The organism is Eisenbergiella sp. OF01-20 (assembly GCF_003478085.1).
Classification (GTDB): Bacteria; Bacillota; Clostridia; order Lachnospirales; family Lachnospiraceae; genus Eisenbergiella.
The window spans coordinates 57,672-98,404 of sequence record NZ_QUES01000024.1; the positions used below are offsets into that span (position 1 = coordinate 57,672).

Annotated in this window: 42 protein-coding genes and 1 pseudogene (1 of these 43 only partly in view); 12 read left to right on the forward strand and 31 right to left on the reverse strand. The window is 49.0% G+C overall.

Annotated features, from left to right (window positions below):
* The 15 genes from DXA36_RS22370 to DXA36_RS22440 all read right to left on the reverse strand — a co-directional run.
* Window positions 1-823: the 5' end (the start) of an alpha-galactosidase gene (locus DXA36_RS22370; RefSeq protein ID WP_118681668.1), read on the reverse strand. It extends 1,385 nt beyond the left edge of the window; the window shows 823 of its 2,208 coding nt (coding positions 1-823); the start codon lies at window positions 821-823; its stop codon lies beyond the left edge, outside the window.
* 71 nt (window positions 824-894) lie between these two features.
* Window positions 895-1,302: a hypothetical protein gene (locus DXA36_RS22375; protein WP_118681669.1), complete on the reverse strand. Its 408-nt coding sequence runs from the start codon at window positions 1,300-1,302 to the stop codon at window positions 895-897.
* Between the two features lie 443 nt (window positions 1,303-1,745).
* Window positions 1,746-2,876, reverse strand: coding sequence for a DUF3048 domain-containing protein (locus DXA36_RS22380; RefSeq protein WP_243114716.1), 1,131 nt, complete (start codon window positions 2,874-2,876; stop codon window positions 1,746-1,748).
* Between the two features lie 228 nt (window positions 2,877-3,104).
* Entirely contained in the window at window positions 3,105-4,145 is a 1,041-nt protein-coding gene (rseP, locus tag DXA36_RS22385; protein WP_330425091.1) for an RIP metalloprotease RseP, read from the reverse strand.
* 5 nt (window positions 4,146-4,150) lie between these two features.
* Window positions 4,151-5,308 carry a 1-deoxy-D-xylulose-5-phosphate reductoisomerase gene (dxr, locus tag DXA36_RS22390; protein ID WP_118681671.1) on the reverse strand — a complete coding sequence of 386 codons (1,158 nt, stop codon included), beginning with the start codon at window positions 5,306-5,308 and terminating at the stop codon, window positions 4,151-4,153.
* Window positions 5,309-5,354: 46 nt separating this feature from the next.
* Window positions 5,355-6,182, reverse strand: a complete 828-nt coding sequence (locus tag DXA36_RS22395; protein ID WP_118681672.1) for a phosphatidate cytidylyltransferase — start codon at window positions 6,180-6,182, stop codon at window positions 5,355-5,357.
* A 3-nt stretch (window positions 6,183-6,185) separates the two neighbouring features.
* Window positions 6,186-6,893 carry an isoprenyl transferase gene (locus DXA36_RS22400; RefSeq protein WP_118681673.1) on the reverse strand — a complete coding sequence of 236 codons (708 nt, stop codon included), beginning with the start codon at window positions 6,891-6,893 and terminating at the stop codon, window positions 6,186-6,188.
* Window positions 6,894-7,022: 129 nt separating this feature from the next.
* Window positions 7,023-7,574: a ribosome recycling factor gene (frr, locus tag DXA36_RS22405; protein WP_118681674.1), complete on the reverse strand. Its 552-nt coding sequence runs from the start codon at window positions 7,572-7,574 to the stop codon at window positions 7,023-7,025.
* A gap of 62 nt (window positions 7,575-7,636) precedes the next feature.
* On the reverse strand, window positions 7,637-8,332 hold the full coding sequence (gene pyrH / locus DXA36_RS22410; RefSeq protein WP_118681675.1) for a UMP kinase: 696 nt from the start codon (window positions 8,330-8,332) through the stop codon (window positions 7,637-7,639).
* Window positions 8,333-8,359: 27 nt separating this feature from the next.
* Window positions 8,360-9,427, reverse strand: a complete 1,068-nt coding sequence (locus DXA36_RS22415; protein ID WP_118681676.1) for an HD-GYP domain-containing protein — start codon at window positions 9,425-9,427, stop codon at window positions 8,360-8,362.
* Window positions 9,428-9,461: 34 nt separating this feature from the next.
* On the reverse strand, window positions 9,462-9,815 hold the full coding sequence (locus DXA36_RS22420) for an Hpt domain-containing protein (RefSeq protein WP_118681677.1): 354 nt from the start codon (window positions 9,813-9,815) through the stop codon (window positions 9,462-9,464).
* 91 nt (window positions 9,816-9,906) lie between these two features.
* Window positions 9,907-11,343 carry a TrkH family potassium uptake protein gene (locus DXA36_RS22425; RefSeq protein ID WP_118681678.1) on the reverse strand — a complete coding sequence of 479 codons (1,437 nt, stop codon included), beginning with the start codon at window positions 11,341-11,343 and terminating at the stop codon, window positions 9,907-9,909.
* Window positions 11,344-11,359: 16 nt separating this feature from the next.
* Window positions 11,360-12,721, reverse strand: a complete 1,362-nt coding sequence (gene trkA / locus DXA36_RS22430) for a Trk system potassium transporter TrkA (RefSeq protein WP_118681679.1) — start codon at window positions 12,719-12,721, stop codon at window positions 11,360-11,362.
* A gap of 105 nt (window positions 12,722-12,826) precedes the next feature.
* Window positions 12,827-13,816, reverse strand: a complete 990-nt coding sequence (locus DXA36_RS22435; protein ID WP_118681680.1) for a hypothetical protein — start codon at window positions 13,814-13,816, stop codon at window positions 12,827-12,829.
* A gap of 235 nt (window positions 13,817-14,051) precedes the next feature.
* Window positions 14,052-16,115 carry a glycoside hydrolase family 127 protein gene (locus DXA36_RS22440; protein WP_118681681.1) on the reverse strand — a complete coding sequence of 688 codons (2,064 nt, stop codon included), beginning with the start codon at window positions 16,113-16,115 and terminating at the stop codon, window positions 14,052-14,054.
* A gap of 186 nt (window positions 16,116-16,301) precedes the next feature.
* Between DXA36_RS22440 and DXA36_RS22445 the strand changes: the two genes are divergently transcribed.
* Window positions 16,302-17,165, forward strand: a complete 864-nt coding sequence (locus DXA36_RS22445; protein WP_182479217.1) for a helix-turn-helix transcriptional regulator — start codon at window positions 16,302-16,304, stop codon at window positions 17,163-17,165.
* Window positions 17,166-17,206: 41 nt separating this feature from the next.
* Here DXA36_RS22445 and DXA36_RS22450 read toward each other — a convergent pair whose 3' ends face one another.
* From DXA36_RS22450 to DXA36_RS22495, 11 genes and pseudogenes are all read right to left on the reverse strand, one after another.
* Window positions 17,207-19,204, reverse strand: coding sequence for a glycoside hydrolase family 31 protein (locus DXA36_RS22450; RefSeq protein ID WP_118681683.1), 1,998 nt, complete (start codon window positions 19,202-19,204; stop codon window positions 17,207-17,209).
* A gap of 134 nt (window positions 19,205-19,338) precedes the next feature.
* Complete coding sequence (locus DXA36_RS22455) at window positions 19,339-20,220, reverse strand: AraC family transcriptional regulator (protein ID WP_118681684.1); 882 nt, start codon at window positions 20,218-20,220, stop codon at window positions 19,339-19,341.
* Between the two features lie 8 nt (window positions 20,221-20,228).
* Entirely contained in the window at window positions 20,229-20,840 is a 612-nt protein-coding gene (locus tag DXA36_RS22460; RefSeq protein ID WP_118681685.1) for a sugar O-acetyltransferase, read from the reverse strand.
* A complete protein-coding gene (locus DXA36_RS22465) occupies window positions 20,800-21,870 on the reverse strand; it encodes an ROK family transcriptional regulator (protein WP_118681686.1) in 1,071 nt (356 codons plus the stop codon). Before DXA36_RS22465 ends, DXA36_RS22460 begins: the two co-directional genes overlap by 41 nt.
* A gap of 120 nt (window positions 21,871-21,990) precedes the next feature.
* On the reverse strand, window positions 21,991-22,521 hold the full coding sequence (locus DXA36_RS22470; RefSeq protein ID WP_182479218.1) for a GNAT family N-acetyltransferase: 531 nt from the start codon (window positions 22,519-22,521) through the stop codon (window positions 21,991-21,993).
* A 96-nt stretch (window positions 22,522-22,617) separates the two neighbouring features.
* Entirely contained in the window at window positions 22,618-23,607 is a 990-nt protein-coding gene (locus DXA36_RS22475) for a PHP domain-containing protein (RefSeq protein WP_118681688.1), read from the reverse strand.
* Window positions 23,604-23,816: a hypothetical protein gene (locus DXA36_RS34285; protein WP_243114719.1), complete on the reverse strand. Its 213-nt coding sequence runs from the start codon at window positions 23,814-23,816 to the stop codon at window positions 23,604-23,606. Before DXA36_RS34285 ends, DXA36_RS22475 begins: the two co-directional genes overlap by 4 nt.
* Before the next feature lie 288 nt (window positions 23,817-24,104).
* Window positions 24,105-24,692, reverse strand: a pseudogene (locus DXA36_RS34290) (class I SAM-dependent methyltransferase); the annotation flags it as partial.
* 8 nt (window positions 24,693-24,700) lie between these two features.
* Window positions 24,701-25,831, reverse strand: a complete 1,131-nt coding sequence (locus DXA36_RS22485) for a serine hydrolase domain-containing protein (protein ID WP_118681690.1) — start codon at window positions 25,829-25,831, stop codon at window positions 24,701-24,703.
* A gap of 48 nt (window positions 25,832-25,879) precedes the next feature.
* The gene (locus tag DXA36_RS22490; protein WP_118681691.1) at window positions 25,880-26,575 is read right to left on the reverse strand and encodes a DinB family protein; all 696 of its coding nucleotides are present in this window, start codon (window positions 26,573-26,575) and stop codon (window positions 25,880-25,882) included.
* Between the two features lie 10 nt (window positions 26,576-26,585).
* Entirely contained in the window at window positions 26,586-27,929 is a 1,344-nt protein-coding gene (locus DXA36_RS22495) for an MATE family efflux transporter (protein ID WP_118681703.1), read from the reverse strand.
* 193 nt (window positions 27,930-28,122) lie between these two features.
* Between DXA36_RS22495 and DXA36_RS22500 the strand changes: the two genes are divergently transcribed.
* Window positions 28,123-29,235, forward strand: a complete 1,113-nt coding sequence (locus tag DXA36_RS22500; RefSeq protein ID WP_118681692.1) for an SLC13 family permease — start codon at window positions 28,123-28,125, stop codon at window positions 29,233-29,235.
* A 20-nt stretch (window positions 29,236-29,255) separates the two neighbouring features.
* Here the strand turns inward: DXA36_RS22500 and DXA36_RS22505 are convergent, their stop codons facing one another.
* Window positions 29,256-30,536, reverse strand: a complete 1,281-nt coding sequence (locus DXA36_RS22505) for a condensation domain-containing protein (protein WP_118681693.1) — start codon at window positions 30,534-30,536, stop codon at window positions 29,256-29,258.
* Entirely contained in the window at window positions 30,526-31,035 is a 510-nt protein-coding gene (locus tag DXA36_RS22510; protein ID WP_118681694.1) for a TetR/AcrR family transcriptional regulator, read from the reverse strand. Before DXA36_RS22510 ends, DXA36_RS22505 begins: the two co-directional genes overlap by 11 nt.
* Window positions 31,036-31,207: 172 nt before the next feature.
* Between DXA36_RS22510 and DXA36_RS22515 the strand changes: the two genes are divergently transcribed.
* The gene (locus DXA36_RS22515; RefSeq protein ID WP_118681704.1) at window positions 31,208-32,509 is read left to right on the forward strand and encodes an alanine/glycine:cation symporter family protein; all 1,302 of its coding nucleotides are present in this window, start codon (window positions 31,208-31,210) and stop codon (window positions 32,507-32,509) included.
* Between the two features lie 31 nt (window positions 32,510-32,540).
* On the opposite strand, the gene DXA36_RS22520 is transcribed toward DXA36_RS22515, so the two are convergent.
* A complete protein-coding gene (locus DXA36_RS22520; RefSeq protein ID WP_118681695.1) occupies window positions 32,541-33,392 on the reverse strand; it encodes a DegV family protein in 852 nt (283 codons plus the stop codon).
* Between the two features lie 31 nt (window positions 33,393-33,423).
* Complete coding sequence (locus DXA36_RS22525) at window positions 33,424-33,927, reverse strand: DegV family protein (RefSeq protein ID WP_243114717.1); 504 nt, start codon at window positions 33,925-33,927, stop codon at window positions 33,424-33,426.
* A 266-nt stretch (window positions 33,928-34,193) separates the two neighbouring features.
* On the opposite strand from DXA36_RS22525, the gene DXA36_RS22530 reads away from it, so the two are divergent.
* From DXA36_RS22530 to DXA36_RS22565, 9 genes are all read left to right on the forward strand, one after another.
* A complete protein-coding gene (locus DXA36_RS22530; protein WP_004613670.1) occupies window positions 34,194-35,177 on the forward strand; it encodes a DUF6017 domain-containing protein in 984 nt (327 codons plus the stop codon).
* A gap of 31 nt (window positions 35,178-35,208) precedes the next feature.
* Window positions 35,209-35,430 carry a DUF5348 domain-containing protein gene (locus DXA36_RS22535; RefSeq protein WP_002569164.1) on the forward strand — a complete coding sequence of 74 codons (222 nt, stop codon included), beginning with the start codon at window positions 35,209-35,211 and terminating at the stop codon, window positions 35,428-35,430.
* 41 nt (window positions 35,431-35,471) lie between these two features.
* Window positions 35,472-35,948: a PcfB family protein gene (locus DXA36_RS22540; protein WP_004613668.1), complete on the forward strand. Its 477-nt coding sequence runs from the start codon at window positions 35,472-35,474 to the stop codon at window positions 35,946-35,948.
* Complete coding sequence (locus DXA36_RS22545; RefSeq protein ID WP_004613667.1) at window positions 35,945-37,753, forward strand: VirD4-like conjugal transfer protein, CD1115 family; 1,809 nt, start codon at window positions 35,945-35,947, stop codon at window positions 37,751-37,753. Before DXA36_RS22540 ends, DXA36_RS22545 begins: the two co-directional genes overlap by 4 nt.
* Entirely contained in the window at window positions 37,740-37,910 is a 171-nt protein-coding gene (locus DXA36_RS33100; protein ID WP_002569167.1) for a hypothetical protein, read from the forward strand. The genes DXA36_RS22545 and DXA36_RS33100 overlap by 14 nt, the downstream gene beginning before the upstream one ends.
* A 417-nt stretch (window positions 37,911-38,327) precedes the next feature.
* Window positions 38,328-38,486 (forward strand): Maff2 family mobile element protein, encoded by a 159-nt coding sequence (locus DXA36_RS22550; protein ID WP_008395948.1) that lies wholly within the window; start codon window positions 38,328-38,330, stop codon window positions 38,484-38,486.
* 155 nt (window positions 38,487-38,641) lie between these two features.
* On the forward strand, window positions 38,642-38,914 hold the full coding sequence (locus DXA36_RS22555; protein WP_073382926.1) for a helix-turn-helix domain-containing protein: 273 nt from the start codon (window positions 38,642-38,644) through the stop codon (window positions 38,912-38,914).
* Window positions 38,874-39,251 carry a TnpV protein gene (locus DXA36_RS22560; RefSeq protein ID WP_073382928.1) on the forward strand — a complete coding sequence of 126 codons (378 nt, stop codon included), beginning with the start codon at window positions 38,874-38,876 and terminating at the stop codon, window positions 39,249-39,251. Before DXA36_RS22555 ends, DXA36_RS22560 begins: the two co-directional genes overlap by 41 nt.
* 85 nt (window positions 39,252-39,336) lie before the next feature.
* Complete coding sequence (locus DXA36_RS22565) at window positions 39,337-39,798, forward strand: hypothetical protein (RefSeq protein WP_073382930.1); 462 nt, start codon at window positions 39,337-39,339, stop codon at window positions 39,796-39,798.
* A 344-nt stretch (window positions 39,799-40,142) separates the two neighbouring features.
* Here DXA36_RS22565 and DXA36_RS22575 read toward each other — a convergent pair.
* Window positions 40,143-40,733: transcriptional regulator (locus DXA36_RS22575; RefSeq protein WP_243114718.1), on the reverse strand; the 591-nt coding region annotated here is incomplete at its 5' end.

Here is a 40,733-nt window from a genome sequence, read left to right on the forward strand (position 1 = left end):
GGGTCTGTCCCATTTGTTCCACTTCGGCCCCGGCAATGAAATTGCCGCTGTATACAAAAGTCATTCCATAGCAGTCCCCCGCATCTTCCGTCGTCTGGGGCGTGCACAGAAGCAGGGACGGATTGTGGTGATGGCTGGAGGTACCCCGTTTACTCCCAAAGGAAACCGTTCCGTGGCAAAGTGGTGTGCGTTCCGTCTGCCTCTCCATTGCATGTCTTCCATGGAAATGGATCATATCCCACTCTCCGAAAGGCATGTCCAGACATACAGACAGCATTTTCTCCAGGGAAACGGTTCCTTCCGTGGAATTCCGCAGTTCCGCCGCCCGGGTGATCACATCCTCCTTTTCGAATACCCCGTATTTCAGTACCAGCTCCAAACCGGTGGACGCATCCTTTAAAAGGATGGAAAGGGTGGTGCTCCCGAGGGAGTTGTTCCCTTCCTCATCATACACAGCGGGCATCCCGGTGATTGTATAAGCCCCTTTAGTTATCTCATGGGATACATAACGGAAATCGGCCGCCATACTGCCGTCCGGGTTTACCACCTCCAGACAGGACGTACGGTAATCCCCCACTCCCTGCGATGGGTATTCCTGAGGCTGCGTATCCAGGGAAAACGTCCTGTCCCCCTCCGCTTCGTAGGGATTCCCGGAAAATCCGACATCCGTTCCCCAGAGCAGATATTCCATGGTGCTTCCGTCCACCCGCTTTCCGTAATACAGATGTTGTAAAATGTCATATCTTCCCACCATCATCTGATAGGTGGTCTCTGCTGTCTGCAGGGTGAAAATTTTTGTGGACTCATTATAGGTAACTGCCATAAAAAGATCTCCTTTCTGTTGTTTTCACTACTTCCATATTATGTAACCTGCAGCCGGCTGTCAATCTTTTCTTACCGTCCGCCGGTACAGGAAAACTGCAGGTTTTCTTCCGTACCGGTTTTCCTGTTTTCCACAGATACCCCCACTGCCAGATGCCCTTCTTTCCCGATCAGCTCCCAGGGAATCTCTACAAATACCGAACCCTTTGCCTCATACACGCTGCCTTTCCGGATAAGCAGCTTCCGCATATCCTGATCCCGCAGGATGAGGGATTCCTGTTCTGCCGGCAGAAAAAAGCCCTCATCCGTCAGGGACGGCGACTCCGAAGCTTCAGGGATTCCCTTATCTTTAGCCCAGGCTTCTCCGGACGGAAGCCGCGCTGCCAGGGCTGCCGCTGCTATTCCCAGCAAAAAACCAATTACCAGGCCCTTTCTTTTTTCTTGTGCTCCCTGTTTTTCATTTTTTCTCCGCTTTTTCATAATTGCCGCATTTCTCCGTCCGCCAGTGTCCGTACACTTCCGCCGCCGATTCCAATCTCCGGGCGAAACACAAAAGTCCCTGCCCGGTTTACCGCGGGGATAAAAGACCGGCCTGTTCTATTTTCATAATTATTGAATACGTAGGATTTGTCTGTCCGTATACCGGACCTGAAATTAAGAATAACTTTGAATTAAGAATCGCTTTTCTTTAGAAACTTTACTGCTATAAGTATAGCATAATCCCTCAGCGTTCGGAATACCGGTAAATATAAACTTTTTATGAACTACCCGGAGAGTGTTACGGTTCATGGCCCCTTTGTCTGCCGGCCCTCTATCCGCAGGAATAGAAAACGCAGGACAGCGGCCGTATCTTCCGGCCCGCCTTCCTGCGTTCTCCCTGTTTGCTTTGTCATACCCGACAGGCATCCTGCCGGTATGCGCCCTTATGAAAAGCCCACTGCTCTTCCCTTCTGGGCAACCGCTATGTATGTTTTTCCTTCGTTCATCTGGATTTCATTTCCGGCATCATCAAAATATCTGGTAGGGCCGTAATCCGTCGTTTTCTGCCACGTAATATGGATACATTTACCTTTCGTAAAATAATACCCGTCCTCCGTGGTATCAAAATTATAGAAAGCAAGGTATCCTTTTGCATCCAGAGTCATCCATTTCGTGTTCTGCACAATCACATTGGCAAAAGCAAGCTGCTGTCCATTGGACGCATCGGTATGGGCCTTTCCGTGTATCGTTTTGTAATACAGGCCATCCGCCGCATTGTAGGTAAATCCGGTCTTGGTATAAGGGAATACATTGGACAGGTTTATCTGGTTGGCGGTCTGTGCCCCCGCACCATATTGGGCCAGGGTATTTACGCCGGCAGCGAAATTAAAGTGTTTGGGGCTGTAGAATTCGGGGCGCAGAGCCAGGGAATATCCCAGCTGGGTACAGGCGTTGGTAATGCCGCTGCCGCTGATATAAGCATTATGGGGTGCCTTTCTGTCATTACTTCTGAAAAAAGCGTTGGCTCCCGGCGCACTTCCTCCGGTACCATATTCAAAGGTTCCTGACAGGTTATTGATATCCGGCATACCAATCCGGTCAGCCATATACCACACACCGCCGTAATGGACTAGAATCGGATCCCATTCTGTGGCGATGGGAATATAATAGGCACGGCAGCTTCTGATATTTCCAATGCGGGAAAGCCCCTGCCAGTCATCAATAACGGCAAGCTGACGGGAAATATCCCCTTCCTCCATAATCTCATACAGCACCTTGGCATGGCTGATTCCATAAGACGGCTGTGCCGCCTTGTCCGTGGGCATCATGATGGCAATGGGCCTGGAAGCGGCCTGGGCTGCGGGAACCCATTCATTCGTATACACGCTTCTCACATAACCTGCGGGGCCTTCCTGCGCATGTACTTCTCCTGCGGGTGCCAATGCCGTCATACAGAGCACTGCCGCCATAACCGCCGCCAACGTCCTGCCCTTTTTTCCCGGATTGCTTTTATTCCGCTGAGTTTCTTTTTTCCATAGAATATCTTTCTTCCATGGAATCTGATTCCATCTCATATTTACATACCTCCCCTTAATGGTTTAAAGCCTGTCCGTTCCAACAGGTCTAATCTAATAGTACCCACTTCTTCCGGCTTCGTCAACTTTCCGCAGGGAATTATAGTAAATTTTCGAAAATATTAAGATTTACGATAACAAATCGAAAGCAGCGGCTTTTTTCCTGTTAAGATAAAAGCCGCTGCCTTGATGCAGACCATTTCCGTTCTCCCTCCGCTGCCCGCTTCTTCAGCGCAGCAGCCGGGATATATCATTGAACATAACAAAGACCATCAGGATCATCAGAACCACAAACCCCGCAAAATGCACCATGCCTTCCTTGTCCGGGGGCACCGGTTTTCCCCGGATTGCCTCAATAATAAGGAATACCAGTCGTCCGCCGTCCAATGCCGGCAGGGGAAGCAGGTTCATAACACCCAGGTTTACACTGAGCAGCAAAGCGATATTTATCATGTTCAGGATAACCATCCAGACACCGTAAGGCTCCGCCTGTTCCTTTACCTCTCCTATCACCTGCGCCACTCCGATAGGACCTGAGATATCATCCTTGCTCGCCTTGCCCTGGATCAGCATCCCCAGGCTCTTTATGGTAGCACGCAGACTGTAACGGACTTCATAATAGCTGTATTTAAAAATCCCTGCATTCCTGCAGTCCACGTATTCTCCGTATCCATTGAAGCCAAGCAGATACCGGTCTTCTTCTTCATTGTATTTTGGCACAAGGGCAGCGGTATGCTTTTCACCGTCCCGCAGGAACTCCACCGTCATGGTTTCCCCTGCTCCCACGTAGGTATTCAGCCAGATTTCCCGGGCCACATATATCCGCTCCCCGTTCATCCTTGTGATCACGTCACCCGGCTGCATCCCTGCTTCCTGGGCCGGATAGCCGTCAATCAGCCCATTGATAACCGGCTTGTCACTTCCTGCATAGCCGACCACAATCATGGCAAGGATATAAGCCAGAATAAAATTAAAGAAGGGGCCTGCAAATACAGTGGAAATCCTGGCCCATACACTGGCATTGGGGAAGGCTCCTTCCGACGGCGTACCTTTTTCACTGTCAAGGCCGTCTTCTCCTTCAAACATACATGCGCCGCCTATGGGAAAAAGACGCAGCGAATATTCCGTTCCCCCCTTATGAAAGCGAAGCAGCTTGGGACCCATGCCCACACTGAACTCCACCACCGTGATGCCGTTGGCTTTTGCCAGAAGGAAATGCCCCAGCTCATGCCCGACGACGATCACTCCGAATACCAGGATAAATAACACGATAGTCAATTGCTTCCATTCTCCTTTATATGCTCGATATATTCGTAAGTTTCTGCCTCAGCCTGCAGAATCTCATTGACATTAGGATTCTCAATTACCCGGTGATGATTCATACATTTTTCAATCAGTTCGGGAATTTCCAGGAATCCGATGCTGTGGTCCAGAAACAGGGCCACCGCTTTTTCATTGGCGGCATTGAACACGGTGGGCATGCTTCCCCCCGCTTTCGCTGCCCTCATCCCCAGATCCAAACCGGTAAAGGTGTCTCTGTCCGGCTTTTCAAAGGTTATCCGGCCCAGTTTGAAAAAGTCCACCCGTTCTCCCGGCATCGGCCTTCTTTCCGGGTAGAAAAGCGCATACTGGATAGGCAGCTTCATATCCGGCATACCAAGCTGGGCCATCACCGCCCCGTCCGTATATTCCACCATAGAATGAATAATGCTTTGCGGATGGACCAGCACTTCAATGCTGTCCAGCTCCACATCAAAAAGCCATCTGGCCTCCATAACTTCAAGAGCCTTGTTCACCAGGCTGGCGGAGTCCACGGTAATCTTACGTCCCATAGACCAGTTGGGATGCTTCAAGGCATCCTCCGCACGCATTCCTGCCAGTTCCTCCCTTTTCTTTCCCCGGAAGGGACCGCCTGATGCGGTAAGCCACAGTCTGGAAACACCGGAACGCGCTTCCCCGTTCATGGATTGAAAGATGGCGCTGTGTTCACTGTCCACAGGCAGGATTGATACCCCGTGCTTCCGGGCCAGCGGCATAATCAGATGCCCCGCCGTCACCAGTGTCTCCTTGTTGGCAAGCGCAATGGTTTTGCCGCTTTCAATAGCCGCTATGGTAGGACGGATTCCAATCATTCCCACAATGGCGGTTACCAGGATATCCATACCCTCCATAACCGACAGTTCCAGTAGCCCCTCCATGCCGCTTCCCACCCTTACAGGAAGATCCGCCACACGTCCCTGTAATTCCTTTGCCGCAGCTTCGCTCCACATAACCGCCAGCTGCGGCTCAAACTCCCTTATCTGCTTCTCCATCAGAAGTACGTTGCTGCCGGCCGCCAGTCCCGTCACCTGTAAATCCGGATTATCCCGGACAATTTCCAGTGTCTGGGTTCCGATGGAACCTGTTGAACCGAGAATCGCTATTTTTTTCATTCGTAACTCCTTTGTAACTATGATGGTATTGAGCCGTTACGCCCCTTTATTCAAACCGTATCAAAAGTATGGACAGATAATATATGATCGGCGCCGTAAATAAAACACTGTCAAACCGATCCATAATCCCGCCGTGCCCCGGAATCAGCCTTCCATAGTCCTTGATGTTATGGTTTCTCTTGATACCTGACGCCGCCAAATCCCCTATCTGGGAAATCACAGCACCGGCGGCGCAGATAATGGCCGCTATCCAGGTAATGTTCTGATCCGCAAACACGTTTTCCAATACCAGGAAGCCGAATAAGGCTCCCACCAGCCCGGCACCAACCACACCTCCTATCGCCCCTTCGATGGATTTCTTAGGGCTCAGTATCGGCGCAAGCTTGTGCTTTCCCACAGCCATTCCCACAAGATAGGCACAGGTATCGCAAATCCAGGAGCTGATAAATATCATCCATACCATATACACGCCATTAGGCAGGTTTCTGGTGAGAAAAATAAAAGTAAACAGCACCGGTGCATAAAAGGAACAGAAAAAAGTGGTCATTACCTGCTCCGCTTTGAATTTGGGAAAGGAGAACACATATACAAACATCAGCCCCAGGAAAATCACTGCCAGCATCCCCATCCAGTATACCGGATCCCTGATGCCGTATACCACCAGGTAATACAGGACAATTCCTGCATAGCCCACTCCCTCCAGCGCGTTGTTCTTCTGTCCGGCTTCGATCACTCCGCAGGCCTTTGTCAGCTCCCGGAATGCAATCAGGGACAGGATCAGCATTCCCAAAGCGAGAATCCCTCCTCCGGTCAGAAGCAGAAAAAGAGCCAGGATTACCAGAACCACACTGCTCATCAATCTTTTACCAAACATAAATCATCCTCCCGTCACCAGCCCGAATCTTCTGTCTCTATGATTATATGCTTCAACAGCTTTTACCAATTCTTCTTTTGTAAAATCCGGCCACGGAACAGGTGAAATATAAAATTCCGTATAAGCCAGCTGCCACAGCAGGAAATTGGACAGCCGCTGTTCATTGCAGGTCCGGATCAGCAGATCCGGATCGGGCAGCCCCGCCGTATCCAGGGCATTGCTGATATCCTCCTCCGTCAGAGAAGCCGGATCCAGCTCTCCCGCTGCCGCTCTGGCGGCCAGCCTGCTTAAGGCCCTGCGCAGTTCATCCCTGCCGCCGTAATTCAGAGCGATTTGGAAATGAAGGCCGGTATTGTCTTTGGTGGCTTCCTCCAGCTGATCAATCCGGATGCGGATATCTTCATCCAAACCACTTTTGTCCCCGATAACCCGGACACACATATTATTCTTGGCCGCTGTTTTCAGACAGGTTTTCATATAATTACGCAGAAGCTTCATCAGAGCATCCACCTCATCCGCGGGACGTTTCCAGTTCTCTGTGGAAAAAGCATATACCGTAAGGTACTGGATCCCCATCCGGTACGCCTCCTCACAAATAACCTCCACTGTTTTGGCCCCCTGCACATGCCCGTAATTTCTGGGCATTCCTTTTGCCTTGGCCCACCTGCCGTTTCCATCCAAAATAATTGCCACATGATTCGGTACGTTCATACTTTACCCCTTCTGTCCACAGCTTACCCGCAGACGCAAATCCAAAAGTTGGTAGCTTTATTTTTCCTCTGTAACCGGGAAAAAGGGACAAGCCAAGTAACGCCTGCCCCCTCTTTATTCTGATTGCTTTTATACGGTAAGGATTTCTTTGGATTTCTCTTCCACCAGCTTTTCGATATCTTTAACATACTTATCTGTAAGCTTCTGAAGGGAACTTTCCAATTCCTTGATCTCATCCTCGGAAACATCTTCTTTTGCCAGCTTTTTGAAGTAGTCGTTGCCGTCTCTGCGGATATTGCGGACAGCCACCTTCCCTTCTTCGCCTTTTTTCTTCACTTCCTTAACGAGTTCTTTTCTGCGTTCCTCGGTAAGCTCCGGAATCACCAGACGGATTACATTTCCGTCATTGGAAGGAGTAATTCCCACATCGGAAGCCATAAGAGCCTTCTCGATTTCTTTAATCAGGGATTTTTCCCAGGGTGCGATCTGAATCATCCTCGGTTCAGGAACTGTGATATTTCCCACCTGCTGAATAGGGGTGGGCGTGCCGTAGTAATTCACTTTAATTTTGTCCAGAATGTGGGGATTCGCACGTCCCGCACGGATCGTGGCAAAATCTGCAGCAAGAAAATCATATGCCTTTGTCATTTTGGTGTCGAACTGCTGTAATTTTTCGTTCATCGAAAATTCCTCCCTGATTCTTATTCACATAAGGATGTCCTGCAAAACGCGGCATCCCTTGTTTATACGGTAACCTTGGTTCCGTTAAACTTTCCTTTTACCGTGTTAACAATACTGTTTTCTTCATTAAGGCCGAAAACCCACATGGGCATCCTGTTATCCCTGGCAAGGATGGACGCCGTCATATCCACTACCTGAAGGTTCTTCGCAATCACCTCATGGATGGTAACCTCCGAATATTTCACCGCCGCCGGATTGGTCTTAGGATCGTCGCTGTATACGCCGTCAATAGCTTTAGCCAGCAGGATTACCTCCGCTTCCACCTCGATTGCCCGGAGCACAACGCCGGTATCTGTTGAGAAATAAGGATGGCCTGTGCCTCCCGCAAAGAAAACCACCATTCCTTTTTCAAAATACTTGTTCGCCCTGTCTTTGGAAAAAAGCTTCGTGAAGGAACCGCATTCAAAGGGGGTGAGAACCGCTGTCTGCATACCTTCCGAACGGCAGATCTCCGAGACATATATGCAGTTCATTATAGTGGCGAGCATTCCTATCTGGTCCGCCTTTGTCCTGTCGATATTCTCGCTGGTGCGCCCTCTCCAGAAATTGCCTCCCCCGATAACCACGCCCACCTGGACACCGTCCTCCGTCAGCTGTTTTATCTGAAGGGCCACCTTTCTTACGGTGGCCTCATGAAAGCCGTGCTTTCCGTTTCCCGCAAGGGCTTCCCCGCTTAATTTCAGTAATATTCTTTTCATTACCAACCTCTCATTCCGTCTCGTATCTTATTGAAGTTCTTTTGCTTTTTGCTCAAATTCCTTCCGCGCCATCCGGAAGCAGTCCATCAGCTTGGGATTAAACTGGCCGCATTCCCCGTCCAGTATCATCTGATAGGCCACATCGTAAGAAAAAGCCGGCTTATATACGCGGTCGCTCACAAGAGCATCATATACGTCCGCAATAGAAACCACCTGGGCCGCCAGAGGGATTTCATCTTCCTTCAATCCCTGGGGATATCCTCTTCCGTCCCATTTCTCATGGTGGCTCAGCGCTATGTTATAACAATAATCCTTGAATATCCGGTTATCCGTAACAAAGATTTCCTTAATGATCTCCGCACCCTTTGTGGTGTGGGTTTTCATCAGTTCAAATTCTTCCTGCGTCAGCTTACCCGGTTTTAAAAGAATGGAATCCGGCACCGTTATTTTCCCCACGTCATGCATAGTGGACGCGTGGGAAATGATATCGGCCATATCCTCCGTCATGCCATATTCCGGATAATATTTGATAACATATTTTAAAAGGATGGCGGTGAAGGAACGCACCCGGTAAATATGGTTTCCGGATTCCATGCTCCGGAACTCCACGATAGTACCCAACGTATCGATGATATGGTAATTCATCTCCGTCAGCTCCCGGTTCTTTTCCTTGATCTCCTCCGTCTGCTTTTCCACCATCGCTTCCAGGTTGTTCTTATGATGGTACAGATCCACCAGATTGCTGACACGCCTTCTAACAATGGGAACCTCAAAAGGCTTGGATACAATATCGGACACGCCCAGATCATACCCTCTTTTTCTGGATTCACTGGATGTATCACTGGTAATCAGTATGACCGGAACAGACATCATCAAATGCTGCTCATGCATATAATCCAGCACTCCGAAGCCATCCATTTCCGGCATAACAATATCCAAAAGGATAGCGGCGAGCTTTCCCCGGTTATTGTTGATATATTCCACTGCCTCTCTGCCGTTTTCCGCCAGGATTACCTCATAATCCTCCTCAAAGATACCCTTCAGTATCTCCCGGTTCATTTCCATGTCATCGACAACAAGTATCCTATCTTTCACGCCTCTATACCTTTCCCGCAGACTCCTCTCTACCCTAGAGCCGACTAATCTTCTGTATCAGCATTCCGTAAACTTCCTCAGCCTCTTTCATCGATTCTTCCAAATGATCAAGGTTCTGGTTTCTCAGCTGTTCCGTCAGTGCAGAAATCGTTTGGTAAAAAGGCTCCAGTCCCAGATTCCCGGAAAGGCCTTTCAGCGTATGAGCGTTCTTGAACGCTTCCTCATACTGCCTGTTTTCTATGTTCTCCTTCATCTGTGCGTAATTGGGGTCTTCCGGAAAACGCTTCAGGAACTTCAGATATAAGCCTTCGTTGTTCATGAAACGCTCCATGGTTCTATCCAAATCCACACCGGCCTCCAGGAGCAGTTTTTTATTTTCTTCGTTCATGTTTTCCCCTTTAATTCAAGCCTTCCCAAGCAGACTGTCCTATAATTTCACGATAAACAAATTATAGCATTCTTTACCGGTAATATGCAATCTATTTTTTCCAGGTATAAGGTACGAACAAAAGCAGCATCGGGAATATTTCCAGACGTCCCGCAAGCATGTCAAACATCAGCACATATTTGGAAAAGCCTGAAAAAAATGCAAAATTTCCCGCAGGCCCCACCAGGGAAAGCCCGGGTCCGATATTATTGAGTGCAGATATCACCGCAGTCACATTCGTGGTAAAGTCAAAATTGTCGATTGTCAGCAGAAGAATGGATGCCAGAAGGATTCCCGCATAGGAAATCAGGAATATATTCGCAGCCCTGACAATGGGATGATCCAGTTTTTTCCCATCCATCAGCACCACCTTAACGCTTCTGGGATGTATCAGGATAGCCAGTTCCTTTTTAATGGTCTTCATATACATCAGGATCCTGGAAACCTTGATACCGCCGCCGGTGCTGCCCGCACAGGCACCCACGAACATAAGCAGGACAAGCAGTGTCCTGGAAAACTCCGGCCATTTATCAAAATCCGCCGTGGCAAACCCGGTGGTGGTCATAATCGAAGCCACCTGGAAAGCCGCATGACGCAGGCTGTCGCCCACGTTCCCAATCTGGGAAAGAATATTTATGGCAATCAGAAGCGTGGCGGCGGCGAAGATTCCAAAATAAAGCTTCACTTCTTCCATACAAAAAGCATCCTTGAGCTTTCTCACCAGAAGCAGGTAATAAAATGCAAAATTAGTGCCGAACAGCATCATGAAAATGGTGACCACTATCTGCACATACGGGCTGTAGCCGGCAATGCTGTCCGAACGGATGCCGAACCCGCCGGTACCCGCAGTCCCGAAGGCTGTACAGACCGCGTCAAACATGGGCATCCTGCCAAGCAGAAGCAGGATGATTTCCAGCACCGTCAGCATCACATATATCCCATACAGGAAAAAAGCGGTGGTCCTCACCCTGGGCACCAGCTTGCTTACGGAAGGCCCGGGGCTTTCCGCACGCATCAGATGCATGGTCTGGCCGCTGGACATGGGCAGGATCTGAAGCACGAATACCAGAACCCCCATTCCTCCTATCCAATGGGAAAAGCTCCGCCAGAACAGGATCCCGTTGGAAAGGTCCTCAACCCGGAGCAGGATGCTGGCGCCGGTGGTGGTAAAACCGGATATGATTTCAAAGAGCGAATCGGTAAAACTGGGGATTTCCCCCGAAAAATAAAAAGGCAGCGCTCCCACCAGGCTCATGACTATCCAGCCCAGTGCGACCCCCACATATCCCTCTCTTGCATAAAACTGGATATTTTCAGGTCTTTTGAAGGAAAGAGCTGTCCCAAGGACAAGGGACAGCAGCGCACATGCCAGAAAAACCGGCCATGTCTTTTCCCGGTAAAGAAGAGACACCGCCAGCGGAAGGAACAGGAACACACCCTCCACCTTGAGAATCCAGCCAAGTATATAGCTAATACATTTGTAATTCATGGTACGTATGCTCCTTCTAGGCAAGTATATCTTCTATGTCGTCCAGGCCTTTATGGGTGGTTACCACAATAACCGTATCTCCTGCTTTTATGGTATCCTGGCCGCTGGGCAGGATAAGCTTTCCCCGTCTGACGATGTTGCATAAAAGCAGATTGCTTTTCAGCTTCAAATCGGAAAGGGGAACATCCAGAACCCTGGAATCCTTTTTCACGGAGAATTCCAGCGCTTCCACCTTATTGTCAATCAGGCGGTACACGGCTTCCACCGCGCTTCCCATGGAATTCTGCATACCGCGCACATATTTGATGATGTGCTCGGCCGTAAGATATTTGGGACTGATTACACTTCCTATATCGAAATTATCAATGATCCCGCCATAATTAATCTTATTGATCTTCGTGATTACTTTGGCCCTGGAAACCTTTCCCACATAACAGGAAAGCATCACATTTTCTTCATCCAGGCCGGTCAGGGAAATAAATGCATCCGTGCTTTCAATCCCTTCCTCGCGGAGGAGATCCGTGCCGGAGGCGTCTCCGTATATAATCATCGCCTTGGGAAGAAGCTCACTGAGTTCATCGCACCTGGCGCGGTTATTTTCTATGATTTTCACCTGTATTTTGGATTCCAGGAGCATCCTGGCCAGATAGTAGGCAAGAGTTCCGCCGCCCGCTATCATCACATCCCGGATGAGCTTGCTCTCGATTCCTATACTGGCAAACAGCGCTTTCATTTTATCCGGGGGAACAATGACGGAAATATAGTCCCCTTCATGGAGAATGGTATTGCCGTCCGGGATGATAACATCATGGCTTCCATCCCGTTCCACCACACAGATAAGCATGTTGGATCCAAAACGCCTGGTAGTTTCACTGATTCTGCGCTCGGACCAGGAAGAGCCTTCCGGCACACGGAACCTGACCAGGTCCACCTTTCCTTTGGCAAAAGCATCCACATCCATGGCGGAAGGTATCCGGATCAGTCTTGCGATATCGGAGGCCGCCGCAAGCTCCGGATTAATGGCGAGGGAAAGCCCCAGTTCTTCCTTAATAAACCCTATTTCGGCATAATAGCCAGGGTCACGCACCCTGGCAATTGTCTGGCAGTGTCCTGCCTTTCTTGCAATCAGGCAGCACAATAGATTCACTTCGTCCTTACCGGTAACCGCAATCAGGAGATCCGCTTCCTTTACCCCGGCCTCCTGCTGGACACGATAGCTGGTGGCATTGCCCTGGATACACATGACATCCAGCACATTTCCCACCAGCCCCGCTTTCTCCTCATTTGTGTCAATAATGGTCAAATCATGACCTTCTTCATTCAGCTGTTCGGCCAGGGCATATCCCACTTTCCCGCAGCCGGCAATTATGATTTTCATTCGTATTTCCTCAGTGCCTGAAGGCACCTACCTTACCTTTCTTCTTTCGTAACTGTTCAGGACCTTCACAATCACTTCAAAATTCCATCCGAAACTGCCTGACGCCTATACCCGTCCCAGGACGGAAAGATAATACTGGTACAGATTCTTATATGTTCCTTTGCTAAAGTGCAGCCCGTCGGTCAGTGTATAACCCGTTCCCTGGAGATAGGAATAGCTGTCAATCCAATGGACCTGCGGACTGAGCCGTGACTGCAGCTTTTTATTGAAACTGCTCACCATGGATTTGGTAACATATTTACCGTTTTCCACCGGATTGACCGATGAATAATAAACGGTTGCCCCTTTTTCTGTCCATTCTGCCGCTTTCCGGTTAACCAGCTCCGCATAGGCGTTCACATTGGCCACATCGTTCACACCCAGATTGATGATGATCTTCGTGCCCCTGCCTACCGCCGCATCGATTTGAGGCACCGCCTCGGATGCAAACCATTTGTAGCCCTGGGAGGATTTGGCAATCCATACATATTCGCCGCCTCCCACCGCATTATGCATCTGCACAAAACGGGAGTCGCCAACAAATATGATTTCCGGGCCGGTGACAAGCTCTTCCTCCGCAGCCGCCAGTTCCTGAAAGGCCTGCAGCTGGGTATCCGTCTGGGCAAGCTGCTCCTGCTGAACCTGCTCCAGCACCTGCAGCTGTCCTAAAAGCTCTGTCTGGGCGGCGTCTATAACGGACGCCTCCTGCAGCTGGATAAGTGTGCTGATCTGTGACTGCACCTGTTCCAGCTGGATCTGCTGGACATCACGCAGATTCTGCAGCTGCAGAACAAAACCTTCCGGATCCGATACCGGATCCGTCACCAGGGTAACTGCCGCCGCATCCTGTGTCTGTTCCGCGCTCTGCGCCAGCTGCGCATCCTGCATCTGTTCCGCTGCCTGTGTTTCCTCCTGCGCCGCCGTGAGGACGGTCTGCGTCCCTCCGGCCTCAGCCGTCTTATCTGCCCGTATTGTCATAGATGGCACTGTCAGCGCGCATACCGCCGCAAAAGCAAGTGCTGCCTGAAGAAGCCTCCTATTCGCTCTTTTCGTCATTCTTAAATCCTTTCTGCGAAAACAAGTTTTCTGCAACCAAGCAACCCTATTATACGTTGCCTTTCGGGAAAAGGCAATCCTTTCCTGCGATAATTGACAGAATGCGCCGGAAAGCCGGTGCAGATGGCGGCACCGGCAAGTCCCGTATCGGCAGACAGGAAGGGCAGCACCGTATCTTGTGTGCTGCCCTTCCTATCCGTTTTTCTCCTGTCAGGTTCCCCGCATCGGCGGTACCCTATTCAGCAGTTCTGATGAATACCTGCATTTCGCCTTCCCCCCGGTTGGCCCATGCATAATAAGGGATCCACTGCAGGACGGCTTCTTCGTATTCCGCCGTTCCATATTCCCGGTATAAATCCCCGTTATCTTCTTTCTGTACCGCCAGTTTCCTTCCTTTCGTCGTAACCGTCACCATACGCTGTCCGATCTTTTCTTCCAGAAGGGCCTGCGGCGCGGGATCCGACGCCAGAGAAAACAAATGAAGGTTCTTTCCGTTATCCGCCTCTTCCATACAGTAAACGACAGGCCCCCTTGTCACGGCGGCTTTGCCGATATCTTCCCTGACTCTGCTGTCCGCCTGCATCAGACGGACTTCCATAGGGAAGTCAAGCTCCAGCGTTTCCCCGCCCTTCCAGACTTTGTCAATGATGAGATAGCCGTCTTTCACCTGACGCGTTTCCCCGTCGGCAGTCATTATTTCTCCTTCCCCAGGCCCCTTTTGTCCGTTCAGGGTATAGCTCCGGCACCAGCCGGGGATACGGAAGGCCAGCCTGCATGCCACCGGCTCTTCCACATTGATTTCTGCCGTAACCTTACCGTCCCAGGGAAAATCGGAAGAAATACGGACATCCATTTTTTTACCGCCGCAGTCCTTTTCCAGCACGCTTCCCATATACAGGTGTACATAAAGGGAATCCTCCGATTCCGTATATGCATAGGAAGCGATAGAGCTCAGCAGTCTTGCTATGTTGGGCGGGCAGCAGGCGCAGCCGAACCATTTCTGGCGCACCGGCTTTACATGGAATTTGCGCTCATCCTTGTGACAGGCCTCTGGCAGGGTTTCCAGGGGATTTACATAGAAAAAGCTTTTCCCGTCCAGGGCCATGCCGCTTAAGATACCGTTGTACAGAGCCTTTTCCATCACATCTGCATATTTTCTGTCCGCTTTGATTTCCAGCATGCGTCTGGCAAAAAATACAAGGCCGATGGAAGCGCAGGTTTCCGCATATGCCGTATCGTTGGGAAGGTCATAGTTAAAAGAAAATGCCTCGCCCATATGGGTGGATCCAATCCCCCCGGTTATGTACATTTTTTTCTGTGTTATATTATCCCATAGCTTTTCACAGGCTGCATATAACGCTTCATCCCCGGTCAGACGGGCCACATCGGCCATACCGGAATACAGATACACCGCACGCACCGCATGCCCTACTGCCTCCTCCTGTTCCCGCACCGGCAGATGGGCCTGATTATAAGCATAACGCAGTTCCTCCTCCTGCCCTTTTTTCACCGCTTCCGGATGCTCCGTATCGTAATAATACGGCCTGGTGCCTCTCTGATCAACAAAGAAACGGCTGAGGTTGAGATACTTATCCTCTCCGGTAACCTCATAAAGGCGGACAAGGGCCATTTCCGCAATTTCATGACCGGGATAGCCTTTTAATTTTCCCTCTTCTTCGCCGAAACGGGAAGCGACAAAATCTGCATATCTCTCCGCCGCCTTCAGCAGCTTATCTTTTCCCGTTGCCTGATAGTAAGCCACCGCACCTTCGGTCAGATGCCCGAAACAGTACAGTTCATGGTTATCCTTCAGGTTGGTAAAAATCGCTGACTGATCATTGATGATATAATAGGTATCCAGATATCCGTTGTCCTGCTGCGCCGCACATACAATGCCAATGGCTTCATCCGCCGTTTTTTCCAGTTCGGGATCCGCATGCTGGGTGAGGGAGTAGCCCACGGCTTCAATCCATTTGGAAAAATCGCTGTCCTGGAACAGGCAGCCGTAAAACCGCTCTTCCAGATGATCCATATCCTCCGGCAGCGGCTGGAACACAAGAGGCCACTTCACTTCCCGGAAGGCAGCTCCCTGCTCTTTCTTTTTTGCCGTTATCTTTCCCGCGATTTTGAAATTCCGCATACAAAAGCTGGGCTCTGCGTCAGGAAGCCGGTCATTAAGTGCCTCCCACTGATAAGGGATTACCTCCTTACGTACCAGTTCCATTTCCTTCTTCCAGAATGCATCCGTTACCTGCACCTGTCTCAATGAAACAGGGCTGCTTTGCTTTTTTTTATCCATATTTCCTCCATCCTCTCCGCCGGATTATGTTATATTTTACATGTATACTAACAGGCTTCCTTTTCCTTTTCCATTGCTAATCTGGAAAGCAGCATGTATAATATGGAAAACAAGTTACTGTCCATAGCGGGCACAGCCGCAGGGCGGCAGGCAAAAAAACAACTTAACGCACAGGAGGATTCTTCCATGGGTGTTCAACTGAAGCTGATGGAGCCGCGTATCATCAGTTCTGCCAACTATATAACTTTTATAAATCCCACCTCCCACCCCGATCGGGTTATGTCCGAGCATGATTTTCTGTATATGATTGACGGAAGCTGGCGGATTATGGAGGAGGATATCCTGTTTGAAATGCATTCGGACGATCTGCTTATCCTTCCCGCAGGAAGGCACCATTACGGCAACGGTCTCAGCACGCCTCATAACAAACACATGTATATTCATGTAAAACCGCTGGAAACAGAATGTCTTTCGAATGCGGCGGTTACCGGCGGTTGTGCAGTAGGAACCGGCCGCCTGCTGCCGGCAGATGAGGCCGCTGCATTCACGGAGTTTCATTCTCTGATCCATTGCCAGAGCAACCCCCATATCAAGGAACTTTTCCAGGAAATCATTGCGGAGTGCTGGGATCTTTCCCCTTTCCGGGAATCCAAGCTGTCCCTGCTCCTGAACCTATTGCTGATCGAACTGAAGGAACAGCAGGACAAGCCCTACTGCGCCGCCTCCAACAGCATTCTGGAAGAAGCTTCCCGGCTGATACAGACAACGCCGCAGACTTTTTTTACAGGAAAAGAACTGGCGGAAAGATTTTATGTGTGCGAACGCACTCTTTCCAACCAGTTCAAAAAAGTTTACGGGAAAACCCTATATGCTTTTCAAATGGATGTGAAGCTGGAGATGGTCCGGCAGTTTCTGTTAAGCCAGCCGGATGTAAAGCTACATGAAACGGCTCTGAACTTCGGCTTCTGCGATGAATTCCACCTCAGCAGGACCTTCAAGAAAAAATATGGGGTATCTCCCAGCAAATACCGGGAAATCACCGGTGCATAACGTACTAAAGCTCCGGCTCCTGTAGCAACAGCTGTTTTTAATTAAATCAACCCGATAAGCTCCTGCAGCCTGCCGTCTCTTACAAACACAGGGATCACATCCAGCGCCGCCTGTACCCGGACCGTCTGTCCTCCTTCATAGACGCTGCCGTCATGGAGGAAGCTCCATTTGGAACCTTCGGGAAGATAGACCTCCCGTTCGCAGGAATCTTCATATAATACGGGGGCCACCAGCATGTCGCTGCCGTACATATACTGCTCTTTCATATCCCAGCAGCATTTCTGTTCCGGGAACTCATAAAACATAGGCCGCATGACCGGCCGTCCCAGCGTATGGGCCTCTTCCATAAGTTTTCTGGTATAAGGGCGCATCGCTTCCCGGAAGCGGATGTATTTAACCAGCGTGTCGCAGTTCTCGTCCCCGTAGCTCCATACCTCATTATCCGCCCCTGTTGGCTGCATAACTTCCCCGGCTTTATTCACCACCCGCTGCGAAGGGACACGATCCCCGTGCAGGCGCATGACTGGACAGAAGGTACCCCATTCAAACCAGCGCACCAGTAATCTGCGAAACGCCTCATCCTCCGGGTTTCCGCCGGAAAAGCCGCCGATATCCGTAGTCCACCACGGGATTCCCGCAATCCCCATATTCAGCCCCGCACATACCTGCCTGCGGAAAGTCTGCCAGTCGGAATGAATATCTCCCGACCACACAAGCGCGCCGTATCTCTGGCTGCCCGCCCAGGCACAGCGCAGCAGGTTCACCACATTCTCCTGGCCTTCCTGTGTCTGTCCTTCATAAAAAGTTCTGGCATTGGCCTGGGGATAAATATTGCCAATCTGGGCATTGGTTCCCTGGTGATAGCGGTAATTGTCAAAATCGTAGCCGCTGTATTCCGGTTCCGCTTCATCCAGCCAGAATACTTTAATTCCCAAATCATAATAATTTTTTTTGCACTTGTCCCAAACATAGGCACGGGACCGGGGATTTGTGGCATCGTAGAAGGTACTGTTCCCATTATAGAGCATAGCGATATCCACGCCCTTTTCCGCCTTGACGAGCAGGCCCTTCTGCTTCATTTCCTCGTAATTTTCACTTTTCCAGTCAATCTGGGGCCAGATGGAAACCATCAGCTCTATTCCCATTTCCTTCAGTTCTTTTACCATCGCTTCCGGATCCGGGAAAAATTCTTCATCAAACCGGAAATCCCCCATCTTGGGCCAGTGGAAGAAATCACACACGATAACGTCGATAGGAATGTTTCTTTCTTTATATTCCCTCGCCACCTTGAGAAGTTGTTCCTGGTTCCAGTAGCGCAGCTTGCACTGCCAGAAGCCCATACCATACTCAGGCATCATAGGAACCTTTCCCGTCGCATTTCCATAAGCCTGTTCGATTTCATCCGGCGTATCGCCGGCGGTAATCCAGTAATCCATCTGTTTTGTGCTTTCCGCATACCATTCCGTGGTATTGGAAGCAAAGCTCACCCGTCCCACAGCCGGGTTATGCCAGAGAAAGCCATAGCCCTGATCCGACAGGACAAACGGGACACTTGCCTGGGAATTCCTGTGGGCCAGCTCCAAATTACAGTTTTTCACATTCAGGATATCCTGCTGGTACTGCCCCATACCGAACAGCTTTTCAGACGGCTCGGAAGCAAATGTAACCGTCAGATGAAAATCCCCGCCAATAATTGGTTTGAAAAAACGGTTCTTTTTATTCAGGGCGCCGCCTTCTCCCGCTTCTTTTAAGAGCAGCTTTCCGTTCTGGTTGTAAAAAGAAATATCACATTTCTTGGACCAGCTGCTGACTTCAAGCACCGCCGTTATTTTACCGTTCGTTATAACGCCCCGGTACTCCTCCACACAGATTTCAGCCTCCGCCGGTTCCTGCACAAGCAGGGCATAATCCGTATCCTCCAACTCCCCCAGTATGGTGGACCGCACACGAAAGCTGTTGGCCCCCCAGGGCTCAACGGACAACACTTCCCCGTCCCAGCGGTAAACCAATGCATTTCCTTCCTGACTCATCGTATACATAAGCTATCCTCCTGCAGATAAAAATGGCAGACCGGTTCTGCCCGGCCGCGTTTGCGCGGGACCTCCGGTTTACCTGTCTGCCATCATTATATTCATTCTTTTTAAAGGATTCATTATATATTTTGACCAGTTTTTTAAGTATCCTGACCTTTTCGATATTTCTGCGGTGTGGTATGATACAGCTTTCCAAACTCTGTGGTAAAATAATTGCCGCTTCCGAAGCCTACATCCAATGCGATCTTTCCCACCGGCTCATCGGTTTCCTTAAGCAGACGTTCCGCTTTCTGCAGCCGGACCCTCTGCACATACTCCACGAAGGTCATATGGAAATTGTCCTTGAAAAAACGGCACAAATAGCCTTCGCTGACGGACAGGTAGGCAGCCAGGGAAGGCAGTACCATCCGCTGCGTATAGTTCTCTTCCACAAAGCCTACAATCCTTCTTATCATCTCACTTTTTCTCGTATTTGTTTTTACGGGCTGCATTTCCACCTTCTGAAGCATGAGGATATCATAGACGGCCTGCAGGAGATATGCCCTGACAAGGATTTCGTACCCCTTTTCTTTTTCGTCAAAAACGAAATAGGTTTTATTCAGCATTTCAAACAGAGCTTTTTGTATACTGTTTTTTTCTCGCAGCAGAATGAAATGTCCCTGCTCTTCCGAAAACAGAGGCTTCAGATACTTCTGTTCAACCCGGTCATTTGCCATGCCCGATAAAAAACTGTAATCAAATACCACGGCCCTGAATTCCAGCTGTGTGCCGAAGCAGTCATGGGATCCATGCAGGGCATTGGGCTTTATGAGAAGCACATCTCCCTCTTCTATTATAAAAGGTTCCGCCTCCACCTGGAAATTCGCTTTCCCGGAGGTGATAAAAAAGATCTCGATTTCCGGGTGCCAGTGATAGCTCAGGGGCATCTGGTAATCCTCTTCCATTTTTGTTTCATAGGCGCTCACCGGAAAAAGCAAATCCCCATGCTGCCTGTTTTCTCGCAAAGGTCTGGATATTTTCATGGTCTTTCCTACTTATAATCCTCCACGTCGAATTCACGGTCTTTAAAATAATAGTTCCGGTCTTCCTCCGTGATTGTGCGCAAAACCCGGCAGGGATTCCCCACCGCTATTGTATTGTCAGGTATATCCTTGGTTACAACACTGCCCGCTCCGATTACCACATTATTGCCGATGGTGACCCCGGGGTTGATTACCGTATTTCCGCCGAGCCAGACATTATCTCCGATGGTTACGCCGATACCGTACTCATAGCCGGTATTCCTGGAATCCGGATGCACGGGATGGCCCGCCGTATAAATCGATACATTAGGGGCGAACTGGGCGTTTTTACCGATGACCACTTTTCCCACATCCAGGATCGTCAGATTATAATTGGCAAAAAAGTTTTCTCCCACTTCAATATTCCAGCCGTAATCACAGTGAAAAGGCGTTTCAATCCAGATATTCTCCCCGCATTTCCCGACAATCTCCTTAATCAGGGCCGCCTGCTCCTCCCCCTGTTCCGGGGACAGGTTATTGTAGCGGTATATCCGTTTCTTATTTTCCATTCTCTCCTCTGAGAGACCGTCCAGCCATGCCTTATAGGGCAGGCCCGCAAGCATTCTTTCTTTCTGATCCATTCTTTCCTTCCTCATTTCCGGGTGTAATCCATTCCTCCATAAGCTGCCGCATCTTCTTCTGTGCAAGGCACACCATTCCGGTTTCGTAGTCTTCTTCCAGGCGGCATGAAACCTCCACTCGTACCTGAAACTTCCCGTAAAGACGTCTGCACACATATCGTTCCAGCGCTTCCGCCATACCGTCCGTAAAAAAGTCACCATAAAGGACAAAACAGGAAGGCGCCACTATACAGGCAAAGGAAGTGAGCAGAGCCACCAGCTGGCACAAAACCTGGCTTTCTTCGTAATAATCCAGTTCTTCCCAGGGTACAGGAACATAAACGGCTCCCATCTCTCCTGCGAAATGGGAATTTCCATAATAGATATTCCCATCCAGAATCAGGCCTGCCCCCGGCAGAAAGGATCGGGGAAAATAGATTCCCACCAGGGAAGTGACATCCTTACCGCAATTTTTGCGGTAATAGCCATAAGCCATGGCGTTGATATCGTTTTCAAACAGCACGGGAACGCCGTACTTTTCCCGGATGCGGGGAAGAAAATCCGCCCCTTCCAAACCTGCAAAATCATTGATAGTCACCACCTCGCCGATAGCCTCTCCGGGCAGCCCGAAGGCAATCAGGCCGATATTTGCAAATTTGGTAAAAACCGCATCCAGAATTGCATCAAAGCTCCTGGCTCCGATATCTTCCATATATTCCTGGTGTTCCCACAGCTTCTGCCCTTTCAAATCCGTCACAAGCGTATGAATATAATTTCTGCCTTCCAGCTGATGACCGTATATAACTGCCATGGTACGACAGCCATAGTGATAGCCATATAGCATGGAAGGGCGGCCGCCGCCGGAAGGGACCATCCCCATTTCCCGCACTTCTCCCTGTTCCAGCATTTCAGCAATCAGCGCATTGACCGTCACCACACTCAGGCCGGTCAGCCCGGCAAGCTGCGGTTTGGTAGCCTGCCCCTGTTCGGATAAAACACGGCGCAGGGTATTGATATTCAATTGTTTCATCAGCCTGGTATCCGCTCTCATCCTGCCGCTCCTGATAGGTATTTGTTACGCATTTGTCCACTTACAAAAGATGCTTTATAAAGTTCATTTATAATTTAAAGGAAAACCCGCGTTTTGTCAACACGGATCAAAAGAAATTTGCTATTTCATGAAATTGTAGATTTTATAAAAATGATACATTACCTCTGAATCATCATTTACATCCCTGTACATTCTTTTTTCAGTCAATATAAACCCTGCTTTTTCAATTACTTTCCAGGACCATATGTTATCAGCTCTAACGGTGGCTATCATCTTTTGTACATGATAATGCTTGAAAAAATATTCCAAATATGATTTAACCGCTTCAACCGCATAACCTTTGTTCCTGTATTGCGCTCCAATAAAATAGGTAATGCCTATTTCTTTAATGTCTTCATAATAGGAACATCCTATCGAACCAATTACCATATTTTCATTCTTTAATGTTATTGTATAAGCCAAATAGTCCCCTTCGGGATTATCTCTGCTTGCAAGCTCCTTTGCTTCGTCTATCCATTTTTCCATCCATTTATTACAAGCTTTATCAAAGCCACAATCCGTTAAGCTTCCATCTGCTGCCATATCTATAAAAAAGACGCCATCCTCTGTTTTTACATCCCGGATTGCCAATCTCTGCGTTTCCATTAACATATTAATTACCATCCCACTATTTTTATACTAACGTGTACGGCACGGCCTTTCCCCCGGAGATTGCGGCCATATAAAATTCGGGGGCTTCCTGATAATTCAGAAGATACGCTGCATCTTAAGAAGATAATCCAGCCGGGAGAGACACTCTTCTTCTATTGAATGGCTTGCTTTTGCAGAAGTCTCGGCTTCCATGGAATGCTCGGCTTCCATGGAATGCTCGGCTTCCATGGAACGTTTCGCTTCCGTCTCATCAGCCCCGGTTCTTCCCGGGTAAACAGAGGGCTTGGTTTTTCCGTGGAAATCACTTCCCATCGTTTCCAGAAGCTCCAGTTCCTCCACCAGCTCATGGAACCACTCGATATCCTCTTTTTCATGATAACTGCTGTAAACCTCCAGCCCTGCCGCTCCTTTTTCTTTTAAGGCGCCAATTCTTTCTCTGCTTCGTCCCACCGTATTAATAGGATGGGCAATTACCGATATCCCACCGGTTTCCGTAATCAGCTTCTGTGCCTCCTCAAAGGATGGATAGGAAACCGGCAGGTAGGCAGGTTTTCCCTGTGCACAATAATCCCAGAAAAAATTAACGTACGGATTATCCGCACGTTCACCGCCTTTTCTGTAAGGAACAAGCAGCGGATTGTCTGTATTTCTGTCGTCCGCCAGTGCAGCTTCCGCAATAGTCTCTCCCACCACAATCCCATCCCGGGACAGGGCCAGTACCTTTTCCTCATCGAAAAGAATCCCCGCTTCTTTGAGGATTTTCATCATACGGGTGGAATTGCCTTTTTTCTGGGTAAGGATTTCCTCCTCCAGCTCCCGGTATCTGGAATCCTGAAAGTCGATCCCGTATCCCAGCAGATGCAGATCCACTCCGTCAAAGGTACAATCCAATTCTATAGCGGGAATTGCGCGGATTCCGAAGCGGGAACAGGCCGTCATCATCCGCTCCACCCCTCTGACTGAATTATGATCCGATAGTGCCGCTACCTTAATACCGCTGTCACGGCATATCTCTGCCAGCCTTTCCGGGGTGAACTCTCCATCCAGGCTGATTTGAGAATGCATATGCAAATCCAGCCAGCTCATACTCCGCCTTCCTTTTTCTGCTTGTCCAGCAGATCCTGCAGCGCTTCGTCACTGTCCTCAATCCAAACATCTTCCTCTTCCGCATTCAGCCCCAGGAATTCCCGCAGTGTGCAGGGTTCCTCACTGTTATTCCATGTATCCACATAATCGTCGATTTCTTCAAAGGAAATCTCTCCTGCTAAGTAACGCTGCTTAAATGTTTTCTCCATTCTATGCCTCTCTTCCTTAATTCCCCCGATGAAATAACCGGATCCTACGGCGGGGGATTTGCCGTCCGTTTCCTGTGTTTTCACGTTTGCGGCAACAAACGTCACCACCTGTGTTGTTAACTGTAGCGGACCGGATTCCCGGAGTATTTCATATTCCTGTTTCTTCACCGTTTCTTTTAAAATACTGAATTGCGTAAAAATCCGGTGGAGATGCCGCCGGGTTTCCTCTGTTTTTAGATTTAATTCAAACTGCGGCGGACTATAACATCCGGTTTCCGCGTCAAATTCCGTCATTTCTGTGTTCATTATCATGCAAAAAATACCATTGTCTTTAAGGCCGCTTTTTATTTTCTCTAATGTACAGATAAATGCCTCTTTGGACTCCACATGCTCCAGTGCTGAAACAGCAATAATCAGATCGAATGCCTTCTTTCTAACCGGATACGCTTCCAGTGGCATTATTGCACCGGCCACATCTTTTTCTATCCCGTATTTTCTGCAATTAAACAGCAGTTTTTCTACTGCGATATCCAGGATATCCACGGCCTCAGCCTTACACTTATTCCGGAAATGACATACAAAAGGGATGCAGCTTCTTCCGATCCCGCATCCCAGATCCAGAATGTCAATCCAGGAATACTGTTCAAAGAAAGGATATAAGTCCGTAATCGTTTTCACCGGCTTTTGAAGCCAGGAACCATTGCCGAATAATTCTTCCCTTTCGTACTGTCTTGTGTGGGAAAAGCGCTCTGCTTTCCTTATTGTTTCCAGGACGGCTTTTTCCGGGAACGTATCAACTATATTTTTTTTATTCAATAAGAATATCCTTTTCTTTCCTATGTACTCACGGCCAGTTATTAGTATAACGATTGTCACGAAGCATGTCAAACCCGGTTTTCCCCAGGCGTATCATTGAAAAAGCAGGCATCCCTGCTGCCATAAAATCTATTGTAAATTTCCACCTGTATATGCTTAACCATAGACCAGATATCACAATCCTGGTTGGACAGTACCGTGAGGGTCATATCCTCCCGCGGATAATATAAAAATTTGGCGGCCACACCGTCATTGCAGCCATCCTTATAAATGCAGAAAGGGATATTTTCCTTCTCCAGCAAATAGAACTCAAATCCGTACCCGTTTTGCTTATACATTCCAGGGATAGATAACCACTCCACACTATTAGAGAATTCACAATGCGGACGCAGGAAGATATCCGCATACTCGCCGTTCAGAAGGATATGTCCCCGGACTGCATCCAGAAAAAGATTCAAATCCCCGGCCGTAGTATAAGCCCCTCCGTCCGGAGTCCCCACAGGCGGATAGCAATAGATATTTTTCTGATAGCCGATAATCCGCTCCTGCGCATCCCGTATACTTTTATATCCTTCCGCCGTATTTTCCTGGATACCGTCCATAGAAAAAAATCCGGTTCTGTCCATTCCCGCACGTTCGAAAATATGACGGGTAAAATAGTCCCTGTAATTAACCCCGCTCACCTCTTCTATTGCCATACCTAACAGGACATAAGAACAGTTGCAGTATCTGACATTTGTCCCCGCCCGGAAATTTGGTTCTTTATAAGCAAAATTCTTTAAAAAATCCCTGCATTCCCGAATCGCATAATTAGGGCTGTCAATAAACAGGGCCGAGTATTCCTCTCCCGCCTCCTCATCCGCATCGTCCGCAATCCCGGAGGTATGGTTCAGCAGATGCTCTATTGTCACATCATCAGGGATCCTGGTACCGGACAGATCAACGATATTTACAATTTTATCTGTAAGACGGAGTTTTCCTTCCTGTACCAGCTGCAATACTGCTGCCGCCGTAAAAATTTTGGTTATAGAGGCCGTATCAAACCTTGTATCCACATTATTGGGCACATGGAAAGGACGGCTGGCATAACCATAAGCCTCACTGAATACCGTTTCTCCTTTTCTTTTCAGCATACAGACGCCGCTGAAATTATGGTTTTGCGCATATTCTCCGCATATATTTTTGAGATATTCTTTCATTCTCCCTCCTTGGGTTTCACAGCCTGCTGCCTTTCCGTTCCGCCGGGGCTATTCCAGGAAAAATCTCTTTTTTGACCGGATTGCCTCTTTCCAGCGGAAGCAGTCATTCAAATGCAGCATGACATGGCGGGTAGGGGGCATCAGAAGCAGGCCTGCCACATCCTTCTTCCCCCAGAAATCAAGCAGCCAGAAGGATTCCTCCTGCCGGGTCACCCCTCCGGCCTCCAGGATCCTGTCCAAATCTTCTTTGGCAGTTTTTCTGCGCATATCCTCCGGGGTAAGGCTCTGTACAAGGCTCCTTGTCCGCCTTCCCACCTCGCAGCGGTACTTCAGAAGTTCCGGGATATTCATTTCTTTGCTTAATGCCATGATTTCCTCATCCTGCAATGCATTCCCCGTATCCGTTACCGATACTTGGATACGCTGTTTCCAGTCCTGATTAAAGATCTGTTCTTTCCTTCCCACCAGCATATTCATGGTCAGATCTTCAATACGGGCAATATGCCAGACTGCCCAGCCGATTGTTTCATCTTTGGATGAGGGCATAATGGCATATTCCCGATCCGTCAGATCCCGGAACAAACCATCCACCTGCGTTTCGCTCCCGCCCGCCATTTCTGAAGGGAACAGCTTTTCATGGATTTCCAGAAATAACTCTTTTGCCTCAGGAAGCTTATCTTTATTTCTGATAATGCGGTTAAGCTCTTTATGTTTTTCGCTGAGGCCTTCTCCAAAATACTTCATTTTCTTCCCCTTAGATTTTGATTTTTGTCCATTTCCCGGAACGGAACCGCAGGCATGTCAGAATAAAACGTACAAGCTGATCGGCGCAGACGCCAAACCAGATCCCGATGATTCCCAGCCCTGCGGTATAGCAGAGCAGGTAGCTGGCAATGGGACGCACAATGGTTACGCTCACTGTGGAGGCTATCGTAGTATAAATCACATCTCCTGCCCCCCTCAGACAGCCCATATATATCACCTGCGCGATCTGCAGCAGCACGACTACAACGATGACACGCATAATCTCCACACCCATGGCAATGATTTCCGGCTCCGAAAAGAACAGATGGTATAAGAAGCTGCCGCTGGTAAGGTAGACGACAGCGAGAACGGCAGCGATTATGCGGCCGATATTCTGGCATATACTCCCGTAGGTTTTAGCCATATTCACATTTTTCGCCCCCAGGCTCTGGCCGATTAAGGCTACGGCCGCCACCTGCATGCCGTCTCCGAAGGAAAAAGACAGGCTCATGACGTTCATGCCTACCTGATGGGCGGCAAAGGCTTCCGTTCCCATTTTCGCCGCCATAACCGCAACGGAAAGAAAGCCTACCCTTACCAGAAGCTGCTCGGCAAGGACGCTGGATCCCAGCTTGATCATGCTTTTTCCCACCTCCAGGGTAGGGCGTATTTTTTCTTTCCACATATAAGGAAAGCTGATAAAATCATTTTTCCAGGCTGCTGCTATGCTCATAACACAACCCACCATACTGCCGATTACCGTAGCTATTGCCGCACCGGATACCCCCAGGGCCGGGAACCCGAAATGTCCTTCGATTAACAGATAGTTAAATATCACATTGACCAGATTAGCCGCCACATTGGTTTTCATGGCTATCTTTGTATTTCCGGCCCCTCTCTGGGCTGCATTTACGGTCAGAGAAATAACCGTGAAAATGATAAAGCCCATAATAATACGGAAGTACTGCACCGCTTCCCCATGGGAAGCCTCCTCCGAACCGCATAAACGGATAATGGGATCCGCAAATATCACACAGGCCAGGCTGACAAATACCGACATGATCAGGACAAAAAAGCAGGCGGCGCATAATACCTCATTGGCTCCCTTCCGGTTTTCCTGGCCTTTTCTTCTGGCTACCAGTGCGGATACCGACACATTCACCGCAATAAACACGGCCAGCCCGATAAATTTGGGCTGGGTGGTCAGACCAACCGCCGCCACCGCGTGAGCCCCCACGCGGCTGACCATCAGGGAATCCACCATTCCCACCAAAGCTACAAAAAACGATTCCAGCACAGACGGCCATGCCATTTTCAGCACTGTCTGTACATTTTCCTTACTGTACTTTTTCATGTCCTCCCCTTTCAGACGGTTTTTACCGGAACCGTCTTTCACTTCTTTTATTGTACGTTACATTTCAGAGGCTGTCCATTAGCGAACTGTTCTTATTTTTATGGGCTTTTTCGTCAAAAAGCCGATTGACTGGCGTTACCTGCTGGATTATGATAAACAGTGGCGTTAAAATATTCCGAAGAAGGACTTACCCATGGATAAAATCAGCAGCTTCATAAAAAAAGACCCCGTACTGTTAATTTCCGGTTTGCTTGCCGTTGTTTCGGCTTTTTTTGTCCCCCCGGACGTCTCTTATTTATCTTATATTGATTTCCGTGTACTCGCGCTCCTGTTCTGTCTCATGTGTGTGATGAATGGCTTCCAGGAGATCGGACTTTTCCAGAAGCTGGCCGTTTTCATCCTTTCCCGCACAAAAAATACAAGGCAGCTGACAGCCGTCCTTGTATTCCTTTGCTTTTTTCTGAGTATGTTCATCACCAATGATGTTTCCCTGATCACCTTTGTTCCCTTCACGGTCCTTATACTTACCATTACCGGACAGGCAAAGCTGATGATATATGTAATTGTCCTGCAGACGATTGCCGCCAATCTGGGCAGTATGCTGACTCCTGTGGGGAATCCCCAGAACCTGTATTTGTACAGCCTTTCCGGTATGCGCATTTCCCTGTTTCTGAAAACCATGCTCCCTTATACGCTGCTTTCCGGGCTGCTGCTGTTTCTTTCCCTTTTCTTAAAACCCGGGGAAAAGGTTTCCCTTCAGTCTGTTTTCACGGACACAGCGCCGATGGAACGAAAGCCTCTCCTCGTCTATTCCCTGCTTTTTTTGCTGTGCCTGGGCTGTGTGCTGCGTTTGTTTCCCTGGCAGGCGCTCCTTCTGATCCTGCTCGCCGTTCTCCTGCCCTTTAACCGCAGATTGTTGTACAAGGCTGACTACGGCCTATTGTTCACCTTTCTGTTTTTCTTTCTGTTTATAGGAAATATGGGCAGGATACCGGTAATCGTAGACTTTCTCCGTTCTGTTTTAACCGGTCACGAGCTTTTCCTTTCCATCGCCGCCAGCCAGGTAATCAGCAATGTGCCGGCTGCCATACTGCTTTCCGGCTTTACCGGAAATTACCTTTCCCTTCTTGCGGGAGTGAACATCGGAGGGCTGGGGACGCTCATCGCCTCTTTGGCCAGTCTGATATCCTATAAGCAATATGCCAAAACCGCCGGCTGTCATAAGGGCCGCTATCTGCTGCGGTTCACAGGGCTTAACCTGCTTTTTCTTGCCGTACTATCCGGCCTTGCCGTCATCCTTATCTGAAAAAGGCTGACCGGCCCTTTCTATGAACCGGCCATACGTTTGAGCACAGCCGCCGCCTGTTTGAAGAAAGCTTCTTCCCGGGGAAAAGCTTCTTTTTCCGCAATCATCGTCACCTGTAAAACCGTTTCTTCTCCCAGCGCCGCCACGCCGAAAAGCCTTTTCGCATTGGGTACAAGGGGTGGTGCAAATACAAATTCCTTAAGACGGTATGCGCCGTAACAGGTAGGGATTGGGAGCTTTCCCAGATTGGTCACACTGATCCCCTTCGGGTTCCCATGATACCCAAACATATCCCTCACCATTCCTGCCGTTCGGTTTTCATAACCGGCATAGCCTGAAAAGTAAGCGGCATCCACCAGGCAGGGGCTGAGTTCTCCCATAAACCGGAGCAGAAAATATTTATCCGCTTCCGTGTCCAGCTTCTTATAAATAAGCCTGTGTACGTTACGCGCATTTTCCCAAAAATCCAGGGAAGGCTTATACGCATAATCGATGGATATTCCGGTAGCATAATTTCCCATTCCTTCATATCCTTCCGGCCGCACACTCGCTGCCAGCCCGATGCTTCTTTTTTCTCCGGAGGCTTTCGCCAGGGCCGTGACAAACAGGCTGTTAAAGGTAATCTGATGACTCCTGGCAAGGGTAAGCAGTCTGACACACTCCTCCCCGCAAAACGTTTCCAAAAGGATATGGATATCCCTGTTTTTCCAGTATTCCCTGTAGATGTCCTCATAGTCCTGCCAGCCAAAGACCCGTCCGGACTTATTCCAGCTGCTGTTTAACCGCTTCATCAGGAAACGCAGCGGCGGCTTCAGATGTCCTTTATTTTCCTGCCCCGGAAATGGGTACAGCTGCAAAGGCCGCCGGGGAATCGCTTTCCCGGCAAGCGCATCCATGATATCCCGTGTAAGGCAGGCAAAGGAAATACCGTCTCCGGCCAGATGGTGCCCCACAATAAGAAGCCTGCATGCCTTTTCTTCCTGCCAGGCAAAAAAGCGCAGCAATTCCCCATCCTTCAGGGCAAAGGGGACAGGTGCCTGCTGCCGGATTACCTCCTTCCAGTCATCCTTCTCCTCCATCCAACGGATATGGATATCCTTTTCTGCACCGGATTCATAAAAAGCACGTCCGTTACTTTCCAGCAGGATTCTGCACTGCAGCATTTCGTTCTGTTTGCATGCCGTTTTCACGGCTGCTTCCAAATCCGCCCGGGCTACCTTTCCGTCAATTACCGCCATGACCGAAACCTGGATGCTTGGAGAAAACAGATGGGTTCTTTCTTTTCTGATCTCAGTTTTCATGGGCAAACTCCTTGTATACTTCGATTAACAGTTCCCGGATTTCCTCCCGCGGCAGCCGGGTGGTATTGGTTGCCGCAATGGCTGCAATTCCGTGGGTAAAAACCCAAACCTTTACAAATAACCTGGCATCCGCCCGCTCCGGTACGGCCCCTGCCAGTTCATAGATACTGCCAAGTTGGAAGCTGTCCGACATGCACAGCAGCCGGAACAGATTCTTTTCCGTCTGTGCCAGTTCCACATATCGTAATCCCATATGCAGAAACAGAGGCTCATTTCCCGGATTTTCTGTCATTTCTTTAGCAAAATATGCTTTTGTCCTCGCATATACCTCTTTCTTTAACTCCTCCATGTTCCTGAACACATGAAAGACCGGCTGTGTGGAACAGCCAAGCCTTTGTGCCAGCTCCCGGGCCGTCACCTTTTCAAACCCGTTTTCCCTGGTCATTTCAAAGGCTGTTTCTACAATATCTTCTTTGCTGAGTTTTGCTTTGGGCGGCACTATTTACACCTCTGTTTCTTATATTTCCAAAAAGGAAGGGATACAATAACATTGTTATATAACAATGTTATTGTATCCCTTCCTTTTTGCTTTGTCAATGGGTTTTGCCGCAGCCGTACACATATCCATGTTCCTGTCCGCATATAGTTATAGAAAAAACTGCGAGGCCTGTATGCTTCCCTTCCTGGAACACATCAATCAACTGCTGTGGGGCTTTCCCGTTCTCATACTGCTATCCTCCGCCCATCTTTATTTTACCGCCAAATTAAAATTTCCCCAGAAACTCACCTTAAAGGCTATCCGTCTGTCCGTCACTCCCGAAAAAGGAGGAAAAGGAGCCAATCTCTCCGGTTTTGCAGCGCTGGCTACCACGCTGGCGGCTACCCTGGGGACCGGAAATATCATCGGTGTATCCACCGCGATTGCTATAGGCGGGCCGGGCGCGCTTTTCTGGTGCTGGGTAACCGGCGTGCTGGGTATGGCTACCTGCTATGCGGAATGTTATTTAAGCGTGCTGTTCAAAAAACAAAAAGCGGATAAAACCTATGTGGGCGGACCTATGTACGTACTGGAGAAGGGGCTGCACAGCAAAGCCCTGGGCATCCTGTATGCCGCCTGTGCCCTGTTTGCCGCCTTCGGGGTGGGCTGTACCACACAATCTTCGGCAATCACGGAAGCGGTAAATACCATCGCTCCTGTTTCTCCCCATATTATCGGTATCCTTGCCGCCTTTACCGCCGGCCTGGTCATTCTGGGCGGGGTGAAATCCATCGGTAAATTCTGCACAAGAATGGTTCCCGCCCTCGGTTTTTTCTATATTGGCTGCTGTCTGTATCTGCTGTTCCTGAACCGTGACTTTATTTTTTCCGGTCTCTCCCTGATAGTCAGCAGCGCTTTTGAAACAAAGGCGGCAGCGGGCGGCTTCATCGGAAGCACGCTGCAAAGCGCGGCACGATTCGGCATTGCCAGAGGCCTTTTCACCAATGAAGCGGGAATCGGAACCGCAGCTATCGCCGCCGCTTCTTCGGAAACCAGGGATCCCCGGCGGCAGAGCCTGATCTCCATGACCGCCGTATTCTGGGATACCGTAGTTATGTGCGCGGTAACAGGTCTGGTTATTGTGACTAATATCCAGAAAAATCCCTCTTCTATCCTGGGCTTCAGTTCCGCCAGCCTCACCTCCGCCGCGTTTACCTATCTTCCCTTCGGAGGGGCTGCCCTGCTGTCTCTGGCCCTTGTGGCTTTTGCCATTACCACTCTGATCGGATGGTGCTATTACGGGGAACGGGCGGCGGAATATCTGTTTGGGGAATCGGGGATTATTTCCTATCATTTGTGTTATATTGTCATGATCTATATCGGCGCTGTCCTCCCTATGGATCTGGTGTGGGGAGTAACGGATCTGATTAACGGCGTCATGGTTTTTCCCAATGTAATAGCGCTGTTTGCCCTTCGGAAAAAAATACATATCTGACCTCGCGGCAGCCGCCGGAAAGCGGCGCTTATCAGCGTGTATAATACAGCACACCCAGAGTTCCCGGACCGCAGTGGCTGGAAATCACACCTCCGGCCCTGGTAACGTGGATATTCTGAAAAACACCGAGATCCTCCAGATACCGCTTTACCTGTTCTGTCACTTCCTCCGGACAGCCTGAATGGGTAATAAATACCCTTTCCGGATCCGCCGCCAGCAGATTGTCCCGCATATCCTGCACATATTTCAGGATTACTTTATCCTGCGCACCTCTGTATTTTTTCCCGGCGGACATTTTTCCGCCGCTTACCTCAATCCTGGGCTTCAGGTTCAGCTTTCCTCCCAGAAGAGCGGTTACTGTGGAGCATCTGCCGCCCATTGCCAGGTAATCCAGACGTTCCACCACAAAGCTGGCCCTCACTTTATCCCTGCAGTTTTCGATTTCAGCGGCAATACTCTCCGCATTCCGCCCTGCAGCAGCCAAACCGGCCGCCCGAAGTACCTGAAGGCCAATCCCTGTGGAAAGATTTCCGGAATCAATAATAAACATCCTGTCATATTCCAGTTCTTCTTTTACCAGCCGGAGCACATTGCAGGTCGTTGACATTTCTCCGGAAATACCGATGAAAATCACATCATCCCCGTTATCCTTCATGGGCCTTATCAGATCCAGCGCCCGGTCAAAGGCCACTGCCGCCGTTTTAGGCGTACGCCTGTTTTTTTCTGCCCAGGTATAGATTTCATCCGGTACAATTTCCTCTCCGTCGCAATAGCTTGTCATATCCAGGACAATATTCAGCGGCAGTATGGAAATCTCATACTGCCTTATTAATTCCGGCGATAAATCACAGGTACTGTCCGCTACAATTCTTATCCTACTCATTTCTTCCCCCTTTAAGGTCATCCGCGTTCCATTACCGGTTCTGTCCGTGCAGAGCCTTTTCCAAAATTCCCAGCCCCAGCGGATAAGGACCGGTATGCACGCCGATGGTCGCTCCAATCTGATAGACAGGCAGCTCGCAGCTCCCATAACTGCCACGAAGTCTTTCCAACACCATATCCCGGTACTCCTCCGCCTCCGCCCGGTCATACCCATATCCCACCGCTATGGAATAGTTGCCGATAGCATCCGCTCTTTCCTTCAGATAATCCAGAAGCAAATCCACAGTCTTCTGCATGGTTTTCTTTCTCACACGGCCGATACCGGATGGGTAAATCTCTCCCTGCTTCAGAGTGATGACGGGCTTAATCCCAAGCAAAGTTCCGGCAATACCGGCCACCTTTCCGATCCTTCCCCCCGCCTTCAGATATTCCATGTTCCCGACGGTAAAAAAAATCCGTCCGGTGCTTTTGATTTCCTCCACCCTGGCAATGGCCGCTTCAAAGCTGACGTTAGATAACGATACTTTTGAAAACACTGGAAAATCAAGGTTTTTCGAGCGACGGACAAGCAGGGTATTGTACTAAAAACTGAATACGACGCAGAAGCGGCGTTTCTTACTCTCTACATGGGAGAACAGGAACGCCGCTTTTTTATGCCCTTTGTTACGCAGTAGGGGCAGAAAAAGCCTTGCTACAAGCGATTTTGCGGGCGCGTATCTGGCGCGGCAAGGGATTTATACCTTATCCCCCGAAACCGCGCTTCTACTGCGTAACAAATCCACAGCAAAAGGAGTGATTTACTATGGCAGTTTTCAGAGTGGAACGGAACAAGGGCTACACCGTAATGAGCAACCACCACCTACGCAACAAGGAGCTTTCCTTAAAGGCAAAAGGGCTGTTGTCGCAAATGCTGTCACTCCCCGAAGATTGGGACTACACCTTGAAAGGCTTATCCCTTATCAACCGGGAGAAGATAGACGCTATCCGCGAAGCCATTAAGGAACTTGAACGCGCCGGGTATATCGTCCGTTCAAGGGAGCGCGACGAGAAAGGACGCTTGCGGGGCGCGGACTATGTGATATTCGAGCAGCCGCAGCCGCCTACGCCGGATTTACCTACATTGGAAAATCCAACATTGGATAATCCAACGCAGGAAAAACCAACATTGGAAAAACCTACGTTGGAAAATCCAACGCAATTAAATAAAGATATACAAAGAACTGACTTACCAAAAAAAGAAAAATCAAATACAGATTTATCAAGTACCCATTCCATTCCTATCCTTTCCCCTAACCCCTCTCCTTGCAGAGAAGCGGCTGCGCCGCCGGAACGGAAAGGAACGGAAGCGGCAGCACAGAGCGCAGTTGATATATACCGGGAAATCATCAAGGACAATATCGACTACCACATTCTCAAACAGGACATGAAGTTTGACAGTGACAGGCTGGACGAGATTGTAGACCTCATGCTTGAAACCGTATGCACCGCCAGAAAGCGGGTACGGATTGCGGGGGACGACTACCCGGCAGAGCTTGTGAAGTCAAAGTTTATGAAACTAGACGGCGAGCATATCCGCTTTGTGCTTGACTGTATGCGGGAGAACACAACCAAAATCCGCAACATCAAGCAATATCTGAAAGCCGCCCTTTTCAACGCCCCGTCCACAATCGGCAACTACTACACTTCCCTTGTCGCCCATGACATGGCAAGCGGCGCACTGTCACCGAAAAAGCCGCAGTACGGCGACCCGGACTATTATTCATGCAATGAGGGCGAAAGCCTGTAACCACCCACAACCACAAAAGGAGGATTTTATTATGGCACAGAAAATGACAGGAGCATTGGTATTTGACGAGCGCACCGACCGTTACGACATCCGCTTTGACTTAAACAGCTACTACGGGGGCTTGCATTGCGGCGAGTGCTTTGACGTATTCGTGCGGGGCAAGTGGAAGCCGACCCGGATTGAGTACGGCGACAACTGGTATCTTGTGGGTATCAGAGCCGAGGACTTGAACGGGCTGCGGGTGCGTATCTGACCGCCGCCCCATAAAGAAACGCGAAAGGAGGACGCGACAAATTGCAGGACGAAGTAAACGAAAAGACCATAGCCCTTTACATCAAGACCGGGAAGCTGACCGCGCAGACGCTCCAAAAGGCAATGAAAGCCATACTGTCAAAGGGCAAAAAGCTGCTTGCAAAACCGCCACAGGGCAAGCAGAGCTTAAAGCAGCTTATGAAGCAGAACGCGGGCGTTTCCAACATTGAGATTACCGAGGGCAATATCAAAGCCTTTGAGAGTACGGCGAAAAAGTACGGTATCGACTTTGCGCTGAAAAAGGACGCGACGGAAAGCCCGCCCCGCTATCTGGTTTTCTTCAAGGGGCGGGACGCGGACGTACTGACCGCAGCCTTTAAGGAATTTTCCGCAAAAAAGCTGACACAGGAGAAAAAGCCCTCAATCCGAAAGCTGCTCTCTACCCTCAAAGAAGCTGCACAGGGCAGAAACGCGGAACGGGCAAAGGTCAAGAACAAGGACAGGGAGGTATCGCTATGAAGCCGGAAATCAAGAAGCTGCTTATCCTAAATCTCCCGTATCTGCTCTTTGTCTGGCTCTTTGATAAAGTGGGCGCGGCTGTCCGGCTCTCCCCCGGCGCGGACGCAAGCGCAAAGCTGCTACATCTTGGGGACGGTTTTACCGCCGCCTTTTCCAGTATCGCGCCGAGCTTCCACCCGGCAGATTTACTTATCGGCATTGCCGGGGCGGTCATTGTCCGGCTGATTATCTACACCAAAGGCAAAAACGCGAAGAAATACCGCCGCGGGACAGAATACGGTTCGGCGCGTTGGGGCGGGGCTGACGACATAAAGCCGTACACAGACCCGGTATTTGAGAACAATATCCCCTTAACGCAGACGGAACGGCTCACCATGAACAGCCGCCCGAAGCAGCCGAAATACGCAAGAAACAAAAATATTCTTGTAATCGGCGGTTCCGGCAGCGGCAAGACCCGGTTCTTTGTGAAACCGTCGCTCATGCAATGTACGTCAAAGGATTTTCCAACGTCGTATATCGTCACTGACCCGAAAGGAACACTGATTTTGGAAACCGGGAAAATGTTGCAGCGGTACAAATACCGTATCAAAGTGCTAAATACGATTAACTTCAAAAAATCCATGAAATACAATCCCTTTGCCTATCTGCGGAGCGAAAAGGACATTTTGAAATTAGTCAATACCATTATCGCCAACACCAAAGGCGACGGGGAAAAATCCGGCGAGGATTTCTGGGTGAAAGCGGAAAAGCTCTACTACACCGCACTAATCGGCTATATCTGGTATGAAGCCCCAGAGGACGAGAAGAACTTCACGACGCTGCTTGAAATGATAAATGCGTCGGAAGCCCGCGAGGACGACGAGGATTTCCAGAACCCGGTTGACCTCATGTTTGAACGTCTGGAAGAAAAAGACCCGGAACATTTTGCAGTCAAGCAGTACAAAAAATACAAACTGGCGGCGGGCAAGACCGCAAAAAGCATACTTATCTCATGCGGCGCGAGGTTAGCCCCATTCGACATTAAGGAGCTGCGGGAGCTTATGGAAACCGACGAAATGGAGCTTGACACCATAGGTGACAGAAAGACCGCCCTTTTCGTGATTATCAGCGACACCGACGACACCTTTAACTTTGTCGTGAGTATTCTCTACACACAGCTATTCAACCTCTTGTGCGACAAAGCAGATGATGAATACGGCGGGCGGCTTCCCGTCCATGTACGGTGCTTACTTGATGAATTTGCGAATATCGGGCAAATCCCCAAATTTGAGAAACTAATCGCAACCATACGGAGCCGGGAAATCTCCGCGTCAATCATCTTGCAGAGCCAGTCACAGCTAAAGGCAATCTACAAGGACAACGCCGATACCATAGTCGGCAACTGCGACACCACGCTTTTCTTGGGCGGCAAGGAAAAAACCACGCTCAAAGAAATATCGGAGATTTTAGGCAAGGAAACGATAGACAGCTTCAACACTTCCGAAACAAGGGGGCGGGAGCTTTCGCATGGGCTGAACTATCAGAAATTGGGAAAGCAGCTTATGACGGAAGATGAAATCGCAGTCATGGACGGAGGGAAATGTATCTTGCAGCTACGCGGGGTGCGCCCGTTCTTTTCGGACAAATTCGACATAACGAAACACCCGAAATACAAGTACCTATCCGACGCAGACCCGAAGAACGCCTTTGACATGGAAAAGCACCTTAAACGCCGCCCCGCCATTGTCAAGCCCGACGAGGTTTTTGACTATTACGAGATTGACGCAGCAGACTTACAGGAGGACGCAGACCATGAGGAAACGTAGCGCAGAGGAAAAACAAAAGCAGCTTGAACGGTTTTTAATGAATGTTGCGGAAGCCGCCGACGCTGCATTATGGGAGTATTGGCGGGAAAAGGAAGCGGAACACCGCCGTTTTGCAACGGAGTATGTCACGCGCCGGGGGCTTATCCCTCAACAGTGACAGCATGGCAGACCGCCGGGGAGGGGGGGACAGGGGAAGCTACACTTCCCCTACGCTGCCTTGCGGCAGCTACCCCTTTGTGAACTTGCGGGAAGCGAACACCTTGCTATGCAAGCTATTCACTTCCCGCAAGTCTGAATAATACCCGTCCGGCAGCACAGCGGGACACCGAAAGGAGGAATCGAAGCAATCACATATATCAATATCGGCTACATGATACGCGCCCCTACTTTCCGGCGCAGCACACAGCGGCAGGAGCCGCACCCCCCTACAACTGAATACCGCCGCGCCGCAGAACTTACGCAGCGCGGGGACAGCCGCCTTTACCAGAGGGCGGTTTTTTTATGCGGCGGCATACGCTGACCGCCTTTTGTCCGCTTGCCGGACAGCCGCAGACGCGGCAGAAAGGATTTATTTATGGCATTTTTCAATAGCGCAGTAGACGTTTTGCAGACCCTTGTTGTAGCACTTGGAGCCGGGCTTGGTATCTGGGGCGTTATCAATCTCATGGAGGGCTACGGCAACGACAATCCGGGCGCGAAGAGCCAGGGCATGAAGCAGTTGATGGCTAATTAAAGGGAACAAAAAGAAAGGAAAAGCACAATCCAGACGGTATCAGCGGCAGTCCACAAGAATAAATTGTGATTTCACAAGATTGGTGCTATAATAAGAGAAAAGTTCCTGCCGGGGCAGCCGCCCCGGTGGTATGGATAGGAAGGCGGGAAAGCAATATGCACATCAGCTATAAACCACTCTGGCATACACTGTTAGAGCGTGATATGAGAAAAGAAGATTTAAGGCTTGCTGCTGGTATGACAACGAATATGATTGCCAACATGAGCAAAGAGGGAAAGCACATCAGCATGGATACATTAGCCCGTATCTGCGAAACGCTGAATTGTGAGATTACCGATGTAATTGAGTTAGTACCAGACGAGCCTGCTTCCACAGGAGGTAAGGAACATGAGCGAATTAAAACCAAGAATAACAGAAAACGGAATTGATTATATCCTTGTTGGAGATTACTACATCCCGGACTTGAAACTGCCGGAGGAACACCGCCCTATTGGAAAGTATGGATGGATGCACCGGGAATATTTAAGAGAAGTCCACCCAGTCAGATTGAACACATTGACCTTGACCGGGGAATTTTGGACATACCTTGCTGACCTGAACGAACAGGCACAGAATCGGTTAGATACCATCATGGAGCAGATGAAAGCCGCCGAGGGTGTGACAGAGGAATTGAAGCGAACCCAACAAATGGAATGGGTGCAGCGTTGCAATAACATTCACAACCGGGCAGAAGAAATTGTTTTGCATGAGATGATTTATTCATAATGGTATGGTAGAATAATTGTTTACTTTATATGGTAGTGAAAAATAACAAAGAAAATTTTATAAGGGTGAATATAGGAGAAACAATATGAAAAATACTAAGAGATTTTTGATGGAGCAATTTTATACTTGCCTCAAGAATAATTTGATAGATTTAGAACTTGATTTTTATAGTGAGGAGGATTTTTATGAATACTTAGAGGTGAGGGACGAAAAAATATTTGATAGAAAATGGTTGGAGATTCATGCGGAGATAAGCTTATTAGAAAACAAAATTGAAAATAAAGATTTGATAGAATCTATTTGTGAAGAAGTATATATGAAAGTGATGAGCTTTTCTGGTGTGGAGGATCTGGCTGCGTGTATTTCTGATGATTTTGAACTTATATTTAAAGCTTTAGATGTAGATTATAACAATCGGTGGTTAAATGGCATGATGGTAATGTATTTAGACGATAGGTTTCCGAATGATGCTGATGAAATTGAAGAGGAAGGAACAGAGGAAAGTATTAAATCTCAGTTAGAGAAATATTTAAAAATAAAATCATAACCACAAAAGATAGCGGAGAAGAAGGTGTCTTAGGAGAAAATTGTCTTATTGATTGTTCTCAAATTCCTATGATTTATTGTAATTATGATACACACGATGTTGTAGATATAACTCTTGATGATTTACAGGTTGGGGACGAAATCATTTTGACTATTCGGAGTTCGGAAATAGAAAATCATCAAAAGGAAGATAACAATAAAGCAAAAATAGAAGTTGAACAATTACAATTAGGCACACAAAGAATTAAATAATTTCAAGTTTGCCATTTTGAATTTTAACTGAATATCCACAGCACAAACCGTTGTTACATGGAAACTAAGAAACCATGCAACAGCGGTTTTTCTTTATCGTTTTTTCCTCTGGCTGATAGGCGTTCCCATTTTCTTTGATTTTTTGAGAATCCGAATGAGCCAGCGAAATTCTTCGTCTGACAGATTTTTATAGTTGATGCCGAGCTGCTTGCAGTAAAGGACAACGAGCTTTTCATCCCGGCTGCCCTTGAAATTTTCGACCGCTTCCAGATTTTCTTTCAGTTCATCGGCAACGGTGGTCTGGGGCGCACTCTCACTGTCCTTTTTGTGGTTTTCCCGAATATCCCGGATAATAAGGTTGAGATCATCCCGTACCATGTGACTGAAATATTCATCATCGCTGATATGTGCGGCTTGCAGCACTTTCAAATGGGGGTCATCTTCGCCGGGGCGATACCGTTCAATGATTTCATGCCGGACGGTATCGACAAGGGCGTTGAGGTTCTGAATCTGCATGGTGGCAATCCCATCCACATAAATCTCAATGTCCGCAAGAAACTTGATAAAGTCCTTATGGGTGGCAAGTTCGCAGAGCAGACGGTTGTTAATCCGACCGTTTTTCAGAAGTGCCACCATTTCATCGCTCAAATGCAGCTCCCTTAATGGCGTGTTGATCTCCGCCCG

Coding starts and splice junctions, on each gene's coding strand:
- DXA36_RS22375 (WP_118681669.1), bottom strand. CDS start 1,302: ATGAAAAAGCGGAGAAAAAATGAAAAACAGGGAGCACAAGAAAAAAGA.
- DXA36_RS22380 (WP_243114716.1), bottom strand. CDS start 2,876: ATGAGATGGAATCAGATTCCATGGAAGAAAGATATTCTATGGAAAAAA.
- dxr (WP_118681671.1), bottom strand. CDS start 5,308: ATGAAAAAAATAGCGATTCTCGGTTCAACAGGTTCCATCGGAACCCAG.
- DXA36_RS22395 (WP_118681672.1), bottom strand. CDS start 6,182: ATGTTTGGTAAAAGATTGATGAGCAGTGTGGTTCTGGTAATCCTGGCT.
- DXA36_RS22400 (WP_118681673.1), bottom strand. CDS start 6,893: ATGAACGTACCGAATCATGTGGCAATTATTTTGGATGGAAACGGCAGG.
- frr (WP_118681674.1), bottom strand. CDS start 7,574: ATGAACGAAAAATTACAGCAGTTCGACACCAAAATGACAAAGGCATAT.
- pyrH (WP_118681675.1), bottom strand. CDS start 8,332: ATGAAAAGAATATTACTGAAATTAAGCGGGGAAGCCCTTGCGGGAAAC.
- DXA36_RS22420 (WP_118681677.1), bottom strand. CDS start 9,815: ATGAACGAAGAAAATAAAAAACTGCTCCTGGAGGCCGGTGTGGATTTG.
- DXA36_RS22425 (WP_118681678.1), bottom strand. CDS start 11,343: ATGAATTACAAATGTATTAGCTATATACTTGGCTGGATTCTCAAGGTG.
- trkA (WP_118681679.1), bottom strand. CDS start 12,721: ATGAAAATCATAATTGCCGGCTGCGGGAAAGTGGGATATGCCCTGGCC.
- DXA36_RS22435 (WP_118681680.1), bottom strand. CDS start 13,816: ATGACGAAAAGAGCGAATAGGAGGCTTCTTCAGGCAGCACTTGCTTTT.
- DXA36_RS22440 (WP_118681681.1), bottom strand. CDS start 16,115: ATGGATAAAAAAAAGCAAAGCAGCCCTGTTTCATTGAGACAGGTGCAG.
- DXA36_RS22445 (WP_182479217.1), top strand. CDS start 16,302: ATGGGTGTTCAACTGAAGCTGATGGAGCCGCGTATCATCAGTTCTGCC.
- DXA36_RS22450 (WP_118681683.1), bottom strand. CDS start 19,204: ATGTATACGATGAGTCAGGAAGGAAATGCATTGGTTTACCGCTGGGAC.
- DXA36_RS22455 (WP_118681684.1), bottom strand. CDS start 20,220: ATGAAAATATCCAGACCTTTGCGAGAAAACAGGCAGCATGGGGATTTG.
- DXA36_RS22460 (WP_118681685.1), bottom strand. CDS start 20,840: ATGGATCAGAAAGAAAGAATGCTTGCGGGCCTGCCCTATAAGGCATGG.
- DXA36_RS22465 (WP_118681686.1), bottom strand. CDS start 21,870: ATGAGAGCGGATACCAGGCTGATGAAACAATTGAATATCAATACCCTG.
- DXA36_RS22470 (WP_182479218.1), bottom strand. CDS start 22,521: ATGTTAATGGAAACGCAGAGATTGGCAATCCGGGATGTAAAAACAGAG.
- DXA36_RS22475 (WP_118681688.1), bottom strand. CDS start 23,607: ATGAGCTGGCTGGATTTGCATATGCATTCTCAAATCAGCCTGGATGGA.
- DXA36_RS34285 (WP_243114719.1), bottom strand. CDS start 23,816: ATGGAGAAAACATTTAAGCAGCGTTACTTAGCAGGAGAGATTTCCTTT.
- DXA36_RS22485 (WP_118681690.1), bottom strand. CDS start 25,831: ATGAAAGAATATCTCAAAAATATATGCGGAGAATATGCGCAAAACCAT.
- DXA36_RS22490 (WP_118681691.1), bottom strand. CDS start 26,575: ATGAAGTATTTTGGAGAAGGCCTCAGCGAAAAACATAAAGAGCTTAAC.
- DXA36_RS22495 (WP_118681703.1), bottom strand. CDS start 27,929: ATGAAAAAGTACAGTAAGGAAAATGTACAGACAGTGCTGAAAATGGCA.
- DXA36_RS22500 (WP_118681692.1), top strand. CDS start 28,123: ATGGATAAAATCAGCAGCTTCATAAAAAAAGACCCCGTACTGTTAATT.
- DXA36_RS22505 (WP_118681693.1), bottom strand. CDS start 30,536: ATGAAAACTGAGATCAGAAAAGAAAGAACCCATCTGTTTTCTCCAAGC.
- DXA36_RS22515 (WP_118681704.1), top strand. CDS start 31,208: ATGCTTCCCTTCCTGGAACACATCAATCAACTGCTGTGGGGCTTTCCC.
- DXA36_RS22520 (WP_118681695.1), bottom strand. CDS start 33,392: ATGAGTAGGATAAGAATTGTAGCGGACAGTACCTGTGATTTATCGCCG.
- DXA36_RS22530 (WP_004613670.1), top strand. CDS start 34,194: ATGGCAGTTTTCAGAGTGGAACGGAACAAGGGCTACACCGTAATGAGC.
- DXA36_RS22535 (WP_002569164.1), top strand. CDS start 35,209: ATGGCACAGAAAATGACAGGAGCATTGGTATTTGACGAGCGCACCGAC.
- DXA36_RS22545 (WP_004613667.1), top strand. CDS start 35,945: ATGAAGCCGGAAATCAAGAAGCTGCTTATCCTAAATCTCCCGTATCTG.
- DXA36_RS33100 (WP_002569167.1), top strand. CDS start 37,740: ATGAGGAAACGTAGCGCAGAGGAAAAACAAAAGCAGCTTGAACGGTTT.
- DXA36_RS22550 (WP_008395948.1), top strand. CDS start 38,328: ATGGCATTTTTCAATAGCGCAGTAGACGTTTTGCAGACCCTTGTTGTA.
- DXA36_RS22555 (WP_073382926.1), top strand. CDS start 38,642: ATGCACATCAGCTATAAACCACTCTGGCATACACTGTTAGAGCGTGAT.
- DXA36_RS22560 (WP_073382928.1), top strand. CDS start 38,874: ATGAGCGAATTAAAACCAAGAATAACAGAAAACGGAATTGATTATATC.
- DXA36_RS22565 (WP_073382930.1), top strand. CDS start 39,337: ATGAAAAATACTAAGAGATTTTTGATGGAGCAATTTTATACTTGCCTC.